The sequence below is a fragment of the Halomonas sp. KM-1 genome, from assembly GCF_000246875.1.
GTDB lineage: Bacteria > Pseudomonadota > Gammaproteobacteria > Pseudomonadales > Halomonadaceae > Halomonas > Halomonas aerodenitrificans.
On sequence record NZ_BAEU01000085.1, the window covers coordinates 1 to 57,671 of the forward strand.

Here is a 57,671-nt window from a genome sequence, read left to right on the forward strand (position 1 = left end):
CCCCCTGGCCGCGGCCTGGCTCGGCGCTCACTGGCAGTGGGCCTTCGCCCTGTGGGTGGCACCGGTGCCGCTGCTGATGCTGGTGCTGATCGTCGGCTGCCGGCAGCTTCCGGCCATGGCGAACGGCTCCCGCGCCGCGAGCCTGACCCTGCCCAACGTCCGTGACGGGCGCACGTGGCGCCTGGTGGCCCTGCTCGGCGCCGCGGCGGCGCTCTACTTCACCGGTAACGTCTTCCTACCGCCGCTGCTCGAGGCGAGTGCGCGGCTCGACCTGCTGGCGCCCAGCCTCACGGCGCTCAACGGCGCCCAGATGTTCTCCTCGGCGCTGCTGATCTTCTACGCCGACCGGCTGATGGGCCGGCCCCGGCCGTTGATCGGCATCACCGCCCTGGCGCTGCTGGCCCTGCCGCTGATGCTGTGGCTGCCGGGCAGTCACGTGGTATGGGCGGCGGGCGTGTTCGGCTTCTTCACCAGTGCGCTGTTCATCTTCGTGCTGGCGCTGCCGGCCTGGCTGGTGCGCCTCGAAGCGCTGCCGCGGCTGATGGCCGGCATGCTATTCTTCGGGTACCTTCTGGTATTCGGCATCACCGTGGTCGGCGGCTGGCTCAACGATCTCTCGGGAACCGTGGCGCTGGCCTTCCTGCCGACCCTGCTGATCAGCCTGGTCGCCATGGCCGTCACCCCGCGGCTGCTCGCCTCACGCCAGTAGGAAGACCCCATGCTCAATGCCCGTATCAAGCTGCGCCATCTGCAGGCCTTCCTCGAGGTGGCCCGCCAGCGCAGCTTCGCCCGGGCTGCCGAGCGGCTGGCGATCACCCAGCCGGGCATCTCCAAGACCATTCGCGAGCTGGAGGAGAGCCTCGGCGCGGCGCTGTTCGAACGTACACCCCAAGGCGTGGCGCTGACCCAGGCGGGCCTGACCCTGCTGCGCCATGCCGGGCCGGCCATGCGCGCGCTGGAAGAGGGCGTGGCCGCGGTCGGCAACGTGCACCTGGGCGCCCACGACCTGCGCGTGGGAGCGCTCTCCACGGTGGAGAGCCGGCTGCTGCCCGAGGCCATCCGCCGCTGGCACGTCGCGCCCGGCGGGCAGAACGCGGTGGGCGTCAACGTGGTGGTCGGCGCCAGCGCCTTCCTGCTCTCGCGCCTGCGCCGCGGCGAGCTCGATCTGGTAGTAGGGCGCATGACCGAGGCCCGCGAGATCCGCGACTTGGCCTTCGAGCACCTCTACTACGAGCCGCTGCTGCTGTGCGTGCGCCGCGGCCATCCGCTGGCCGGTATCGCACCGCTCGAAGCCGCCCGGCTGGGCGAATTCCCCTGGGTGCTGCCGCCCCTGCAGACCACCCTGCGCCAGCAGGTCGACAGCTTCTGCGTGCGCCACTCGCTGATACTACTGAGCCAGCGGCTGGAGACGCTCTCGCTGCCCATCAGCCGCCACTACACCATGGAGAGCGACGCCATCTGGGTCGTGCCCGAAGAGGCCGTGGCCGAAGACCTGGCGGTGGGGCGGCTGTGTCGCCTCGGTATCGAGCTGGAACCCCGCGGCGGCTCCGTCGGGCTGTGCTACAACGCCAGCATGCAGCCCTCGCTGGCGCTGGAAGCCTTCTGTGAAGTGCTGCGCGAAGTGAGCGCCGAACGTGTCTCTGGCAGCAGCTGAAAACAGCCGCCGCAACGGCGGTGCAGCATAACCCAGCGGTTATGAGGGGTGCCCGAGTCGTCAATTGGCGGGTCTTTGGCGAGAGGTCACACTGGGTGAGACAAGACCACTCTCCCCAAGAGACGACACGCCATGCAAGATCACAACAAGCGCTTCGTAGAGCGCGACCGTAACTGGCATCCCCCGGCCTACGCCCCCGGCTACAAGACCAGCGTGCCGCGCTCTCCGCAGCAGGCCCTGGCCAGCATGCAGCAAGCCACCGCTTCCGAGCTCACCGGTCCCGACTTCCGCCACCTGCGCATGGGCCCCCAAGACAACGACCTGCTGCTCAACTTCCGTGAAGACCCCTCGCTGGCAGGCGCGGCGGGCTTACCGGTCGGCGAGCGCATGATCATGTTCGGCCGCGTGATCGACCAGTTCGGCAAGCCGGTGCCGCACACCCTGGTCGAGATGTGGCAGGCCAACGCCGGTGGGCGCTACCGCCACAAGAACGACCGCTACCTCGCCCCGCTGGACCCCGGCTTCGGCGGCGTGGGCCGTACCCTCACCGACGAGCAGGGCTGGTACCGCTTCCGCACCATCAAGCCCGGCCCGTACCCCTGGCCCAACGACCCCAACAGCTGGCGCCCCTCGCACATTCACGTCTCGGTGATGGGCCCCTCGATCTCCACCCGCCTGATCACTCAGATGTACTTCGAGGGCGATCCGCTGATTCCGCTGTGCCCCATCGTCCACACCATCAAGGACCCGGCCGCGGTCGAGACCATGATCGGACGCCTCGACATGGCACACAGCCGGCCCATGGACTGCCTGGCCTACCGCTTCGACCTGGTGGTGCGCGGCGAGCTGCAGACTTTCTTCGAAAATCAGTAAGGAGGGAACAGAGATGAAACAGCCAAACAGCGTTCCCACCAGCGAACTGATGCTGCGCGAGACCGCCTCCCAGACCGCCGGGCCCTACGTGCACATCGGCCTGGCCCTGGCCGCCGCGGGCAACCCGACCCGCGACGAAGAGATCTGGAACGAGATGGCCAAGCCCGGCGCCGAAGGCGAGCTGATCGAAGTCGTCGGCACCGTGATCGACGGCAACGGCGACCTGGTGCGCGACGCTTTCCTCGAGGCCTGGCAGGCCGACGCCAACGGCGTCTACCAGCCCGAGTTCGACCTCAAGAAGCCGTTCAACAGCTTCGGGCGCACCGCCACCACCTTCGACCACGGCAGCGAATGGTCGCTGAAGACCGTCAAGCCCGGCCCGGTGGCTCACCCCAACGGCCAGCTCATGGCGCCGCACATCAACCTGGCGATCTTCGCCCGCGGCATCAACATCCAGCTGCAGACCCGTCTCTACTTCGAGGACGAAGCCGAGGCCAACGCCGCCTGCCCGGTGTTCTCCCGCATCGAATCGCCGACCCGCCGCCAGACCCTCATCGCCAAACGCGAAGAGGCCGATGGCAAGGTGCGCTACCGCCTCGACATCAGGCTGCAGGGTGAAGGTGAGACGGTGTTCTTCGATTTTTGATCCTCCGTCACCACAGCGAATTTGCCCTAAGGGGCCGCAAGACACCGAGAGCCGGCACACGTGCCGGCTCTCGTTTTTTTGGCTATTGGCATGACGCAGGTCATGCGACTAAAGGCGAATAAGTTAGACCAAAGTCTAAATTTCGGGTATTCTGTTAGCATCCTCATGAAGTTACCGAGATACCCAGCCATGACCACTCAGACGCTTTCCCACACCGCAGTCGCCACCCAAACCAGCGCTCCCCTGATCAAGCGCATCGGCTCTGCCGCGTACCGTCTGCTCGAGCGGATGAGCGAAGCTGCCTACCGCCAGCATGCGCCCCGTCTACGAAACAACTACTATCTCTAACGGCCGAGGCCGTGCCTGGCCCGGAGCGGCCGGCAGCAAAAGACACCAAGAAGAGCCAGCGCCCTGCGCTGGCTCTTCTCGTTAGGGGGTGTCGATAGCGGGCGCACCCGTCCGATGAGTTCCGGAGACATGCGAAACGGCAAATGCCTGCCAATCGATGGAGCCGGAAAATGATGAAACTCTACGGAACGCCGCCGACCCGCGTGCTGCGCGTCATCTGGTTGCTCAACGAGCTGGGCCTGGAGTATGAACAGGTTCCGGTGGATCTCATGCAAGGAGAGCACCTCCAGCCAGACTTTCTCGGGCTCAACCCTGCCGCCAAGGTTCCTGTCCTGGTCGACGGCAACCAGATAATCACCGAATCGGCCGCGATACAGCTCTATCTCGCCGAGAAATATCCACAGGCGGGTTTCATCCCCAGCGCTGTGGAAGAACGCGCCCAGATGTACCGCTGGATCTTCTTCCTGATGACCGAGATCGAGCCACCGCTGTGGCGCATCGCCCGCCACACCTTCCTCTACCCGGACGAGATGCGCATCCCCCAGGACGTCGACCTGGCCAGGCAGGAGTGCCTGGAAATGGTGGCGGTGCTCGAGCGACACATGAAAGAGCGCGAGTACCTCGTCGGCGACCGGCTCAGCGTCGCCGACTTCAACGCCGCCTTTACCCTGGACTGGGCAAACGAAGAGAACTTGCTCGACGACGCTCCGCGGCTAAGAGAGTACCTGGCAGCGATGTACGCACGCCCCACGGCACCGCCCACCATCGCCGTGGCGTTCGCGGCGATGGCGAGTTAGCCGCCCGGCGAGATCAGTGAGCGAGTCAGCACCGAGAGCCAGCCCTTGCGCTGGCTCTCGGCTTTTTGGCATTGCGTTGACATAGGTCGCTGGTATGGGGCTGGGCGAGCGTCTAGGCTGGTTGTATGGGTTCGTTTTCCTTTTCAGACTGCGACGAAGCCGCCGTCCACCAGCAATTCCTCACCACCGACGAAGCTGCTTTCGCTCGACCCCAGAAACAACACAGCCTTGGCAACTTCTTCGGTTTGGGCAAGCCTGCCGAACGGAATGGCCTGCTTCATCCACTCCTCCGCGCCGTCATTGGCTTGAAGATAAGTCTGCATGGCCGGGGTTAGGACCATGCCAGGTGAGACGACATTCACGCGTATCCCCCGACTTTTAAGGTCAACCGTCCATGTCCGGGCAAAGGAGCGGATCGCAGCCTTCGTTGCGCTATAAACCGAAAGGTTGGGAAAGCCCTTGCTCCCTGCGCCGGAGCCCGTTAGCACGATGGAGCCACCAGCAGACATTAGCGGCAAAGCCTTCTGGACCGTGTAGACCGTTCCCTTGACGTTGATGTCGAACAGACGGTCGAAGTGGTCGTCCTGAATGTCATCGATTGACGCGGATTCCGACACGCCAGCGTTGGCGTAGACCACATCTACGCGACCGTGTTCGCTTTTGATCTGGTCAAAGAGGCGGTCCATATCTGCAGGATTGCTGACATCCCCTTGAACCCCGATCGCACCATGGCCGATCTCGGCGAGCGCCTCTGCAAGACGGTCAGCGTTGCGCCCTGTGATGTAAACGAAGGCACCCTCGGCAGCAAAAGCCTTGGCCGTTGCGAGGCCAATACCATCCGTTCCGCCCGTGATCACCACGACTTTTTTGTCAAATCTCATTTTCATTCCTCTACCTAGCATAAGTGGAGAGTTGCTCCACTTAATATATGGAGGCATCGTCCACTTCGCAAGCCCCCGTGTTGAAGGAAACAGTCTTGACCGATGAAGCCCCCTAGTGGACTTCCCACCCGAAAACGGACACCCGGATAAGCACGGGGTGTATTGCTGGGACAATGCCGTGGCCGAGAGCTTCTTCGCCACGCTGGAGTGGGAGCTGATTCAGGAGAGCTACTGGCATACGCACGAGGAGACCCGCCGAGCGGTGTTCGACTACATTGAGGTGTGGTACAACCGTGAGCGTCTGCACTCCAGCCTCGGGTACTGCTCGCCGGCAGAGTACGAGGCTCAGCTCGCCCTCACCCCGAGGGTGGCTGCTTAACTCCGTGTCCGCTCACTGGGGGGAAGTGCATTGAGAGCCGATGCCAAGCGCAATCGGGAACGCATCCTCTCGGCCGCAGAGGAAGTGTTCGTGGAACAAGGTGCTAACGTAGCGTTGGAAGAGGTAGCGAAGCGTGCCGGAGTTGGAATTGCGACGCTCTATCGACGGTTCCCGACGCGCGAGGAGCTCCTGGCCGCTGCCTATAGCGCTCGGTTCGAGACGTTCGCGGAAACAAGTCTGTCGCGGGATGCCGAGCTTGATCCCCTTAGCGCAATACGTGCCTACCTGGAGGGGCTGGTCCAACACAGCAACGTCTATCGCGGACTTGCGGCATCGCTTGGAACAGTCCTGGCTGTTGGGACGCCCGGTTGTGTCGCTACCAGTAATGAAGGTGCCCGGCTTCTGGATCGTGCGCAAAAGGCGGGAGTGGTTCGGCCTGATATTAGCTTCGACGATCTCGTCTGCGTTGCGATGGCGATCTCTCTGGCGACCGAAAAACAGGAATCACCGAAAGCTCACATAGCTCATTTGGTGGGGGTATTTGTGGATGGAATCGGCATCCGCTGATTGCGGCTCCAGATGACCGCTTGTAGCCGGTTACTGACTTTCGTACAACTATGAAAAGCATGATCGGCGCCGGGCTAGGTGATGGCCCAATTTTGCTACGCTACCAGAACGACAGCGGGCGAGACGACTGATGGCCTTCCATAATCCCGACCCCAAAATGCGTGACATCGAGCGGCGTAATGCCCGGTTGCGTGCCGACTTCTTTGCCAAGCTGTTTGACAGTGCCTGGCGCAGGTTTCGCAAGGCCCTGTCGTGTCTTCGGCTCCGTCGTCGGCGGCGCCAACATCGAGGCTGAGAGAGTACCTCAAGGCGATGTACGCACGCCCCGCGGCGGCACCCACCATCGCCGGGGCGTTCGCGGCGATGGAGAGCTAGGCCATCCGGCGAGATCGTAGAGTGACCGTCAGTACCGAGAGCCAGCCATTGTGCTGGCTCTCGTCTTTTTGGCGCTGCGTTGACGTAGGTCGCTGGTATGGGGCTGGGCGAGCGTCTAGGCTGGTTGTATGTGTTCGTTTGTAAGCCGAAATGGTGGCGGTTGCTCTGGCCTGGATTCTTAGGTTCTCAGCCGAGTAGAAGGCTAATGGCAGCTAACGACCCAAAGCGGACATACCGGAAAATGCTGCGGCCATATTCCTGTTATGCTGAATGAATGAGGCAACATTTGGAGCTTTACACGGTTGACAGGGTGGGAACCCTTATTGAAGGGCATGTATGCTCCTTGGTGAAGTATGCGGATATAACTCCGCCTGTCCTTGCTGCCCACGTCGAGGAGTTGTTTCCTGATGGGGTTTCTACTCATGGGGAAAGATATTTTTTGCGAAACGAAGCTCAAGCCCTTATCGCTAGTCCAATGCTTGAGCTTCTTTATGAGCAAGTGCGACGGGCGGCATACGCTGAGCGTCCGTCGAGGCTTCAAAGCATATTCGCAGTAGAAACTCTTGCTGAAGCCTGTCGGTTTCAGTCCCAGTTCGGTGGCGTTGCAATTTACAAGGTGAGTGCCGATATCATTTTTCGCGGCGACATGAACCTCTTGCACGCAGGCAATTCGACTCTGGTCACGTCGTGGTTCGCACACCAGTACTGGAAAGGAGAAGCCGGACCGGAAGATCCCTTCTGGGAATGGCTCTTGAAGTGCCCGGTTAACGTGGCTGAGCGAGTTGCATAACGGAGTTATGGGGGAGTAGTCCCCTGTGAACAATGAGACTACAGCGACACTAGGGAGCATGCTTCTGGGGAAATGCTTGTTGAAGCATTTCGGCAGTTGACGACCCGGAATATTAATTCCCCAGATGCAGCCAACACGTTCATACGTGCAAGTCAAGACAAAAAGGATTGCTAAAGTGGATGAGAAGCAGCTCAGCAGCCCAATTTCTACTGGCAGTGGTGGTGCAAGGTTTGAAGCCAATATTCAGGCCACATTTGTAACCTTGATGCTGAGCGGTGGGTACGCACCATGTTTGCCTGCGTGGCCAATTGTAGAGATAAAATTGCAAGGCATGGTGGCCGGATACGCTACCGATGACTTGATTGTATTCATTGAAAACCCTTCAAATAAACAACGTCGGCGCATACTTGGGCAAGTAAAGCACTCTATTGCAATTACAGCAGCCACATCCAACAAGATTTTTAGGGAGGTTGTTCAAGCAGCATGGAGTGATTTTAATAACCCTAAGTCTTTTGCCAAGGGTAAAGATGTTATAGCCTTAATCACCGGCCCTATCAGTGCAACCGATACTGATGGAGTTAATGGGCTGCTAGATCAAGCACGCCATACCCGTGATGCTGACGAGTTTCTAACTCAAATAGGGCGAGCAAGATTTTGTTCTGACAATATTAGAAATAAACTCAATGCCTTTAAATCCCAACTTAAAGTCGCCAATAACGACGAAGAAGTAAAAGATGAGGATCTGCATGAATTCCTGAAGCACTTTCATCTCCTTGGTTATGACTTGGCAAGAAAAGGGAGCGTGGTTTCATCCCTTCTGCAGTCACATATTGCACAGTTTAACAAGGACATCCCAGATAAAATATGGTATCAGATACTTCATGAGGTACAGGAGTTCAATCAAAGTGCTGGAACCATCACCCTTGAAACTCTACCTGAAGATCTTGTTGATCATTTCAGTGAGCCCAAGATCACTCATATTCCCAAGGATCTTATCAAAGAAGAAGCAGACGTAGATGTTTCAGATCAACCAAATGCTACCAATTGGAATCAGCATGCGTCAGCCAAAAAACTGGCAATTGCCAATCTTATTGGCAGTTGGAATGAGAGCAAAGACGCAGACATGGAAGTTGTTATGCAAATGGTCGGCGAGGATTACAGCAGCTGGGTCGAAGATCTGCGGGAGGCTTTGCAGATTCATGATTGTCCGTTAATCTATAAAAATGGCCGATGGAATTTTAAAAATCGTAAACAATCTTGGGAGGAATTTGGAGGCAGGATCTTTGCTAACCACTTGGATACTTTCAAAGCAGTTGCACTTGAGGTTCTGCGATCTGACGACCCATCATTTGAACTACCAGGTGAAGAGCGTTATGCTGCTGCTATCCATGGCAAGGTGTTACCTCATTCTGGAAACTTACGCGAGGGGCTAGCAGAGACACTAGCACTTATAGGTAGTCGGGCTTCCTCGTTAACCAATTGTACCCAAGGAAAGGCAGAAGAAATTGCCTTGCTATCAGTGCGCGAGTTATTCGAGGGAAGTGACTGGATTCGTTGGGGGAGCCTGAACAGCTTACTCCCAACCATTTCAGAAGCGAGTCCAGATGAGTTTCTTTTTGCTGTAGAGAGTGCGATCGCTGCCAAACCCTCTCCCTTTGATACTTTGTTCGAACAAGAAGATACGGGGCTTTTTGGTAGAAACTATATAACTGGTCTTCTATGGGCGCTTGAAGGTATCGCGTGGGAGGAGGCTTATTTAAGCCGAACTGCAGTTGTCCTTGCGGAGATTGCCTCTCTTGACCCTGGTGGAAACTGGGTGAATAGGCCAATTAATTCGCTGGCGGACATTTTCCTTCCTTGGCTTCCACATACATTAGCCTCTATCAATAAAAGGCAAGCAGCACTTAAAATAATTTGTACAGAACAACCGGAGGTCGGCTGGAAGTTGCTTGAAAAGTTGCTGCCAAATCAGCGATCAACGACTTCTGGAACCCATAAGCCGAACTGGAGAGAAACGATTCCTGTCGACTGGAAAAAGGGTGTTACTCATGGAGAGTACTGGGAACAGTCACGTTTCTGTGCTGAATTGATTGTTGCTCATGCAGGCTTTGATATTGGAAAGCTTGCGTCTTTGGCTGGTAATTATGATCATCTTCCGCCGCCTGCTTCCGGGGCTTTAATGGATAAGCTGGCATCAGATTACTGTATAAATCTTCCAGAAGAAGAGAGAATGCCTATCTGGGATGCATTATGCAAATTTATTGCTCATCATAGACGTTTTCCTGAGGCTGAGTGGTCTTTAGATGACAAGCTCCTTGCTCCGCTGGAAAATATAGCTACTCAACTGGCACCCAAAAGCCCGACCCTACTGAATAAGCGATTGTTTTCAGAAGCTGACAGATATCTCTATGAAGGCGATGGAGACTGGAGGAAAGAGCAAGAAAATTTATTCGAGAGACGTAAAACCGCTATAGAGAATATTTTGAATGAAGGTGGACTTCACCAAGTTATAGAATTTGCTTCTACGGTTTCCAACTCGCATCTTGTTGGTGAGGTGCTAGCGGATATTGAGCAATACGACTTTGATGTAGAACTTCTGCCAAGCTTGCTAGATACTTCTGATCAGAAGCTCTGGCCGTTTGTTGCTGCTTATGCTTGGCGCCGGAGATATATAGGGGGCTGGCACTGGTTTGATGGTATTGACAAGACCGACTGGGATCCTCAACAGGTAGCATTGCTACTGTGCGCTTTGCCATTTGAGAAAAACTCCTGGGACAGGGCCGCTCAGTTACTTGGTAAGAATGAAGTCGAGTATTGGAAGAATACCAACGCTAATATATACCAGGCAGACGGGGATATTGAGTACGCCCTAGAAAAACTGATACGGTTTAACCGACCCAACGCCGCCATTGAGGGTCTTAGTCAATATTTATTTAATGGAAAGGAGATGAGTCCAGGTTTGGCGTGCGATGCTCTTTTGGCACTTGTCCAGTCAGAAGAGCTGCCTGAGCGAATTGATACCTACCACATCACCAGAATCATCAAGGCATTGCAGGAAAATCCAGCCACTGACCAAGATAGGTTGTTTCAGGTTGAATGGGCTTATGTGACTTTGCTTGATCGGCACAGTGATAGCTCTCCTACAACTTTGGAGAATAGGCTGGCAACAGACCCCATGTTTTTCTGCGAACTTATCCAGATGATATATCGCGCCGAGGGTTCTGAGCCAGAAGAAGAACCTTCCGAGCAACATCGAAACATTGCCACTAACGCGTATCGCCTGCTTTCTTCATGGAGTGTTGTCCCTGGTGTGCGGTCAGATGAAGTATTTAACCCTGATGAATTCACATCGTGGTTAAGTGATGTAGAAGAGGTCGTCAAAGCCTCGGGTCATTATGATGTTGCCATGATTCAACTGGGTGACGTACTTGTTAATGCCCCAGAAGATCCCGATGGATTATATATTCACCCTGTGATAGCTGAGGCCATGAATGATCGAGAGCGAGCTAGTTTACGTGATGGGTACAGGATAGGAATTCTTAACTCACGGGGCGTCCACACAGTTGACCCAGAAGCTAAACCAGAGCGGGCGCTGGCAGAAAAGTATCTACAGCGGGCAGAAGCGGTTGAGTATGCTGGGTATCAACGATTAGCTACAACCTTACGAGATGTGGCCGCTAGTTATGACCGGGAGGCTGAGAGAATTATTTCCAATGGTGGCATTCCTTATTAAGGAGCGCTCAGTGCTGTGGATAAACATTTAAAGTCATGACAGAGTCGTACAATACGCCGTTTCATATAGAGATCTCACCAGCTCCGCCCCTAAAGTTTCTAGTTAGCGGAGAGTTATAGGAGGAGGAAACAATCGATGCATTAACTCAAATAGTTGGTCTTTTTTCCCGCATTCCTAAAACTGGTGCCTGCTGGCGACACCATATATTAGAGATCTGCAATGTTTTCTTTTGGCCTATTGCTGACTTTCAGCCAACCATGAATATCATAATCGGCGCCATGCTGGGTTCTGGTGTCCCTTTTTTGCTACGCTTCCAGGACGACAGCGGGCGAGACGACTGATGGCCTTCCATAACCCCGATCCGAAGATGCGTGACATCGAGCGCCGCAATGCCCGGTTGCGCGCCGAATTCTTTGCCAAACTGTTTGGTAGTGCCAAGAGTGGATTACGCAAGGCTCTGTCGTGCCTTCGGCTCCGTCGTCGGCGCCAACATTGAGACTGAAGGGACAGACTCATGGATCGGACCCTCGCCGCTGGGATCAGGGCGTGCCTCTCGTCGACCTCGCCGGTATGTCAGTTCAGCTCCCAGGCGGGCCTGGGAGCCAGCTTTTGTAGTGAGTATGAGCAGCGTTCCTCTTCTAGCCCCCCGCACTGTCACGACTCTGGCCGCGACGATGGTAAAAAACGGGTAGGCAAGCCCGAGCGGTGCAATGAAGATGGCGAGCCATCGCCTAGTGGAACGAACGAGCGGGAAGTGCCCGCTCAACGCATAGTCCAGCGCTCCATTCTCTCCCTAGGGTGCTGAGCGGGACGCTCCGGTGGCTCCTCGCCGGGCATGTCTACACCGCGCCAGGCGAAGAAGCGGTAATGCCGGCTGCCCACGCTGGCATTCGCGCCCCCGGCCTGGAATTGCAGTTCCTGGTCGTCGGCATGGCGGTCATGAATGCCATAGCGGAACAGGTATGCGACATCACTATTTCGCGTGAAGGTCTCCTCGAGCTCGTTTCGCGCTGACTCGCTGCCGATCCGGGCCATCCACAGCTCGGCGAGATTGCCTTCCGTTGCCAAGTGTCGCCGAGCATAGCCGCCAATCTCATTGTTCCCTGTCCGATGCTGACTAGCGATGTTCCGAGCCTCTCGGTCGACCTCCTTCAACCAGCCCCACTGGACTTCCAACTCCGCCAGTGCCTGCTCGACCTCCTCGGCAGTGGCAACGATATCCTCCCACTCGGCCGGCCGGGTCAACGAGGCCGCAGGCACGCCCAGCACGCCGCTTGGTGTACGGCTCGGCAACGCGCCGAGACGGGCCTCCAGCGCAGCCCTGGTGTCGCGGTAGATCAGGTAGCGCTTGGCCAGCCAGGACAGGTACAGCTCGGCGTGAAAGAGGAAGCTCTCGGCGCTTGGCTCCCGGTACTTGCGGGTCGCTGCAGCGTAGGCCGCCGCCAGTGAAGGCAGCGTATGGCCATCGATCTCGTCATCGACCATGAAATAAGCTGCCACATCAGGATTGCGTTGGTAGAGCTGTTCCAGGCTGGGCACCGGAACACCGGCCCGGTGCGCCATACGGTACATTCGATGCAATGCATAGCGCGACAGCTCGGCGCTGACCTTCTGCTCGCCGGGCTTGAGGCCACCACCGACATCTTCACTGATGCCCGGCAGCAGCTCCTCGCGCCAGTTGGCCCGCTGCCCGCCAAGCGGGCGGCAGCGGCGGGTGATCCGCCGCTCCTGGGCGGCGATCAGGTGCACGGCACGTCGGCAGGCGGGATGTAGCGGGCCACCGTCGTCGATCTCCGTGACGGCCGGCGTCAGAGCTTCCAGCGGCCCCATATCCGGGTGGGTACGATGCACGCAGTCGAACAGTCCGGCAAAGGCGACTACTACTTCAGCGTCCTGGTAGCGGTAGGTGTCGCCCTGGCGTTCGCATTTCTTGTCGAGCAGCTCGCGGATAAAGGCCTTGGCCAGGGCCGCGCCGAAATCGAAGCCGAACACCGATACACGAATAGTACGTAGCGGCATTTCGGCTGAATTCGCTAGTGCAATTTCCTCCTCGAACTCGCTCATCGCCTTGGTTAGTCGCGAGGCCGCGCCGCTGGTTAGTAGGTGCGCCATCAAGGGGTTGTCACGCATCGGCGCCCAGGACTCGACACCGAGGCGTGCGAGAGTATCACGCGGTGCCATCACCCAGCCCTTGGGCGAGCTGAACTGCTGGGCCAGGGTACGCCGGGAGGTCTCCCACCAGGCACGCCCATTCTCTTCCAGCAGCCCACGCCCTACGGTCTGACGGGCGCTACCGCTCAGGTGCCCCTCTATGGTGCTACGTGCCTCACCGGGCGCCATTCGCCCCACCGCAGCCAGGCTCTCGGACGCTTCGGTTTCCAGCGGTGTACCCAGGCCAGGAAGGTACAGCTTACGGAAATACCGGCCGGGGCGATCATAAGCATCAGTAGGATATGCCCGATATAATCTTGCGACATTACTGGCTCTTCCCGAACTTTCGTCCTGTTCAACATGTCGCCCCATGCCATCGAAGAAAATGCCGATTTCCAGTCTACTGTGACAGGTCATGGCGTCCATGGAGGCTGAATCCTCGGCGACAGCGCTCAGCGCCTCGCAGTTGGCCAGGATTTCCTCTTCGGTCATGGGGCAGTTTCCTCTTCGACTTGGTCCAAACGCCTTGGCAAATGGCCATAGGGCGACACCAGATTAGAGCTCCAGCCCAGCTTGACCTCGTGATTGGGCAGAAAGTGCACGTGCAGGTAGCGGTCTTCCCGCGTGCGCTCCGGCATGGGAAGCGTCACATGGCGTCTTTCGGGCTCATCGCCACGTTCGAACTCCTCGACGGTCCGCCCATACACCCACACCATCTCAGCGGTATCGCCGCTGATAGACTGGCAGCATACCGTTCCCCCACCACCATAAGGATCTAGATTTCCCCCCCAGCGGCCATTAACCCAGAAGTTGTGAACAGGACGGTCAATATGGCTATGCCCACGTATCGAGGTGTCCGTGGGCATGGGGTGCAGGTCGGGCAGGAAGAACAGCCACACGAAATAACCGGCAAACAGTGCGCCCAGCCCCCAGCGTGCCCCCTTGGGCAGGCCGTACCAGATTTGGTTGAATAGCCAGTTCCAGATCCATCTCACCAGCATTTATCGCTCCTGATAGCGGGCCACGTCCGGGCGCTTCGGTAAATGGGCGTAAGGTGAAACCAAGTTCGAGCTCCAGCCCAGCTTGACCTCATGATCTGGCAGAAAGTGCACATGCAGGTAGCGGTCTTCCCGGGTGCGCTTTGGCATCGGCAGAATGACGCTATGTCGCTCGACTTCCATCCCTTGTCGCTCCTGCTCCCCTGTGATGCTAAGGATCCACTCCACCTCAGCGGTATCGCCGCTGATTCGCTGGCAGCAAACGACCCCACCTCCACCATAGGGACCAACATTCCCCCCCCAGCGACCATTGACCCAAAACCGATGGATAGGGCGGTCGATATGGCTGCGCCCTTCAATAGAGGTATCCGTGGGCATGGGGTGCAAATCGGGCAAGAAAAACAGCCACACGAAATAGCCGGCAAACAGCGCACTCAACCCCCAGCGCGCGCCTTTGGGCAGGCCGTACCAGATTTGATTGAACAGCCAGTTCCAGATCCATCTCACCAGCATTTATCGCTCCTGGTTTTCGGCCAGCAAGTGGCGGTAGGCGTAGGCCAGACGCTCGCCGTGTTGAACCAAGCCCGCCTCAGTCGCGGCCAAGAGTGCGGCTTCCACTCGCTGCGAGCGAGCACAGGCGCACACGCCGGCAAAGAGTTCCGGGTACTGCTGGGTGAGCACGCGGGTCGCGGTGCGTACCTCCGGATCGCCTTGCAGCGCCTGGTAAAGCGAGGCAGACAAGTTCAGCTGCCAAGGGGATTCCAGCGGCGCTTGCTCGGGCATGGCGCCTAGCGGCTGCCAGCTCGAATCCTGTGCTGGCCACCACCACTGCTCGATGCCACCGAAGAGCGAGCGGTGCCAATCGGCGTGGGGCTCGGCATGCAATTGCCGGATGACTTGGGGCAAATAGAATCTTAACAGTGCCGGTGGCTCGCCAGCCGGATAGGCCACCATGGCGGGTGCCAGTTGGCTGGCCAGGCGCTGAGTCGCCATGCGACTCTCGATCCAGGCATGCAGAGCGCAACCAAGCACCTGCTGAGCTGACAGCTCGGCCACCGACTCGAGCGTCGCCTCGAACAGGCATGGCCCTTCAGCGGCCAGATGCGGCTGCCGGTCATCCTGCAGCAAAGGCCAGGCCGTGATGCCTGGTGTCTCGAACAGCGCGGTGCGCGCAGCCGGATCGAGAAGCCCCAACTCGATCAGAGCGATGCGCTTGGGTGCCTCTTCCGTTGGCCAAGGGGTCCGTTGCCAGTCGACGGGTATCGTTGTGACCTCAGCCATACGCTATTTCCCCGCCTGAACCATTGTTTGCCCCGAGGCCAACGCTTCCCGCCAGCACTCTTCGCAGATCTCCGGCAACTTGAGGTGCGTCGTAAGCCGTGCCTCGTGCGTGAAGCCCTCAATACGCTGATGCGCTTCAGCCATTGCTCGCCCCGGCAGCAGTGGCGTCTCGACGGCCTGGCCGCTTCCCGAGCCGGGGCTGCCTCCGGCGTTGATCTTGACCTTGGGGCCGACCAGGGTGACGCCGCCGCCGTCGAGCTTGAGGAAGCTGCCGCCGGCGTTGAGCGTCATTTCGCTGCCGGCTTCGAGCACCACCTTGTGACCGGCCTTGACGTGCAGCTCGCGGCCGCATTCGCTGAGCCAGGCCTGGCCGGCCTTGAGGTGCAGGGTGCCCTGTACCGTGAGGTGCTGGTTGGCGACGGTTTGCTCATGGCGGTCGCCGCGCACGGTGTGGTGAGCGTCGGCATGGATCTCGCCGATGCGGTCATGGTGCACGGTGAGGAAGCTGTCGTTGCCGATCTCTTCGGTGCGGTCGTTGTTGGTCAGCAGCTCCAGGTCTTTCTGGGCGTGCAGCCAGATCTGCTCTTCGCCCGCTTCGTCCTCGAAGCGCAGCTCCTGGAAGCCCTCGCCCTTGTGGCTCTGGGTACGGATCACGGTGCGGGTCTTGTGGGCCGGGAGTTCGTAGGGCGGTGTGTTGACGGCGTTGTAGACCCGCCCGGTGATCAACGGCTGATCCGGGTCGCCCTCGAGGAACGAGACGACCGTCTCATGTCCAATCCGGGGAATCGCCATGCTACCGTAGCCGCCGCCGGCCCAGCCCTGGCTCACGCGTACCCAGGCGCTGGCGGTTTCATCAGGCTCGGCGTAGCGGTCCCAAGGGAACTGGACCTTGACCCGGCCGTGCTCGTCGCAGTAAATCTCTTCGCCCTCGGGACCGACCACCACGGCGATCTGCGGGCCGTCGACGCGGGGCTTGGGGTTGGGCTTGGGGCGCCAGGCCTGGTCGGCGGGCATCAGCACCAGTTCGTTATGGTACTTGGTCATGCCGCCTTGATCGGTTTGATCGCTTTCCTGAACGAAGCCATCCTCTTCCAGCGCCTGGGGCTGCTTGCCGTGGTGAACGACCTGGATGACCTGCCAATCGCGGTTGAGCTCATCGATGTCGTGGTCGGTGAGCGCAAAGCGCACGCCCGGGGCGAGTTCGGGCAGGTCGCTCTCGGCGTCGGCGGTGCTAGCCTTCTGGCGCAGCGCTTCGAGGCGAATACGGGTGAAGGCCTGGCCGGAGGCATCGGCCTTGTAGCGCCCGGGGTAGTCGTAGTGCTCGTAGTCATCCCTTTGAGCGTGCTCTTCCAGGTCACCCGCGGCGTGTTCGTGCAGCTGCGCATAGGCCGGGTTCTTGAACGAGTAGTCCTTGAGCGTGACCGAGGCCGGGGCGACCCGGGCATGCTGCTGGAGCTTACGCACATGACGCTTGGGCGGCGTGCCCCCCGCTCGGCCGTGGTAGGTGCGCTCGCCCAGGTGGGGTAGCACCTGGGGCGCGTCGGCGAAGATCAGGCGGTGGGCACCGTTCGGGGTGTCCTCGAACTCATGGAAGTAGAACAGGCCCTCTTCGGCGGCCAGACGCTCGACGAAGGCGAGATCGGTTTCCCGATACTGCACAAGGAACTCTCGAGCCTGCAGCTCGCGAGTAGCGGCGAAGGCCACATCCGTGAGGCCGCGCTCGTCGCACAGGGTGTTGAGCACGGTGAGCGGCGAAACCTCTTGGAAGATGCGCGAGTTGTGGCGCAGCCCGAGGCGCCACAGCGCGGGACGGATCTCGACCCGGTAGAGGGTGTGGCGATGGCCGCGGTCGCCGCGTGCGAACTCGCTGACCACGCCATGAACCCGGCGCAGCACCTCGCCGTCCTGCCAGATCGTCAGGCTGGCCTGGCGATCGAGGAGTTCGGTAGCGGAGAGGCTGCCGTTACGGCTGGCGAAGCGCACGCTCAGTTTGAAGGGCTGGGACAGCGCTTCGGTGTGAGTGAACTCGATCACCGCCAGCTCGGTCGGATCGGTCCCGGCAAGTGAGAGGGTGAATTGCCATCCATTTGCGTCGGCCAATGTGCCTCCCTGCGGCGAGATATCAGCGCCTGGTTCCTGGAAAGCGGGTTAGGGTAGCAGGCATTGGGTTTGCAGGCTGTAGGTCACCCTCTCTGCTTTTTGTAAGACATTGACGACAGAAATGTCACTGGCGCACCAAGGTTGCCATTGGGTTTCCAGGCTCAGTAATCGGCGCTCTTGGCGCTTCACGCGCAGTCTCGGCGGCCCGCATCTACTACGCAAGCCACGGTGGCGTTAACACGCTCGACCCCGAACTTCGGATCGATGTCCCGTCGGCCATCACTATATATATCCCGCGACATCGAGAAGTGTCCGCGCCCTTGGGCAGAGCAGCGGTACCGGCAGATCGTGAGATGGATGACGGCCGAAAAGGGAGGGCACTTTCCTTCGCTGGAGGTGCCTGCTTATTTCGTCAAAGACCTGCAGGAAGGCCTCGTGGCCGTTTTGGCTGCTAATCGGTAAGTGCAAATCGCCCCGATGATGCACTCACAGAACCAGCGCTGGGGGGAGCGGCTGGCCTGGTCCTGCCAGTGCAGAGCGACTTCGAACTCGGGCACGTGGAAGGACATCAGCACCCGTGGCAGCACTAGGGGATGTGAAGTTTCGAGGTTCACTTTGCATTGGCTAGCACTTTAGGTTCGCGTTGATCCACGCCCCTGGTAAAGGTTTACCCTGGCGTATAGGCTGAGGTATGTGTTCGGTTAGTCCATTGGCAGCTAATTGACAAGGCGACTAGGAGGTTTACAGCATTGAGATGTTCACTTTCGATGGAAATTCTTTCTTGGAGCCCGACTTCGCAAGGCTCATCCATTACGAATGGTACTGACTGGAAGCGACCATACAGCTACCTTCAGCATGCAGAACGACTTCTTTCTCATGACGTCGATGACCATTATCGAATTGATTGCATTATAAATCTCAATAGAGCGATCGATCATCGAGTGAAGCTCTTGGCGGCTCTATACCGTTTCAAGAAAATTCCAGTCCTTGGGAAACCGGAAAAATTATTGGATATGCTAGGGTATTTCGGTGTCGCAAGGCCAGCGATGCTGAGAGAGCTTTCCTCAGTTCGCAATTTATTGGAGCATCACTACAAGGCTCCGCCCCCACTACAGCGCTGCCAAGAGCTAGCCGAATTTACTTGGTATTTTCTCAAGTCGACAGACTATTTGAGTACTTCCGTGCTTGAGGATTTTGTGTTGTATCCTAGTGGCGTGAAGTTTTCGGAAAAATATTGGCTTGAGGTCACTTATGGGCCAAGTAGCGAATGGGTGTGCTCTATTAGAGGTAGGGTGCCGGCTGATTTTGTCGGAGATGAGTCTACCGACGGTTGGGCTATACTGGCTAGTCGGCTTGAAAGAGAAGAAAGACTGTCGAAAGACTGCGCATTGAACGATGTGCTAGAGAAAAGAGGTGGGCACGAGAACGATGTCTACATTGTTGCCGATGTCCTTGTGGATGAGCAGGCCTATAAGGATATCACGGACCTTTATTTCTCGGTATTATGAGAAGTTGCATTCTATTAAAAATAGCAATTATGCACTACCGTATAACCCTATTTCACCCCTCCCGCTCCCCAATCGCCTCAATAATGCTCTCGCAGAACCAGCGCTGAGAGGGGGAGCGGTTGGCCTGGGCCTGCCAGTGCAGCGCGACCTCGAACTCGGGTACGTGAAAGGGCAGTTCGTAGATGGTCAGCGGTGAGCCTTCGGTGAAGCTGGCGGCGACCTGCAGCGGCATGATCGTGATCAGGTCGCTGTCGTGCAGCACCTTCGGCAGTACCGAGAAGTGCGGTATCTCCAGGCTCACCTTGCGCTGGATGCCGTGCTGACGCATCACCTCCTCGGCAAGGCCGTGTCCGGAGGAAGAGGTGACAGCGACGTGACGGGCGGCCATGAAGCGCTCTTGCGTCAGGGGGCCTTCTCCGAAGCGTTCCTGGTTGAGCAGGCACACGTAGCGATCCCTCAAGAGTACATGGCGCGCAATCGCGGCACCGGTCAGCGGCCGGCTGCAAATCAGCGCGTTGACCCTGCCGGCGGCCAGCCACTCCTCGGCGTGCTCGATCTCCAGCGGCACCACTTCCAGCTCGGCCTGGGGCGCCTGCTCGTGCAGGCGACGCATCAGCTTCGGCAGCAGTGCCATTTCACCCAGGTCGGTCAGTGCCAGGCGGAAGCGGCGCGTACAGGTGGCGGGATCGAAGTCGCGGCTGCTTTCGATGGCGTCCTGGAGTTGCTGCAAGGCGTCGCGCAGGGAAGGGTAGAGCTGGCGAGCGGCAATGGTGGGCTCCATGCCCTGGCGGGTGCGCACGAACAGGCGGTCTTCGAACAGATCGCGCAGCCGGGCCAGTGCATAGCTGACCGAGGGTTGGGTGACGTAAAGGCGCTCGGCCGTCTGGGTGACGCTACCGGTCTCGTAGAGCAGCACGAAGGTGCGCACGAGATTGAGGTCGATATGGCTCATGTATAAATACGCTTTATTTTTGATAGCAAAAGTATCGATTTGCTTGATTGTAGCAGGCGCGACTAGCGTGAAGGCACGCGCTAAACAAGGACAAGGAATCCAGCATGCCGAGCGTTCACGCCGTCACCTATTCGCTCCTGCGTCATCAAGGAATCACCACCGTTTTCGGCAACCCCGGCTCCAATGAACTGCCATTCCTCAAGGGATTTCCCGAGGATTTTCGCTATGTGCTGGGGCTGCACGAAGGCGTGGTGGCGGGGATGGCCGACGGCTACGCGTTGGCCAGCGGTAAGCCGGCATTCATCAACCTGCACGCCGCGGCGGGCACTGGCAATGCCATGGGGGCGCTGACCAACGCCTGGTATTCGCACTCGCCCTTGGTGATCACCGCCGGGCAGCAGGCGCGCTCGATGATCGGCGTGGAGTCGATGCTGGCTAACGTGGATGCGCCGCAGCTGCCCAAGCCGCTGGTGAAGTGGAGCTACGAACCGGCCTGCCCGGAGGACGTTCCCCGGGCGCTGAGCCAAGCGATTCACAGCGCCTCGCTGCCGCCGCGGGGGCCGGTCTATGTCTCGATCCCTCACGACGACTGGGATCGCGAAGCGGGCGACGATGCCGCGCTGGTGGTGGAGCGCGAGATCGACCACGCCGGCGTGCTATCGGCTGCGCAGCTCGAGCGCCTCGCACTGAGGCTCAACGCCGCCGAGAACCCGGTACTGGTGCTGGGGCCCGAGGTCGACGCCCGCCAGGCCAACGGGCTGGCTGTGGAGCTGGCCGAACGCCTGCGCCTGCCGGTATGGGTGGCGCCTTCCGCCTCGCGCTGCCCGTTTCCCAATCGACACCCGTGCTTCCGCGGCGTGCTGCCGGCGGCCATTGCCGGCATTACCGCCCACCTGGAAGGGCACGATCTGATCGTGGTGGTCGGGGCGCCGGTGTTCCGCTATCACAAGTACGCACCCGGGCGTTATCTGCCCGAAGGGGCGGGCCTGGTGCATGTCACCGGCGATGCCAACGAGGCGGCTCGTGCTCCCATGGGCAATGCCCTGGTGGGCGACGTTCACGCCACACTTGAAGCGCTGCTGCCGCGCATCGAACAGAGCGCACGGGCCATGCCCGAAACGCTGCCCAGGCCGGCAGCAGTGGAAGACGGCGAGGGGCGCCTGGCCCCGGCCAACGTGTTCGACACCCTGGACGCGCTGGCGCCGGAAGACGCCATCTACGTCAAGGAGTCGACCTCGACGGTGGAGATCTTCTGGGAGCGCGTGGGCATGCGTGAGCCCGGCAGCTACTTCTTCCCCGCCGCGGGCGGGCTCGGTTTCGGCTTGCCGGCGGCGCTCGGCGTACAGCTCGCCCAACCCCGGCGACAAGTGATCGGCGTGATAGGCGACGGCTCCGCCAGCTACGCCATCACCGCGCTGTGGAGCGCCGCTCAGTATCGCATTCCGGCGGTGCTGATCATCCTCAAGAACGGCACCTACGGCGCCCTGCGCGGCTTTGCTCGGCACATGAAGGTCGACGATGCGCCGGGTCTCGACGTGCCGGACATCGACTTCTGCGCCCTGGCTCGTGGCTACGGAGTCGAGGCGCGTCTGGCCGATTCCCGGCAGGGCCTGGAGGCTGCGTTGCAGGAAGGTTTTGCGATGGACCGCCCGCTACTGATCGAGGTGCCGACCCTGCCCACCTGAGCCCGCATCACACCGCCACTACAACGATAAGGTCACTACAACGATAAGAGAGGACACACCATGAATCACGCCATCTCCCGCAGCCTCCTCGCCGCCTGTGCGGCGGGCATCGTCGTCAGCGCGCAGGCCGACACCCTGCGCATGTCCCATTTCTGGCCGGCCAACTCCGACGTCAACAAGGAGATCTTCGAGGCCTGGGCCAAGCACGTCGAAGAAGCCACCGGCGGCGAGCTGACCGTCGAGAACTACCCCTCCCAGACTCTGAGCCGCTCCGAGCAGGCCTACCAGGGCACGGTGAACGGTATCTCCGACATCGCCATCACCATGCAGGGCTACACCGCCGGCCGCTTCCCGCTGTCGGAGATCGTCCAACTGCCGGGCGTTTCCGGCAGCGCTCCCCAGGGTGGCTGCATTCTGCAGACGCTGTACGACGAGGGTCACATCGCCGACGAGTACGACGACGTGAAGGTGCTCTACCTGTTCACCACCGGCCCCGCCTATCTGCACACCCGGGGCCATGCCATCGAGACGCCCGACGACCTGCGCGGCCTGCGCATCCGTCGTCCCAGCGACGTGGCCGGGGAGATCCTCGAGCGTCTGGGGGCCAACCCCGTGGGCATGCCGGCGCCGGACATCTACACCTCGCTACAGCGCGGCGTGATGGATGGCCTGAGCTTCCCCTGGCAGGCGATGAAGACCTTCGGCATCAACGAGCTGGCCGATCATCATCTCGAGGTGCCTTACTACACCGGCGTGGCGGTGGCAGTCATGAATCATGCGAGCTACGAGCGTCTTTCGCCGGAGCAGCAGGCTGCCATCGACGAGGTCAGCGGCATGGCCTGGACCCGTCGGGCCGGCGAGGTGTATGCGCGGCTGGATCGAGAGGGGCGCGAGGAGGCCGAGGCTCAGGGCGGCACCATCAACACGGTGGAAGACCCATTGAACGATCCTGAGTGGTCGGGTCCGCTCAACGAGGGAACGGAGGCCTACCTGGTTCGCCTCGAGCAGCGCGGTATCGACAATGCGCGCGAGGTCTACCAGCGGGCGCTCGAACTGCGTGACGAGTGCCCCGTGGAACCAGATTGAGTGCGCGACTAAAGTCCAAACCCGATACGGGAAAAGTCCAAGTAATCCCGCTGATATTGCCTTATGCAGCCGTTAGCTTCGGGGAGAATGAGAAGCGGGCAATGCTGAAAACAACGCAACGGAGTGACCCATGACGACCCTCGGATTGCTGATCGGCGGCCAGACCAAGGCTGCCTCTGGAGAAGGAACGTTCGAACGCCGCAACCCGTTCACGGGTGAGGTGGCGACCACGGCGGCAGCGGCTTCGGTGGCGGATGCCAAGGCGGCGGCGGATGCCGCGGGCCGCGCCTTCGCGACCTGGTCGCAAACGGGCCCCGGCGAGCGGCGCGGCAAGCTGCTCAAGGCGGCTGAGCTGATGGAGGCGCGCCAGGCCGAGTTCATCGAGCGCATGGTGGACGAGACCGGCGCCACGCCGGGCTGGGCCGGCTTCAACGTGATGGTGGCCGCCGGCATGCTGCGAGAGGCGGCGGCGCTGACCACCCAGATTCAGGGCGACGTGATCCCTTCCAACGTGCCCGACAACCTGGCCATGGGCATTCGCGTGCCCTGCGGCGTGGTGGTGGGTATCGCGCCGTGGAACGCACCGATCATTCTCGGCACCCGGGCCGTGGCCACACCGCTGGCGTGCGGCAACACGGTGATTCTCAAGGCCTCGGAGCAGTGCCCGGCGACCCATCACTTGATCGGTGAGGTGCTGGTGGAGGCCGGCCTCGGTGACGGCGTGGTCAACGTGGTCACCAATGCGCCCCACGAGGCCCCGCAGATCGTCGAGACGCTGATCGCCCATCCCGAGGTGACGCGCATCAACTTCACCGGCTCTACCGGGGTGGGGCGGATCATCGCCGAGAAGGCTGCACGCTATCTCAAGCCGGTGCTGCTGGAACTGGGCGGCAAGGCGCCGTTCCTGGTGCTGAAAGACGCCGATCTGGATGCCGCGGTGGATGCGGCGATCTTCGGTGCCTTCTTCAACCAGGGGCAGATCTGCATGTCCACCGAGCGGCTGATCGTCGATGCCTCGGTGGCCGATGCCTTCGTCGACAAGCTGGCCACCCGCGCCGCGGCGCTCAATGTCGGCGATCCGCGCGGCGAGGGCAACGCTCTGGGCACCCTGATCAACGCCGAGTCGGGGCAGAAGCTCAATGCGCTGCTCGACGATGCCGAGAGCCACGGTGCGCGCTTGGCCGCCGGCGGTCGGGCCGATGGGGTGATCATGCCGGCCACGGTGGTGGATGGCGTGACGCCGGCAATGCGTCTCTACAGCGAGGAGTCCTTCGGGCCGGTGGTGGCGGTGATCCGCGTCGATGGCGAGGAGGAAGCGATTCGCATCGCCAACGACAGCGAGTACGGCCTCTCGGCGGCGGTGTTCAGCCGCGATACGGCGCGGGCGATGAAGGTGGCCGGGAAGATCCGCTCGGGCATCTGCCATATCAATGCGCCGACGGTACACGACGAGCCGCAGATGCCTTTCGGCGGCACCAAGGCCAGCGGTTACGGGCGCTTCGGCGGCAAGGCGGGCATCGAGGAGTTCACCGAGCTGCGCTGGGTGACGGTGCAATTGGGGCCGCGGCACTATCCCATTTGAGCAGAGTTAGCCCCAGTCTCGACGTGGTGGGATAGGCGCCGGCTAGCAAGCTGGCGCCTATCTCTTGGTAGCAGCCGCAGCCTGTACGCCTTTATCGAGCTATTTCCAGTCTTCGTGGCTTGCTCGCTTTTCGCAAATGACGAAAGCTGCTGTCTTGATAAGGCTATTTTTCCAAAAGACTCCCTTGTCTAGTCTCCAGGGAAATGACAACGGGAGATAGCTTACATGGCGGGTTCACCGAGCACCGAGACGCGCATCGTGCGTCGTGACAATGCGCGTGCTACGCGACATCTCAAGGCCGATATCTGTGTTGTGGGCGCCGGTATCGCTGGCATGTCGGCTGCCCTGCAGGCGGCCAAGCTGGGACGCAGTGTGGTTCTGGTCGACAGCCAGCCGGCACTGGGCGGCCAGGCGGTCAATTCGATCATTGCCACCTTCTGTGGGCTTTTCTCGAACGGCACCCATGGCTACCAGTTCACGCACGGCATCGCCGATGACATTCTGAGTTACCTCGAGGGGCAGGAAGGGGCGATCTACTATCGCAATGGTCCCAATACCACGGTGGTGTATTACGACGAGGTGGCGCTGGGACGCTGGAGCGAGAACAGCGTCCTCGAGGCCGGCATCACGCCGCTGCTGGGGGCCATGCTGCTCGATGTCCATGTCGAGGATGGCCGGATCGTGCGTACCGACTTCATGACCCGCTACGGGGCGGTGAGCATCGAGGCGCAAGGCTTCGTCGATGCCAGCGGCGATGCGGCACTGACTTACCAGGCGGGTTTCGCCTGCCGTGAGCCGGCCAGACAGGGCGTTTTCGGTACCCAGATGGTGGTGCTCGAGCATATCGATGAGCGCCATCAGCCGACGAAGCAGGAGATCAGCCAGCGCATGAAGGAGAGGGGCGATGCCTATGGGCTGCTGCGTCGCGAGGGGCTTGGTTTCAACATACCCGGCAGCGGGATCGCGGCGATGAACATGACCCATGTCGAAACCCCGCTGGACCCGCTCGAGGCATCGGCCAAGGCCCTGGAGGGCAAGGAGCAGGCCGCCAGGGGGGTGGAGTTCCTGCGCCAGGAGTTTCCCGAGTGCTTCGGCAAGGCGCGCATCAGATCCTTCGGCCTGCCGGGTATCCGCCAGACCCGCTGGATCGTGGGGCGCCATCATCTCACCGTCGAAGAGCTGAAGAGCGGTTATCGGTTCGATGACGCTATCGGCCGCACCGCCTGGCCCATCGAGCTGCATGATCACAGCGATGGCCATCATTGGATCACCTTCGATGAGGAACATGTCCACTACATCCCCCTCGGCAGCCTGGTGCCGAAGGAGTGCCATAACCTGGTGGCCGCAGGACGCTGCATCGATGCCGACGCGGCCGCCCTGTCGAGTGTCAGGGTTATGGGGCCCTGCATTGCCATGGGCATGGCGGCGGCGCACGCCCTGGATCTGGCAGGGAGTGGCAGCGTCCACGCCATCGAGGCCAAGGCGATGCGCGAGCGGGTCAAGGAGAACGTCGAAAAACGACACTATCGATGGAGCGAGGCGGACCTGGCCAACAAGGTCGCGGCCTCCTGAAAAATGGCTCGCCATGTGGCGGGCCGGGCGCGAGGCGCCGACACAATAATAATTCACCGTTTCTTTCTATGGAGCGCACAGCAATGCAAAACAAACAGCTCAATGGGCTCAGGTGGGTAGCCGGCACCGTGCTCGGTGTCAGCCTCGCGGTTGCCACCATCGGTCAGCAGTCAATAGCCGATGAGGCCTATGAATGGCCTCGCTACTTCAATGTGATCACACCGGCGGTGGGTACGGGCAATCACTCCCTGGCAGTGGCCTGGACGACGGAACTCTCATCGCAGAAGCCCACGCGGGTGAGGGTGCTGCCGGCGCCCAACGGTTTTTCACGGGCCTCCTGGTTGAATACCGATGAAGGGCGCATCGTTCTGATGCAGGCTTCCGAGTATTACGACCAGATGGAAGCAGTGGATGGATTCGCGTCGCGCGATGGCGGGCCGGCCGACACACGCGCCATCGCCTTGGCCATGGTCACGCCATGGGGGTACATGGTACGCGGCGACTCGGACATCGAGAGCATCCACGACATAGGCCCCGGCACTCGAATTGCCTATGCCGGAAGTTCTGCCTTTCTGTTGGTGGGTATCGATGCGTTATTGGCTTATCTCGACCTCGACCATGATGAGGTGGAGCTGGTCGAGGTGGGCAGCTTCGGTGCCAACACCGCGGTGGTCACCGAGGGGCGTGCCGATGTGGCCATCACCGGGCCCATTGCCGGCCCTAGCTATGAGGCGGAGGCCAGCCCCCATGGGATCCGCTGGTTGGAGCTGCCTGAACCGACCGAGGATCCAGAGGCGTACGAGCGCTATCGCAACAAGCACCTGGGCTATGTTGCCATGCCGGTCACCTCGGGTGTCAGCAGCGCACATGGTTTGAACATGGATCATGCCTTCCAGATGTATCACGTGCGCGGCGACGAGGATCCGGACTTCGTCTATCACCTGGTCAAGTGGATGGATGAAGCCTACGACAGCTTCAAGGGGGACTTCACGCACGCCCACATGATGAAGCTGGATAACCTGGAGCTGTTCCTCGAGCACGGAGCCATGCAGCCTCTACATGAAGGTGCGATCCGTTATCTGGAGGAAAAGGGGCTTTGGAGCGAGGCCTTCCAGGAGCGTCAGGATGCCCTGGTAGAGCTTGCCCAGTCGAGAGTGGCCAGTTATCAGGAAGCCATGGCCCTGGCCGCCGACCAGGGAATCAACGTCAGTCCCGGTAATGAGCGCTGGGTGAATTTCTGGCAGCAGTATCGCGAAGAGAATGGCATCGCGCAGCCCTACGGCGAGTTGGTTCGCGCCCTGGACTGAGGAAACGAGCTGGCTGAGATTCAAGACCACCATTACCACAGGGCGGACTCATGAAACGTAAACTGCGCAGCAATTTCCCCCGCGGCTCTTATCTTTGGGCGGTGCGTAACGCTCACTGGCATGCCCTGGGCATTGCCGAGGAAGACTGCGAGAAACCCAAGATTGCCATCATCAACACCTCATCCGAACTGGCCGCCTGTTTCTCCCATCTCGACGGTGTTGCGGCCGAGCTCAAGCAGGCCATTCGGGAGGCCGGGGGCGTGCCCTTCGAGGTGCGCACCACGGCACCCAGCGACTTCATCACCGGAGCCGGCGCTCGCGGTGCCTATATCCTTGCGGCGCGGGATCTCGTCACCAATGACATCGAGGCCAGTGTCGAGGGCGCCATGCTCGATGGCATGATTTGTCTGACATCCTGCGACAAGACCGTGCCGGGCCAGCTGATGGCTGCCGCGCGTCTCAACATTCCCAGCCTGATGGTGGCCTGTGGTTATCAGCCCAGCGGCGAGTATCGGGGCCGGCATGTCGATATCGAGGATGTCTTCGTCGGCGCCATGCATGCGGTGACCGGAAACCTGGACCGAGAGGAGCTCATCGGCATGAGCCGCGAGGCGGTCAAGGGGCCGGGGGTCTGTTCCGGTATGGGAACGGCGAACTCGATGCATATCGTTTGCGAGGCGCTGGGTATGGCGCTGCCGGGCAGCACGCCGGTGGCGGCCAACAGTGCCCGCATGCGCGATACGGTGCGCCAGGCGGGCCGGCGCATCGTCGACATGATCTGGGAGGACCTCAAGCCCCGCGACATTCTCACGTCTGGCAGTTTTGCCAACGCTGCACGAGCGGTATTGGCGGTGGGCGGCTCGATCAATTCGGTCAAGCATCTTCAGGCAGTGGCCGTGGAAGCGCATTGCGACGTCGACGTGTATGCGCTCTTCGAGCGACTGGCCGACCAGGTGCCGGTGCTCAGTGCGGTGCGTCCGGTGGGGGCGCATACCATCGAGGCCTTCGAGGCGGCCGGCGGTTGCCAGGCGGTGCTCAAGCAGTTGGAACCGCTGTTGGATGCCGATGTGATTACGGTGACGGGGCGTTCTCTCGAGGCCGAGCTGGATGGCGTCACGGTGGCGGATGAGAGCGTGATCCGCCCGATGGCAAGCCCCGTTGCCTCGCGTCCGGCAATCGTCATGCTGCGCGGCAGCCTGGCCCTGGAGTCGGGGATCGTCAAAACCGGCATCGTGGAGCGCAAGGTACGCCGCTTCTGCGGTCCTGCGCGCTGCTTCTCCAGCTCGGACGATGCCTTGGAGGCCTTGAAGCTGGGCGAGATCCGCCCCGGTGATGTGCTGGTCATGCGCGGGGCTGGGGTGTGCGGTGGGCCCGGTATGGGGGGCGGTGCATCGCGGGTGGTCTTTGCCATCGACGGTGCCGGTCTGGGCGAGGAGGTGGCGATGCTCACCGATGGCCACCTTTCGGGGCTGGTCTGCAAGGGGTTGGTGGTGGCCGAGGTTTCTCCCGAGGGATCCGTGGCCGGCCCGCTGGCGCTGGTGGAGGATGGCGACCGTATCGTCATCGACCTCGATACGCGGCGCTGCGACCTGGAGGTGGATGCCGACGAGCTGGAGCGGCGCCTGCAGCGGTGGCGTCCTCGCCAACCGCAGTTCGATAGCGGCTGGTTGCAGCAGTACCGGCGTACTGTGCAACCGCTGACGATGGGGGCGGTGCTGGTGCGCAGCGGCGAAGACGCCGTGGACTGAAGCGTCCGTAGCGTCGGCGGCCGTATGCGTACCTTGGTGTCGCGTGCCGAGACCAGCGCAGGGCGTCAGGGCGGTGGCTGGCGAGTGATCTTGCTGAGCGGGATCTGCTCCCAGGGGGGGCTTGGTTGACTGGCACTCTTGAGCCAACTGATTACCGCCTCCACTGCCGCGTTGCCACGCCGATTGCGCGGCACCAGTGCCTTCACCCACAGATCGGGCACGGGATAACGGGAGAGTATTTCCGTCGCCAGGCCCTGCTGCAGGCTGGGCTCCGCAATGTGCCTGGCGACGATGGCGATGCCCAGGTGGTTTTCCACGGCATGCATGAGAACGTGGCTGTCGTTGACGCTGACCCGGGCCGTGACATCCACGCTCACCGGCCCCTTGTCGCCCTGGAACTGCCAGCGGTTGCCAGCGGCAAGAAAGGTCAGGCAGTCGTGGTGAATCAGGTCACTCGGATGCTTCGGCATACCCTTCTCCTGAAGATAGGTGGGCGATGCCACGATGATCCGCGGCAGCGGGCACAGCGGGATGTCCTCGACGTTGGCATAAGAGGTGGGCAGGGCGCCGATGGCGATATCGAAGCCCTCCTCTACCGGGTTCACCGAGCGATCGATCAGCAGCAGTTCGAGCCGGATCCCCGGATAGCTGCGCTGGAAGTCGGTGAGGATATGCCCGTAGTACTGAATGGCCATGGTCGTGGGGCACTTGATGCGCAGCTTCTCTTCGATGCGATGCCGTGAGCTGGTCACGTCCTGAAAGGCATCGTCGATCTCCCGAACGATGGTCATGAAACGCGGATAGTAGCGTTCGCCGACCTCGGTCAGATCGAGCTTGCGGGTGGTGCGCGTGAAGAGGCTGACCTTGAGCTGGTGCTCCAACTGGTCGATTCGCTTGGTGATCACCGAGGGCACAGTGTCCAGGGTACGAGCGGCGGCTGAAAAGCTGCCGGCACGCACTACCGTCAGAAAGGTGCGGATGTTGGTCAGGGTATCCAAGACGACCTCCAGGTAGGGCGGTACGGGTAGTTGTTTTTTCGCGTTTTGCGAAAGCTCTTATCTTAAAACGACTATTTCTCCAAAAGATAGGCTTGGCTAGTCTGCCTAAAACAATGAAAGCCAGGCGTCGCGATACGCCGGCATGAGGAGGCACGCACCATGCAGTTGACGGATTATGAGAAAGCCATGCTGGACGGCGCCAACGGTCCCGCCAAGGCGCGGGCCATGGACCTGCTGCTGCGCTATGGTCAGGCCGTGGGCGCGGAGCGTCTGGTCGAGACGCGCAATGTGGCGGGGGCCTTCAATGCTTCGACCCCTTCGATACAGGCCATCGTCGACAAGGGCTTCGACGCCGTCTATTCCGAACTCAATCTCGACAGTGACGAGGTCGTCGAGATACCGCGCGTCGCCGTGCCGACGACTCAGCTGATCACCGGTATCGACAACGACAATTGGCGCTTGCAGGGCGTCGATGAGTCACTGGTGAAGATGCAGCGGGCTTCGGAGAAATTCCTGGGCGAGCGGGGCATCAACATGTGCGCCACCTGTACGCCCTATCAGGTGGGCAACGTACCGCTGATGGGTGAACACTGCGCCTGGATGGAGTCGTCCGCCGTCATTTACTGCAATTCCGTGCTCGGCGCGCGGACCAATGTCGAGGGCAAGGAGAGCACCGGGGCTGCGGCCCTTACCGGGCGCATTCCCTACTGGGGCTATCACTTGCCGCAGAACCGCTTCGGTACCCATCGCGTGAACGTGTCAATCGATGTCGACGACATGATGGACTGGGGGCTGCTGGGCTACTACGTCGGTGAAGTCGTCCAGGAGCACAAGCCGGTATTGAGCGGTCGTCTGCACCATCCCAGCCTGATCAAGCTAAAGCACTTCGGCGCTGCGGCTGCCTCGTCGGGCGGTGTCGAGATGTATCACATCCCCGGTGTCACGCCGGAAGCGCGTACCTTGGAAGAAGCCTTCGGTCCCCATCGACCGCAGCATGAACTGCACTTCGGCGAGGCCGAGCGGCGCGAGGCTTGGGAGAAGCTGCAGAGCGCCACCGACCGCCGGGTGGACTTCATCATGCTTGGTTGCCCTCACAATGCCATTGAGCAGGTTGAGCTGGTGGCGCATCTGTTGCGCGGTCGCAAGATCCATCCCGATGTGGCGCTGTGGGTCCATACGCCCCGTGCCATCAAGGAGATCGCCCGGCGTGCCGGGTACCTGGAGACCATCGAGGCGGCGGGCGGCGTCATCATGAGCGATACCTGCCCGGCGATCTCTCGCCGTCTTCCCGAAGGGGTCAGGGTGATTGCCACGGACTCGGCTAAGCAGGCCCATTATCTGCCGGCCATCGCCAAGCTGCAGGGATGGTTCGGATCGGTGCGCCAGTGCGTCGATGCGGCACTGACCGGTGAGTGGCAGGGAGGGCTCTGAGATGACCGCGATAGAGATGCAGCAATTGGTTATACACGGGCGCCGGGTCGTCGGTGGCAAGGCGGAGGGCGAGGCCCTGGTGACCCGCGAGACCATCTCAGGCTGGGGCGGCATCAATGAGCGTGACGGCACCATCATCGAGCGACGTCATGAGCTCGTCGGCCAGTCGTTCGCCGGCAAGATCCTGGTCTTCCCCGGGGCGAAAGGCTCCTCTGGCTGGTCCGCTTTTTTCCATATGGCGCGGCTGAATGGCGTCTGTCCCAAGGCGATGATCTTCACGCGCATGACCACCAAGATGGCATTGGGTGCAGTGGTGACGCGTGTGCCGGCGATGACCGACTGCGACCTGGATCCTCTCGAGGTCATCGAGACGGGAGATTGGGTCAGCATCGATGCCGATGCCGGCACCATCACGGTTCGCAAAGGCGGTCAGCGGACCCGCCAGGCATAGCCGCGTATGGCGCAGGGCCAATTCAATAATAAAGAAAAAAGCCTCTCACACGGAGTCACAGACAATGACACAAGCAGCACGCCAGCCAGACCCCGCGGACATACCCGATGAGTTCGTCGACCGTACGTACCAGCGCTATCAGAGCATGCCGCTGCCGGTGCGCATCACCATGCTGGCGATGTCCTTGACGGGGGTCATGCTGGCCGTCGTCTATGTGTTTGGCGTCGTTCCCCTGCTCGACATCACCTACTACTTCCTATTGATGGCGATGTATCTGCCACTGGCTTATCTGTTACTCCCCGCGCACAAGCGCGAACGCCAGGTATCCTGGCTCAGCTATTTGCCTGCCCTGGCGGTATTCGGGCTGGCGCTGTTCCTGGCCAGCCAGGGGCGCGCGATCGTCTACCAGACCTGGGTGCCGGTCAGCGAGCCTTGGCAGCTATGGGTGGCGGCAGCACTGTTCGTGCTAATTCTTGAGGCTGCCCGGCGCTCGGGGGGCTTGATCTTCCTGACGATCGTGTTGGTACTGGGGCTCTACCCGATATTCGCAGACCTCATGCCCGGCATGCTGTGGGGGCCACCCTCGAGCCTGGCGCGGACCATCGCCTTCAACGTCTACTCGGGCGATGCCATGCTCGGCATCGTGACGCGGGTGGTGGCCGAGACCATCATCGGCTTTCTGATCCTGGCCGCCTTGCTGGTCTCCACCGGTGCGGCCGACTTCTTCCTCAAGCTGGCGATGGCTCTGATGGGGCGTGCCCGGGGTGGGCCGGCCAAGGTCAGCGTGCTGGCCAGCGGCTTTTTCGGCAGCCTGAGCGGCTCGATCTTCGGCAACGTGGTGAGTACCGGCTCGGTGACGATTCCCAGCATGAAACGTGCCGGCTTTCCCGGCTACTATGCCGGTGCCCTGGAGTCCTGCGCTTCCACCGGCGGGATGCTGATGCCGCCGGTCATGGGGGCATTGGCCTTCATCATGGCCGACTTCACCAACACCGAGTATGGCGTGATCGTCATCGCCGCCATCATTCCCAGCCTGCTCTATTTCTTCGGTCTCTATTGCCATGTGGACGGCTACGCGGCCAAGGCCGACCTCAAGGGGCTGCCTGAGGTAGAGCTGCCGAGCGTTCGCAAGACCCTGCTGGAGGGTTGGCCCTTCCTGGTGGTGCTGGTCTTCCTGGTATGGGGCCTGGTAGTGATGCGCTGGGAGCGGCTGACGCCTTTCTATGCCTCGGGACTGCTGATCCTGCTGACCTGCTTCAAGAAAGAGCTGATGATTCGCCCCAGCAAGATCCCCGAGATCCTGTTCCAGATCGGCAAGCTGCTGAGCCAGACCATGGGGCTGCTGCTTCCCACGAGTTTCATCCTGGGCGGGCTGATGGCCACTGGCGTGGCGCCGGCGATTGCCTCGGAGCTGGTGCGCATGGGCGGTGGCAGTATCGTACTGGTGCTGGCGATCGGTATCGGCGTGTGCCTGATCTTCGGCATGTTGGGGATGATCGTGGCCGCCTATCTGATGCTGGCGCTGACCCTGGCCCCGGCACTGGAACAGATGGCAGGGCTGAATATCCTGGCCATTCATCTGTTCATCGCCTACTACGCGACCCTGGCGGCGATTACGCCACCGGTGGCCTTGGCGGCGTTCCTGGCATCGCGAATCAGCGACTCGGATCCGCTGCAGACGAGCCTGCATGCAGCCCGGCTGGGCATCGTGCTCTATTTCATTCCCATCTTCTTCCTGTTCGAGCCAGCGCTGATCTTCCAGGGCCCGCTTTATCTCACGGCCATCTGGTTCGCGCTGAACGTGCTGGCCATCGTCCTGATCGCGGGAGGTTCGGAGGGGCGTCTGATGGGATTCGGTCAGGTGCGCAACTGGGCCAGGCCGGTTCTGTTCATCGGCGGGCTGTTGATCGGCTTTCCCGAGCTCGTCTCGACGCTGATCGGCATGACAGCGGTCACGCTGGTACTCGCCATGCGGCAGTTCTCACAGGTTCGTGGAGCGTCGTTGCCTTATACCGCCGGTAACGGGGCATCCAAATGAGCGTGTCGTGCTGTGCGCTAACCCTGGAGGCGGGAAAACCAAGGGCCTGGAGGTCATTACCATGAGACTCGACGTAACGCCGCTGCATCCTCACTTCGTGGGCGAAGTCACCGGGCTGGATCTTCGCCAGCCCCTCGACGAGACACAGGTCGCCGCCATCGAAGCGGCCATCGACCGGTATGCGGTGCTGATATTCCGGGATCAGCCGCTGACGCAAACCCAGCAACTGGCCTTGGCCAGGTCCTTCGGGCCTCTGGATATGGGGTTGAAGAAACTCAAGCAGAGTCAGGAGCGCCTCGAACACGCAGAGCTAGCCGATATCTCCAATGTGGCCGACAGCAGCGGGCGTCTGGCGCAGCGTACGGATCGCAAGATCGTCAGCAATATCGCCAACCAGCTGTGGCATAGCGACTCCTCCTTCCAGAAGCCGTCGGCACGCTACTCGTTGCTATCGGCCGTACGGGTGCCCGAACAGGGTGGAGAAACCGAGTTTGCCGACCTGCGAGCCGCTTACGATGCCTTGCCGGAAGCCGTCAGGCAGGAGATCGAAGGGCTCCAGGCGCAGCATTACGCCTTGCATTCACGCTTCATGCTTGGCGACACCGACTATACCGAGGCCCAGAAGCAAGCCATTCCCCCGGCGTACTGGCCGTTAGTGAGAACCCACCCGGGCTCCGGCCGCCAGGTGCTCTTCATCTCCGTTCATGCTTGCGCCATCGACGGCTGGACGTTACCGGAAGGGCGCATGCTGCTGATCGACCTGCTCGAGCATGCCACTCAGCCGGCGTTCGTCTATCGCCATTGCTGGCGCCCCGGCGACCTGGTGATCTGGGATAACCGCTGTACGTTGCACCGCGGACGGCGCTTCGACTTCAGCCAACCCAGAGAGTTACGCCGGGCCACGACCCTGGATGCATGAGCGTCAGGGGCACTGGTATGGCGACAGCGCCGCTTACTGGGGAGCAGCGGCCTCAGTTGCCCTTGCGGTGATCGATGATGCGGTCGAGAAGGTCGAGCAGCCATTCGCGCTCGCCCTCTTTCATGAACTTGTCGAAGCGGTCTTCGCCTGCAGAGACCTTGCGGTTGAGCCGCTCGGTGAACTCCTTGCCCTTCTCGGTCAGGTAGAGCGCGTAGGAGCGGCGGTCGTTCTTCGACTTGCGCCGCTCTACCACCTCCATGCTCTCCAGCTTGTCGATGGCCGCCACCATGGCGGAGCGGTCCACGTTCAGGGCCGTGGAAACCGCCGACTGGGTCAAGCCAGGGTTGTGGTAGATGATGGCGAGGATGCTGAACAGCCCCGGCGTGATGCCTTCCTGGGCGCAGGCTTCGAAGAAGACGTCGAAGTAGACGAGCTGCGCCCGGCGTAGCTTGTAGCCGAGGCGGGATTGCAGCATGGAGTAGTCGATTCCGTTCTGGTCGTCGTTGCTCATGGATATGTGGGTCCTGACCTAGGGTGAGCCACGCGGGCGGATCAGTGAATAGCCTATCGGATAGCGGCTGGCGGGGCCTGCTTGGGGTCAACTTTAGTCGTATCCAAGCCTGGCGGATGTCTCCCGGCGATCCGCATATCTTTTTGATATTCCTTGTCTTTTGCCGCCTTTTGTTGGCATTCCCAAATATAATGTTATGGTGGTTAAATGTTTGACTATCCAACAATTTAAAAAAATACTGGACCCATGTTACCAAGGCTCCCAGGCCGAGGGTAGCGAATGCCCCTTTCGACCCTGACAACGATCACAACAGCAGGAGCGCTCATGCTTCACCCCTTTCGCGATGTTCACCTGGGCACCGCCACGGCCCGACTGGTCTCGCGCGATGACGGCACCCAACTGCTCAGCATCGAGGAGCCTCTTGGCGACTATCCCGCTACGCTGCTCGAGTGTCTGGAGCGCTGGGCCAGCGAGGCGCCGGAGAGAACCTTCGTGGCGCGGCGCGATGCCAGCGGCGAATGGCAGCGCCTGAGCTATGCCGACACCCTGAGCCGCGTACGCTGCCTGGCTCAGGCGCTGCTGAATCACCAACTGAGCGTCGAGCGGCCGCTGGTCATTCTCAGCGGCAACTCCATCGAGCACATGCTGCTGGCCCTGGCGGCCATGTACGTGGGCGTGCCGTTTGCCCCCATCTCGCCGGCCTATTCGCTGGTCAGCCGCGACTACGCCAAGCTGCGCCATATCGTCGAACTGCTGACCCCCGGCCTGCTGCTGGTCGACAAGGCCAAGGATTTTGCGCCGGCACTGGCGGCGGTGCAGCCGGCCGACTGCGGCTGTGTGGCGGTGGACGCCACCGGCTTTCCCAATCTGGACGCTTTCGAGGCGCTGCTGGATACGCCGCCCACCGAGGCGGTGGATGCGGCCCGCGCGGCCGTTGCCCCCGATACCATCGTCAAGTTCCTGTTCACCTCGGGCTCCACCGGCATGCCCAAGGGCGTGATCAACACGCACCGCATGCTCTGCTCCAATCAGGAGATGCTGGCCTCGCTGATGCCGTTCCTGCGCGACCAGCCGCCGGTGCTGGTGGACTGGCTGCCGTGGAACCACACCTTCGGCGGCAACCACAACATCGGCATTGCGCTGTACAACGGCGGCAGCCTCTACATCGACGACGGCCGTCCGGTGCCGGGGGAGTTTGAGAAGACCATCGCCAACCTACGCGAGCTCGCCCCCACGGTGTACTTCAACGTGCCCAAGGGCTTCGAGATCCTGGTGGATTACCTGAAGCGCGAGGATGCCCTGCGCGAGACCTTCTTCTCGCGGCTCAATCTGATGTTCTTCGCCGCCGCGGGGCTCTCCCAGCACATCTGGGACGAGCTCGACCGGCTGGCCGTCCAGACCTTGGGCTGCAAGGTGGGCATGCTCACGGGGTTGGGCGCCACCGAGACCGCGCCCTCGGCCATGTTCGCTTCGCTGGAGGAGTCCAAGTCGGGCGTGGTGGGCCTGCCGGCCCGCGGCGTGACGATCAAGCTTGTGCCCAACAGCGGCAAGCTGGAGTGCCGGGTGAAGGGCCCCAGCGTGATGCCGGGCTACTGGCGTCAGTCGGAGCTCACTGCCAAGAGCTTCGACGAGGAGGGCTTCTACTGCCTGGGCGATGCGGTCAAGTTCATCGATCCGGACGACCCCCAGCGCGGTATGCGCTTCGACGGTCGCATCTCCGAGGACTTCAAGCTCGATACCGGCACCTGGGTCAGCGTCGGGCCGCTGCGGGCGCGCATCATCGAGGCCGGCGCCCCCCACGTGAAGGATGTGGTGATCGCCGGCATCGACAAGCCCTATATCTCAGTCATGGTGTTCCCGGATCTGGAGAAGTGTCGCGAGCTGGTGGGGCTGGGCCGCGAGGCCGATTCCGCCACGGTGCTGGCAAGCGAGCCGGTGCGCGAGCGCTTCCGGCAGATGCTGCGCGACCTGGATGCCCACAGCACCGGCAGCTCCACCCGGGTGCGGCGCCTGGTACTGCTCGACGAGCCGCCGCGGTTGGATGCCCACGAGGTCACCGACAAGGGCTCGATCAACCAGCGTGCGGTGCTCGATAACCGGGCCGCCATCGTCGAGGAGCTGTATCGCGAGCCACCGCCGCCGAGCGTCTTGCATCTCGGCTGAGCGTGATCGGGTTAGGTCGAGGTGCTCTGAGGCCGAAAGGCAGGTGACGATATGAATGACAACAATGACAAGACATCTGTTTCCGCGGTCGATACGCAGGTGCTGCAGCGCTTCAGCCGCGAGGTGCTGGGGCTGGCCGAGATACCCCGCTGCCCCTCATCCGGAAGCTGGCTGCACCAGGCCATTCGAGGCTTCGCCAACGTGGTGAGCTTCGATACGGCATGGTGGGGCCAGGTTTACGTGCCCTCGGGTGAGTCACCGGCGAAGAATCTGATGCACGGCAGCCTTGGCTTGTGCCCATCCTTCGCGGCGGAATGGAACCACATCTCCGCGCTAGACCGCTTCGCCAACGGCTCGATCTCCCAACTGGGCAAGGCCGTTAGAGAGTGTTACGGCGACAGGCCGGAGGATGCGAAAACGGCGGTGGGAGCGTTCTGCGAACGGCATGACATCTACCACAGCATGGCCGTGACGCTGGATTTCCCATCCAGCGGCATGCTGTTCTTCGTATCGATCAATCGCGGCAGGTCCCGCTTCGGCTTCGATGAGGTCGACGCGCTGCTGATGGAGGAGTTCGTTCGGCACCTGGCCCGCTGCTGGAAAGCGCATCTGGAGGCGGTGCGCTCCGATGGCCTGTCGAACGCCTGGGATGGCTACGCGCTCTCGAGCCGGCAGGGGGAGCTGCTCTATATCGGCAGGGAAGTGGGGGCGGCACTCAACGAGGGGTATGCCGATTGGCATGGCTCCCGCCTGCCTGGCTACCTCTCCGACATGCTCGCGCGGGCACCCTGCACCTTCTACCCGGGACGCAGCAGGGAGATCGTCGTGCAGCCCTGCGGCGAGCTGATCTCGCTGACGATGTGTTCCCGCCGCCACACCTCGGCGCTCGCCCCCCGGGAGCTCAGCGCCGCGCGGCTCTATTCCCAGGGCAGCTCCTACAAGGAGGTGGCCCGTGCCTTGGGCGTTACCCCCGCCACGGCCAGAACCTATCTGCGCAATGCCTACCTGCGGCTGGGCGTCAGCAATAAGGTGGAGCTGATCTCGGCGCTGCGTCACCCCGGCGATGAGTGAACGAGGGCGGCCACCCGGTTGGGTGGCCGTGCTGCGTTCGGGTTCGGGTTCAAGGCCAAGCTCAAGGCGTCAGCTGTGAAACCTTCTCTAAGAAAGCCAGGGTATCCTCTTCCCAGCCCTGGGCGTTTGGCGTGTGGCTCAGTTTGACGATCACCGTCTGGCTTTGCGGATCGATGTAGACGAACTGGTTGTTGATGCCGATGGCGGAGTAGGCTTCCCGGTCGGGGAAGGTCCACCACTGATACTGATAGCCGATGGTGGCCTCGTCGGCGATGCGCTCGTAGCCGGGATCGGACACGGTGGAGGCTGCCACCCAGTCGGCGGAGACCACCTGAGTGCCGTTGGCTTCGCCCTGCTCGAGCATCATGAGGCCGAAGCGGCCGAGGTCGCGCAGCGTGGCATTGAAGCCGGCACCGTAGAACTCATCCCCAACGGGCTCCGGCCCATCCATGATCCAGTAGGCGTCGAACTCCATGCCGGCGGGCTGCCACAGCTTCTCGGTCATGTACTCTGCCACCGTGGTGCCCACGGCGCTCGCCAGCACGCAGCCGAGCACGCTGGTATCCAGGGTCGAGTAGTTGAATTTCTCGCCGGGCTCGTACTTGCCCTCGGCGGATGAGGCGGCGTAGTCGCACCAGCGGTAGCGATAGCCGACCAGAGCGTTGTCGTGCACCTCGGTGAGCTGGGTGGTGCCACCGAACTCGTACACTTCTTCCCAGTCCACGCCGGAACGCATCCTCAGCACATCGAGAACGCTGACATCCTCGTAGCCGGTGCCTGCCAGGGCCGGCAGATAGTCCACCACCTTGTCGTCGAGGCTGGCGATGCTGCCATCCTCGACGGCCAGGCCGACCAGGGTGGCGAGGATCGATTTCGAGACCGAGAACACGGCGTGCGGGGTCGTTTCGTCGAGGCCGTTGCGGTAGCGCTCGTAGGCGATCTTGCCATCCTTGATGACCAGCAGGCCGTTGGTTCTCGTCCCTTCCAGAAACTCCTCGAGGGAGACGTCCTCGCCTTCCAGGGTGAAGGTCCCGTCGAGCTCCAGTGGTGCTTCTTCCAGTTGCCATGATGCGGATGGTGCCATCACGGCCCGGGTGGAGAACATCTTGTCGAGGGACTGGAAGGTCAGGTGGTTGAGCGCGGGGTGAAACATGTTGGCCCGGGATTCGATCAGCGTTGCCGTCGTCCAGGCGCTCTCGGGGGCTTCCGGCGCAGCCGCCAGAGCCGCAGTGGAAGATAGGGAGGCCAGTGCAGCGAGGGCGATGGCGTTGTTCTTGTAGGGGCTACGCATGGGGTCGTCCTTTCTTGGGGGAGAGGTGCGAGAGCCATGCTAGGAAAGGGGGGAGCAGAAAGGACCTCTGCAGATGCAGGGGGCTGTGGCATTCGACTTTAGCAAGGGAAGCTGTGTGAGAGGTTGGCGATACACGCCCTCGAAAGCTCTGCAACACTTTGTATCGATTGTGTTTTTATAGCCTCCCAAATTGTTCGTTATGCGGACGATATGTTGATATAAACATTGTGTTTGACAACAATTTGTTTGTTGGAAAGTATTGTTGTGCAGCGTTTGAGCGCGCTGCTCGCCAACAAGACACACAATGGGAACACACAATGACAACGCTCCAACGACTGACCTTGACGCCTCTCGCTTTCGCCCTGGCCACTGCGGTATCCGGCCAGGCCCTGGCCGACACCCAACACAGCGGCCCCACCTTCTCCGGTAACGTGACCGGCGGCGTACTCGACGTAAGCGATCGCGACCTCGACCTCTGGGCCTTCCGGGCCGAAGCCGGTGTGGGTGGGGTTTACACCGTCAATCCCAGCCTGCGTATCCGCTACGACCTGGTGGCCGACTTCGCCAATGCCATCAACTCCGTAGACGAGCAGACCTGGACGCCGGGCGCTTACCGCCAAGACGACGGCGAGATCTACCTCCGCACCGCTCGCGTGCTGTTGATGACCGACTACGGCACGATCGGCCTGCAGCCGCGGGTGCCTTCCGGCTCCTGGGGGCAGATCTACAACAACATCGATGTCTTCGAGTACAACCGCTTCCATGCCCAGACCGGGCAGAACGCCATCTTCGGCCAGGGTGAACAGGGCTTCAACGTGCTCTCCTACGGCTCGCCGCGCTTCGGCGGCTTCCAGGTCATCGGTGCCGTGCTCACCACCAATGCTCAGAACGATCAGGATTTCGACGTTGTGTCGGGGCGCCTGGTCTACAACGAAGGGCCGCTCAACTTCGGCATCGGTCATACCGAGGTGCGCCGCCCGGGCATCGACAACCTGCACCGTACCGCCTTCGGCATCGGCTACGACTTCGGCATGGTGCAGTTGGGCGGGGTCTACGAGCGCAACGACGACCGCGAGAACAGCAACAGTGCCTCCGACTTCGACGCCTGGGGCGTGAACGTCTCAGCCAATCTGAGCGATGCCTGGTCGGTCTCCCTCGGCTACGCCGAGAACAACCGCAACTTCGATCTCGACAACGATGCCTGGGTGGGTATCGTGCGCCACCACTTCAACGACAAGGTGTACGGCTTCCTTGAGGCCGCTCGTTACGACCGCACCGACAACAACGTGGCGGCGGGTCTCAGCGTCAGCTTCTGATGCCAAGGTGCTCTGTGTCCGACTAGCTTGCTTTCGGCCCGCGAGAACGCGACTCGCCGGGCCTTTTATCGATTCCCGTCTAGAGAGGTCGTGGGTCAAGCGAACTTAGACCAAAGTCGGGTATCGAGAGGGGTTGATGAGTGGACTATAATCAGCTCAAAGATAGATGATAAGAACCATTGTTTAACATACAAACAAATATAACCTGTCTGGAGACACCCATGACGAATCACACGCTGCTCAAGACCGTTGCCATTGCCGTCACCGTCGGGAGTCTGGCGCTCGCCAGCCATGCCCAGGCCCGTGAGCTGCGCATGGCGCCGGGGGTGCCGCCCGCCCATCCCGCCTACAACCCGATGTTCACCCAGTTTGCCGAGCGCCTGGAGGAGAAGACCAACGGCGAGTTGAGGGGCAACCTGCTGGGCACCGAGGTGGCCAACATCGGCAACATGCGCAATGCCATCCGCAGCGGCCTGGTGGAGGCGGGGCTGTTCCTGCCGGCCTATTTCCCGGCCGACCTCCCCGAGATCAACCTGGTCGGCGACATGGCCTTCCTCGGCACCACGCCCCATGCCATGGCGGCGGCGGTGATGGAATATATCGTTACCTGTGCGGAATGTCAGGAAGAGCTCAAGGCGCTGGGCATCGTCTACACCAGCTCGCATGCCTCTGACCTCTATCGCATCCTGAGCACCAAGCCGGTGCGCTCCCTCTCCGACCTGCGCGGCCTGCGCATGCGCGTCGGCGGCCCGCAGTACTCCCGCTGGGCCGAGTCGGTCGGCCTGACACCGGCCACCATGTCGGTGGGTGAAACCTATGAGTCGCTCTCCCAGGGCGTGATCGAAGGCACCATTGCCTCCATCGCCGACATCATTTCCTTCCGCCTCGACGACGTGCTCAATTACGTGACCGACGTCGAGCTGGGCACCTTCCACAGCACCATCTCCCACGCCATCGGCCAGCAGGCCTGGGACAGCCTGACGGAGGAACAGCGGGAGGCGATGATTCACGCTTCCGTCGAGGCGAGCGCCGCCATCACCCAGCGCTGGGGTTACGAGATGGCCGAAGAGGCGCGCGACATTGCCAAGGAGAGCGGCATCGAGATTCTCGAGCCCGAACAGGATCTTCTCGATGCCATTCCGGCCTTCATCGAAGAGGATCTGGTCTACGCCGCGGAGCAGGCCGAGCGTCGCTATGGCGTTGAGGATGCCGAGGGCAAGATCGAGCGCTTCCAGGCGCTGGTCGACAAGTGGACCGAGATCGTCGAGGAGATCGGCGACGACCACGAGGCCATCGCCGAGGCGATGAAGCGTGAAATCTGGAGTGACGTCGACTTCGCCACCTACGGCAGCTGAGTAGGTTGTGTACCTCACGAATGGCCGGCCTTCGGGCCGGCATTCGTGCAGTGTTTTCCTTGATGTAGGAGACGCCCCATGGCTCTGATTTATCGCCTGACCAACCTCGCCGCTGTCGGCTTGGCGCTGCTTGGCACTTTGGGGATTCTGCTGATGGTGGTGCACATCACGCTCGATGTGGTGCTGCGCTCGACGCTGTCGATCTCCATTCCCGCCACGCTGGAACTGGTGACCCGCTACTACCTGATCACCCTGGCATTGCTGCCGCTGGGCTGGGTCGAGTGGCGCCGCAACATGATCAGCGTCGAAGCGCTGGAAGGCCTGATGGGCCCCAGGCTGATCCGCATTTCCGACGTTCTGGTATCGCTGCTCTCGGCGGCCATCTACGCCACGCTGGCCGTGGCTACCTGGGGCAAGGCCATGGAGCAGTACCAGATCGGCGCCTACGTCATGTCCCTCAACGTGCCGATGCCCGTTTGGCCGACCTATTTCGTACTGCCCGTGGCCTTTGCACTGGCTGCCCTGGTCTGTGTGGTCAGGCTGCCGCTGCTGGCGACGGGAACGACGTACGATTCTCCCGCGCAAGAGGAAAGGTAATTCATGTCCGTTGCGACCGGTTTCTATGGCTTGATCATTCTCCTTGTCCTGCTGGCACTTCGCGTACCGGTTGCGCTTGCTCTGGTGTCGGTCTCATTGGGCGGCATGACGATGATGTTCGGCTGGAACACCGCCATCGGCATGCTCTCGTCGACGCCCTATGAGTTCATCGCCAAGTGGACGCTCAGTGCGGTACCCATGTTCCTGCTGATGGGCTTCGTCTGCTACCACGCCGGTCTGACCAACGGCCTGTTCAATGCCGCCAAGGTGGTGTTCCGCTGGCTGCCGGGCGGCGTGGCCATTTCGAGCATCTTTGCCAGCTCCGGCTTTGCGGCGGTGAGCGGCTCCAGCGTCGCCTGCTCGGCGGCCATGGGGCGCATCGCGATACCCGAGATGGTGAAGGGCGGCTACAAGCCCAGCTTCGCCTGCGGCACCATTGCGGCGGGCGGCACCATCGGGGCGCTGATTCCTCCCAGCATCCTGATGATCGTCTACGGGGTGTTCGCCCAGGTCTCGATCACTCAGGTGTTCCTGGGCGGCATCACCATCGGCCTGCTGACCGCGGTGAGTTACTGCATCGTGATCCTGGTGGTGAGCTGGCTACGCCCCGATATCGTGCCCCGGGAGGCGGTTGGCGCCCGCGAGGTGTCTCCGCGTCAGGCACTGCTCGATATCTGGCCGGTACTGGCGCTGGGCATACTGGTGTTCGGCGGGCTCTTCTCCGGCTTCTTCACCGCCACCGAGGCCGGCGCCGTCGGTGCCGCCGGGGCGATATTGATCGGTCTGCTGCTGCGTCGGCTGGATGGCAGGGCCATGAAGGCGGCGTTGCTCGAGACGCTCTCCACCACCTCGGCGCTGCTGATCATCGGCGTCGGTGCCAGCATGTTCACCATGTTCCTGAGCCTGAGCGGCGTGGCCGGCTACATCACCGGCGCCGTCAGCGGCTGGGATCCGTCCTATCTCGAACTGATGCTGGTGGTGGTGCTGATCTACCTGTTCCTCGGGCTGTTCATGGAGCCCTTCGGCGCCATGCTGGTGACCCTGCCCGTGCTACTGCCGATCTTCGAGTTGTACGACGTCAGCCTGATCTGGTTCGGCGTGCTGCTGGTCAAGCTGCTGGAGATCGGCATGATCACGCCGCCGGTGGGCATGAACATCTTCGTCATCAAGGGAGTGGCCGGGCAGTACGCCTCGCTGATGGACATCTTCCGCGGCGTGTCGACCTTCCTGGTGGCCGACATCCTGGTGGTGGCCCTGGTGATCTTCTATCCCCAGATCGTGCTGGTACTGACCGGCTGAGCGAGCATCCCGGTCGCCGAGGCCGGGGCGCTCAAGTCACCGTCATACGTTTTCAGATTATATGTTTGCTTAATAAACAATATATTAACCAATTATATAGATGGCTTCGCAAGAGGGCGTAAGAGTGGACAAGATCATCGACAGCGCTGCCGCGGCGAACCTGATCCAGGACGGCGATACGGTCATCTGGACCACCGCCGGCCTGTGCGGTTTCGCCGAGGCCGTGGCCACGGCCCTGGAGCAGCGCTTCCTGGAGACCGGGGCGCCCCGCGATCTTACCGTGGCGCACAGCTGCGGCTGCGGCGACGGCAAGAGCCGCGGCATGAACCACCTCGGCCACGCCGGCCTGGTCAAGCGCTTGATCAGCGGCCATACCGGTCAGGCTCCGCGCATGGGCGAGCTGATTCGCGAGAACCGCGTCGAGGGCTACCTGCTGCCCCAGGGCGTGCTGGCGCACCTGTGGCGGCATATCGCCGGTAAGAAGCCCGGCGTGCTCAGCAAGGTGGGGCTCGGGACCTTCGTCGACCCGCGCCTGGAGGGCGGCAAGGCCAATAGCGCCGCCGAGGAAGACCTGGTCAAGCTGGTCGAGCTGGAAGGCGAGGAGTGGCTGCTGTATCGCACCTTCCCGGTGGACGTGGCGGTAATCCGTGCCACCACCGCCGACGAGCGCGGCAACCTGAGCATGGAGCGCGAGGCGCTGTTCCTCGAGCAGCTCTCGATGGCCCAGGCGGCCAGGAACAGCGGCGGCATCGTCATCGCCCAGGTGGAGTACCTGGCCACCCAGGGCAGCCTGCATCCCAAGCAGGTCAAGGTGCCTGGCGACCTGGTCGACTACGTGGTGGTGGCCGAGCCCGAGCACCACATGCAGACCATCACCACCACCTACAACCCGGCCCTGGCCGGCGATCTCAGGGTGCCGCTGGGCGGCATCAAGCCGCTGCCGCTGGACCCGCGCAAGGTGATCGCCCGCCGCGCCGCCATGGAGCTGGTGCCGGGCGGGGTGGTCAACCTCGGCATCGGCATGCCGGAAGGGGTCTCCAGCGTGGCGGCCGAAGAGGGCGTCAGCGATCTGATGACGCTGACCACCGAACTCGGCACCTACGGCGGCGTGCCGGCCAGCGGCGGCGATTTCGCCACCGCCTACAACGCCGAGGCGATCATCGACCACGGCTACCAGTTCGACTTCTACGATGGCGGCGGCCTGGCCGTGTGCTTCCTGGGGCTGGCCCAGACCGACCACGAGGGCAACCTCAACGTCAGTAAGTTCGGCGACAAGGTGGTGGGGCCGGGCGGCTTCATCAACATCAGCCAGAACGCCCGCAAGGTGGTGTTCTGCGGCACCTTCACCAACGGCGGTAAGGTGGCGGTCGAGGGCGGCAGCCTGCGGATTCTCGAGGAGGGGCCGCGGCGCAAGTTCGTCCAGCGGGTCGACCAGATCACCTTCAGCGGTCGCTACGCCCACGAGACCGGCAAGCCGGTGTTGTTCGTCACCGAGCGCTGCGTGTTCGAGCTGCTCGACGGCGAGATCACCCTGACCGAAATCGCCCCCGGGCTGGACGTCGAGCGCGACATCCTGGCGGCCATGGACTTCGTACCGCGCATTGCCAGCGAGCTACGCGAGATGCCGGCGGAACTCTTCCAGCCCCAGTGGGGCGGCCTGCGTGCGCACCTGACCCGCGACTGAACGGTATTTGGAGACCTGACATGTTCAAGAACGCCTACATCCCCTACGGCGGCTACTACACCACCCCCTTCTGCAAGTGGATGGGCAGCCTGGCCAACGTCAACTCCATCGAGCTGGGCGCGGCCACCAGCAAGCGCTGGTTCGCCGCCCGCGACATCGATCCCACGCTCATCGACTACCTCTATCTGGGGGTGTCGGTGGGGCAGAAGTCGATCTTCTACGGCGCCCCCTGGGCCGCGGCCATGATGGGCGCCGGCCAGGCCCCGGGGCAGAACATCACCCAGGCCTGTGCGACCGCAACTACTGCGGTATTCAATGCCGCCCTGGCGGTGGACTCCGGTAGCTTCGACACCACCTACTGCCTGCTGGCCGACCGGCCCTCCAACGGCCCGCACACCATCTGGCCCAACCCCAACGGGCCGGGCGGCGAGGTGATCGCCGAGAACTGGAACATGGACAACATCGCCGCCGATCCAGCCACCGGCAAGGACATGCTGACCACCGCCGAGAACGTGGCGCGGGAGCACGGCTTCAGCCGTGAGCAGGCCGATGAGCTGACCCTGCGGCGCTACGAGCAGTACGCCGAGGCCCTGGCCAACGAGCGCGCCTTCCAGAAGCGTTACATGTTCCCGGTGGAGGTGGCGGTCTCACGCAAGGAGACCAAGCTCGTCGAGGCCGACGAAGGGGTCACCGCGACCTCCGCCGAGGGACTCGCCAAGCTGCGCTGCGTGCAGCCGGACGGTATCCATACCTACGGGGCCCAGACCCACCCGGCCGATGCCAATGCCGGTATTCTCGTCACCACCCGCGAGCGGGCCGTCGAGCTCAGCCGTGACCCGCAGATGGCGGTGCAGGTGGTGGCCTACGGCCATGCCCGCACCAAGCCGGCGCACATGCCGATGGCGCCGGCCGAGTCGGTCAAGCGCGCGCTCGCCCGGGCCGATCTCCGGCTGGATCAGATCAAGACGATCAAGAACCACACGCCCTTCATCGCCAACGACCTGCACCTTTCGAAGGCGCTGGGGCTCGACGCCCACAGCTTCAACAATTACGGCACCTCGCTGGTCTACGGCCACCCCCAGGCGCCGACCTTGGCGCGGCTGCTGATCGAAGCCATCGAGGAGACCGCACTCAAGGGCGGCGGCTACGCCCTGGTGACCGGCTGCGCCGCCGGCGACTCCGCCGCGGCGCTGATCGTCAAGGTGGGGTGACGGCCGACACCAGTGTGTCGATACCGCCGTAGAGGGCGCTCGAGTCCACCACGCGAGCGCCCTTTTTTCGTTGCTGAAGTTCCGGTGGGGCTACGCGGCGCAGGCATTCAGCGGCGGACGGCGTGACGCCCACGGCTGCAGCGCCTCCAACTGATGGGCCAATGCCAGCAGGGTCGTTTCGTCGCCGAAGCGGCCGGCGAAGTGAGCGCCGATCGGCAGACCGGCGCTCGTCCAGTACAGCGGCACCGACATGGCGGGTTGGCCGCTGGCGTTGAACAGAGCGGTAAACGGCGAATAGCTGTGGAAGCACTCGATCAGCGTTGTCAGATCGGCGTTGGGGTCGGTGACGTCCAGAGCGCCGATCCGTGGTGGCTCGCGGGTCAGCGTCGGGGTCAGAATCAGGTCGTAGTCGCGCATGAAATTGGCCAGCGTGCGGCCAAGGGCATGCATGCCCTCGATGGCCCGAATGTACTGAATGGCACCGATGTTGCCTTTCTCCCTGAGATAGATACGGGTTCTCGGCTCCAGCTCGGCATCGCTCACCGGTGCGCCGCGCAGCTGTCCTAGCAGCTCGAGGTATTTGCGGGTGTTGGGTCCGATGATGTCGAAGGCCTGATCGAGGAAGCGGGGCAGGTCGACCGGCAGGGTGGCAGGGATCACCTCATGGCCCAACTGCTCGCACAGGGCGGCGGAGTGGCGCACGGCGGCCAGCGCCTCGGCAGAGGATGGCCAGGGATCGAGATGCTCGATCAGCGCGATTCTGAGCGGCTGCAGCGGACGCTGCATCGCCTCGACATAGCTCTGCGGTCGGGCAGGGGCTGCGTAGGGAGCCCCCAGGTCGGCGCCGGCGGTTGCATCCAGCAGCGCCGCGCTGTCGCGAACCGAGAGCGTGATGGCATGGGCCGTGCCCATGCCGCCCCAGCCCTCGCCGGCCAGCGGCCCGCTGGGCATCAAGCCGCGGCTGGGTTTGAGGCCGAATACGCCGCAGCAGGAGGCGGGTACGCGTAGAGAGCCACCGCCGTCGTTACCGTGGGCAAAGGGTACGACCCGAGCGGCCACCAGCGCCGCGGCGCCGCCGCTGGAACCGCCGGCGCTACGTTCGAGGTTCCAAGGGTTACAGGTGGCGCCGAAGCGAGTCGATTCGGTGCTGTAGGAGGTGCCGAACTCGGGTGAGGTGCTGGTGCCGACGAAGACACAGCCGGCCCGACGCAGGCGGCTGACCATCTCGTCGTCCATGCCCGGGCGCGCTTCGCCCAGGGCCAAGGAACCATTGGACATGCGCGCCTCGGTGAGAGGCGAGAACAGATCCTTCACCAGCGTGGGAACGCCATGAAAGGGCCCCGCTGCCGGCTGCTGCTGTCGGGCCGTGTCGTAGAGCTTTTCTGCCACCGCATTGAGCTGCGGCTCGACTTTCTCCAGGCGCTGGATCGTTGCCTCCAGCAGTTCGCTGGGCTGGAGATCGCCGCCTTTGATGAGCGCCGCCAGGGCCGTGGCGTCCGATTGATCGATCAACGTTTGGATATCGCGCATGGTGTTACCTGTTCAGTGGGAAAGAACAACGCCATCCTTGGCTGAGGCAGTGTCCGGTGGGGGAAGCTGGCGCGTCAGGGCGCAGGCTTCAAGAGACCGAGGTCGGAGACGATGGGGCCGAGCGACTGGCATGCAGTTGAGCCAGCAGCCAGAGGCAGGCGCCGGCCAGGCTGGCCAGGGCGAGTGCCGAGATCGCGCCGCGCAGGTCGGTATCCAGGGTGGCGATCATTGCGGCGACCGCCAGCGGACTGACGAATTGGCCCAGGTAGAGGCAGGAGGTAAAGCCGCCCATGCCGCGGCCCAGGGTGCGGGGAGTGAGAGCGTTCATCACGGGGGCCATGGCGTTGGGAACCAGCAGGCCGGCGCCGATGCCGTGAATGAAGACACCTAGCAGCACCGCGTTGTAACTCTGCGCGTTGGACAACAGCCAAAGTCCCAGGGCAATCAATGACAGCAGCAGGACGTTGCAGCCGCGAATGCCGAGCAGGCGGCGCATCACCGGCCACAGCAGCGATCCGACCAGCGTGGAGAGCAGGCCGAACCCGGCTGCCATGCCGATCAGGGTGCTCGAGGTGATGCCGATGCTGACCAGCAGGGCCGGTGTCTGTACTGCGATGATCAAGACCAGCACCATGCCGCAGAATATCAGCAGGTAACCGACCAGCAGGGCGAGCTTGTTGACCTGGCCCTGCGGAAGTTCCTCCGCCACTTGCGGGGTGTGCCGGACCGGCTCCCACAGTATCTTCAGCATGGCGGGAATCAGCAGTAGCGGCAGCAGATAGAGGTAGAAGGGGGTGCGCCAGGAGTGTTCGCCCAGGACACCGCCGATGACGAAGAAGAGGGCTCCCATCACGCCGATGGTGACCACCTGGTAGTTGACGTATTTAAACCGCTCCTCGCCTCTCCAGTAGTCGGCTATCAGCGTGGCGCAGCAGGTCATGATTGCGGCTTCGGCACAGCCGAACAGCAAGCGCATGCCAACGATGGCATTGAGGTCGTTCAGCAGCGCCGGGACGGCGCCCAGCAGGGCATAGAGCAGGGTTGCCAGTACCAGCAGATTCTTGCGGCCGAAGCGGTCCGCCAGCCAGCCGGCGAGTGGGGCGCAGAGCGCAATCGCCAGAGCGGGGCCGGTGACGACCAACGGGATCAACAGACCCGCATTCGGTTCCACCGGGCCGAATTCGGCCCCGAGCTTGGGCAGGATGGGCGCGACCATGACCGAGCCGACGATGGTCAGACTGCTGCCCAGCAAGATCACCGCCCCTTCCCGCCGCCCCGTCGCCTGACGGGGCATTGTATTTTGATCCACCATGATGAAAGTCCTCGTCAGAATGCCTTGGCGATGCGCAGCGCCACGGTGTAGCCCTCGGTACGGTTGCGGGCTTCGAACTCCTTGTAGGCGTGCAACCACACGGCCGGCAGACCTGGCTGGAAGAAGCTGACTGCCGGTCCCAGCGCCATCACCTGGGCGCGATTGCCGTCGGTCAGGCCAGGGGCGTCGTCATCGGTGATCTGGCGGTAGTAGTAGCCGCCTAGGCCTGCCGTCCAACTGCCGATGTGCTGGCCCAGGGCGAAGTCATGGCGATACTCCACGCCGCTGCGATAGTCGGTGTCGGGATTGCGGGTATTGAAATCGAGCTGAAAGCTGGAGGAGACCTCGAAGCCGCTCTCGGTGATGTAGGTGGCATTGAGAATGGGCGAGAAGGCCCAGCGATTCAGGCCGGGCGAGACCAGGCGGTCCGGATCGTAATCTCCGGTGGGGGCCTGGATCTGGAATTGCGTGTTGATGCCCAGGTTGGGAGCGGGATTCCATTGCAGGATCAAGGGAAGCACCTGCAGGTCGGCCTGGCGGAACACTTCGGCACTGTCGGAGAAGGTGCCGAAGGGCGTGGGTACATCGAGTGAGGCGTCCATATGGAAGAACGGCAGCACCGCTCCCCAGCCGTATCTGGCGCCGAGAATCTGCTGGTCGGTCATGCGCAGATAGGCTAGCCCGATGGACAGTACATCCAGCGAGAAGTCCACCGGCTGATCGTTGCCGTTGCCGTCCTTGAGCTTGTTGGCTGAGTAAAAGGCGGTACGCAGGCCGAAGGTGCCGACAGGGGTGGGCGGGGGCGTGAAGCCGGCGCCGAAGTCGTACAGTCCCGCCGGTGTGGTGGGAGCGCCGTTCTCGGTGGCGTGACCGCTGGCAGACAGGAAGATCAGGGCCGTGCCGCAAAGAGCGGATGTCAGGTTGGGATAACGCATGGGGCAGCTCTCTTGGTGTGTTTGTTGTGGTTGTCAACAAACACATTACTGAGAGCCCCGGAAGCGGGGTTATCCGGATTCGGCAAAATCGCGCTTGGCGCGCTGCAGGGTAGCGGAAGGACACTCCCCGAAAAGCTGGCGATAGTCGGCGGCGAAACGGCTCAGATGCCAGAAGCCCCAGTGCGCGGCGATATCCTGCACGTTCCGGGTCCCACCGGCCTGCAACAGGTCGCGGTGGACGGCGTTAAGGCGCAGGGTGCGCAGGTAGGCGACCGGATTGATGCCCAGGGTTTCCTGGAAGCAGTACTGCAATTTACGACGGCTGGCACCGACCCGGTTGCATAGATCGACGATGGAGGGAGGGGCGTCGCGATGCGCCAGCGCATAGTCACAGGCGCGGTCGACGATGCGCTTGCGTGCATGGGGCGTCAGGGGGGTGACCTCTTCGCTGTCGATCCGGTCCAGCAGATGCATCAGCACGGTGTCACGGATGCCGGTGCGGATGGCAGCATGGGCCAGCAACGCTTGGTTCTGCTGCGAGTGCTCGTCCATGAGACTACGCACGAGCGGGATCAGATCGTCCGGATCGTCGGCATCGGCTAGCCGGTAGTACGCCGTCGACGGCAGGCTCAGGCTCCGCTGTTGGCGTTCCAGCACCTCCTCGAGCAGCGACTGCTCGACGGCGACGCATAGCACCTCCAGGTCTGCGGGAGTACGGACCTCGGGGATGTGGTCGCCATGGGCCGTGAGCAGGCATCGGCCGTTGATGACGTGTCCATGACAGTGAACCCGGTACTCTCTGGCCTGCAACGGCAGGCTGAAAGTGACCGCATCCGCCCAGGCGGCGCCATTCTTGACCATCGCCTGGTTGGCTCGGTCGCGTACCAGTTGCATGCCGTTCAGATGCAGCTGTGTCACGCTGCCTTCGAAGCGACCGGGCGTGACCTGATCGTAATGCCACTGCCAGCCGCTGAACAGGTGAGCGTGCTCCTCGATATCGCTGCTGCGTCGATGGATCAAGCCTGCGAACGGAGAGTTGGGCTGGGGGACGACCGTATGCATGATGGCATGCCTCAGTTGCCGAATTGTTATGGTAAGTCATGCAGGGCTTTTCACCGACACAGCTCCCCCGACCTTGATTAAACGGAGATTGCTGCGTGCCGGAGCGGGTGCCGTTGTCCCGATGCTGCAAGCCCATCCTGGGGGTGGTGAAGGCCGGTGCTTGTGATGCGACGAGCCGGGATGTCGTTATCAGCGGTTCCTTGCCGCTGCCGTCAGCTTGCGCATTATGTTATTAGAAACCACTATTGTTGTATAAAGCAACATAAGGGCGGCGGCAGCTCTGCGAACAGGACATGCCCGGAGTCTTGAACGCCCGATGGCAGTAAAGGGAAGAATGACGTAAAAATATTTTCACTAACAACAAATATTCCCCTGGAGCTACCATGGCTGATAAACGTCACGCCTTCTCCACCTGGCATGCCGCCCTGCGCCGTATCTGCGGTGACTTCGAGGCCTTTCCACCGCTGATGAACGCCTTCGAGGGTAACGTGGCGCGCGAGGCCAGTGCCGGCCTGGAGCTGGCGCGAATCCAGACCAATGCCCGATGCATCTCCCGGCGTCGGGTGCTGTCCGACCGCGCGGAGGATCGCTTCTGTTTCCTGATCGTGCAGCGCCGCGGGCGTGCGCGGATCAGCCAGCAGGGCCAAAGCCTGATGCTCGGCGTGGGAGAGATGCTGCTGATGGATTCGGCCCGACCCTGCGAGATTTTTCCGGAAGGGTCGATCGAACATGCCTCCTTGCATCTCGATCGGGCCAGTCTGGCTCCACGACTGCCTCGAGGTGTGATCCCCTTCGGCAAGCTGGGCGGTGAGACTGCCAGTGGTCGGCTGTTGCAATTGACGGTCAATCGCCTGCTGGCCCACGAACTGGGTGAGGGGGCGGGGGCGACCGATGCGGCCGCCATGGGCGATGCGCTCATCGCCTTGTTGCCGCCGATTCTGGGTGAAGGCAGGGCTTGTTCCGCCGTGGTGGACGATAACGACATGCTCTATCGAGGGGCCTGTCAGTTGATCGACCAGGCACTACAGGAGCCCGAGCTGGGCCCAGCCTGGCTGGCTGAGCGCCTGGAGGTGTCGCTGAGACAGCTCTATCGCCTCTTCGAGGCCAGAGGCGAAACCGTTTGTCGGGTCATCCAGGGCCGCCGTCTGTCGCGCTGTGCCGAGGCGCTGGCCAATCCGGGCTTGGCACAACGGCCCATTACGCAGATTGCCTTCCAGTGGGGCTTCACCGACTCGGCCCATTTCAGCCGAGCCTTCAAGAAGGCCTATGGCGAGTCGCCGCGTGCCTACCGGCAGCGGCACTGCTTGCACTGAGGCTGTGACATGCACGAACTCGGCGACTTTCAGCGCGAGAGCCTGAAGCTGATCAATTCCCTGATCGGGCTCACCGCATCCACCTTCTATCTGGTCGGCCCGCAGCGCAGCCCTGCGGCCATCGTCCAGGAGGGGATCGCGCCCGCTACCGGGCGCGATTACCACACGACCTTTCGTCGCCTGGATCCGCTCAACCCCGACCGGTTTGTCGACAGCACTGCCACGGTGATCTCCCTCGATTCCCTGCTGTCGCCACGCATGTTGCAGCACTCCGTCTATTATCAGGACTTCATGCGGCCCAACGGCCAGCGGCATGTGGCCGACATGTTCCTGCGTCACCATGGCGAGATCGTCGCCGTGATCAGTCTGCTGAGGGGAGAGTCGTTGGCCAGTTTCCAGGACGAGGAACTCCGCCTGCTGCGCAAGCTCCACCCCTATCTGGAGTACAACCTGACCTCCCGTTACCTGTCTGAGCGCCTGCAGCGCAAGAACACCTTCGCCGCACGCTACGGGCTGACCGACCGAGAGTTCGATGTGCTGGAGCTGCTGCGTGCCGGTTATACCAACCAGCACATTGCCGATGAGCTGGTGCTGGGGTTGGCCACGGTCAAGACCCATGTCCGGCACATCCTCCACAAGACCGGTACCGCCTCGCGCAGCCAACTGCTCGCCCGTCTCCTGTCCGCATGAGCTATCACCTGAGCCGACTCCTTCTACGCCGGCGGTGAATTTTCCGCTGCTGATCTGCGCGTCTCCACCCCAGGGTGGATGGTGAACCCTGGCCCGCGCTTCCTATGCTCGTGATATTCGAACGACTCGGGAGGATACAGAGAAATGAGTGCGACCGGCACCAACTCCGAACTGTTACAACGCCGCCGGAACATACTAGGCCGGCATGCCCCGCTGTTCTACGACGAGCCACTTCACCTGGTCCGCGGGGAGGGCGTCTGGCTCCATGACCGGGACGGCAAGCGCTATCTCGATGTGTATAACAACGTGCCCCATGTGGGGCACTGTCACCCTCGGGTGGTCGAAGCCCTGACCCGGCAGGCCGCCACCCTGAATACCCACACCCGCTACCTGCACGAGCTGGTCGTCGACTACGGCGAGCGCCTCACCGCGACCTTCGATGACACACTATCGCGAGTGATGTTCACCTGTACCGGCAGCGAGGCCAACGAGCTGGCCCTGCGCATGGCCCGTCACTGCACCGGTGGCAGTGGCATCATCGTCACCGACTTCGCCTATCACGGAAACACAGAGGCTGTCGCCGAGCTGGGTACGGGGTTCATGCCCGAGGCCAGGACGACGCGCCGGGTGCGGGCCTTCCCCATCCCTGACACCTACCGTGGCCTGCCCGGCGTGGCGACGGAAGATCTTGCAGAAGCCTATGTCCAGGCGGTCGCCGACGCCATTGCTGCCTTCGAGGCCGACGGTATCAAGCTGGCGGGGATGCTGGTCTGCCCCGATTTCGCCAACGAAGGACTGCTTCGGGTGCCCCATGGCTTCCTCGAGCGGGCCGTGGCTATGGTGCGCCGGGCCGGTGGCCTGTTCATCACCGACGAGGTCCAGGCCGGCTTCGGGCGCAGCGGCCGACACATGTGGGCCCACCAAGGCTACGACGTGGTGCCGGATATCGTCACCTTGGGCAAGCCCATGGGCAACGGCCATCCCCTGGCCGGCGTGGTGGCTCGCGCCGAACTTGCCGATGACTTCGCTGCCACTGCCCTCTACTTCAATACCTTCGGCGGCAACCCCGTCTCCTGCGCGGTGGGCATGGCGGTCCTCGATGTCCTGGAGGAGGAGAGGCTGATGCAAAATGCCGCGGAGACCGGTGCCTATGTGGTGGCCGGGCTCGAAGCGCTGGGGCGGCAGTACCCACTGATCGGCGAGGTGCGCCATCTGGGAATGTTCTTTGCCGTCGAACTGGTGCTGGACCCGGTCAGCCGCGCTCCCGCCCCCCAGGCCGCGCACAAGATCATCAACCGCATGCGCGAGCGGGGCGTGCTGATCAGCCGGATCGGCCGCCATGACAATATCCTCAAGTTGCGGCCGCCCATGCCCTTTGCGCCCCCGCACGCCGACCTGCTGCTCTCGACCCTGGATGAGGTGCTGGCCGAGGTCAGCCGGGGGGTGGGCAATGAGTAACGACGATCGTCGGTTGCCCCAGTGGCAAACGAGCCAGCTACGTGGGTTGGCCGCCGAGGCACTGAGCTACTGGGCGTTCCCCTATCGTGAGCTGAGCCTGATCAAGTATCGGGAAAACGCCGTCTTCAAGGTGGTGGCGGAGGATGGACAGTCCTTTGCGTTACGCCTACACCGTCCCGGCTATCACGACGATGCCGCTCTGAACTCCGAGCTTCAGTGGCTCGAGGCGCTGGCGCGTGCCGGCGTGAAGGTCCCCCAGGTGATTGCCACGCCGGATGGACGACGGCTGGTCCTGGTGGGCGAGGGAAAGGCAGCGTGCCGAGCGGACCTGATCGCTTGGGTGGACGGTATACCCATGGAGGAGCTCGATAGCGCAGAGGAGGTCGATCTGACACGGCTCCTGGCGGTCTATCGGCGTGTCGGCCGGGCAGCGGCGCAGCTGCATAACCATGCCACGAGCTGGCCCCTGCCTGAGGACTTTCGTCGCCATGCCTGGGACCTCGATGGCTTGGTGGGCGAGTCTCCCTTCTGGGGACGGTTCTGGGAGCTGCCGAGCCTGACCGGCGAGCAGCGCGCATTGTTGCACGAGACACGGGCCTGGCTGCAGCGAGAACTTGCTGCCTATGGACAATCCCACGAGCGCTACGGTCTGATTCATGCCGACCTGGTGGTGGAGAACGTGCTGGTCGACGACGAGCGGGTACACTTGATCGACTTCGACGATGCGGGCTTCGGCTGGTATCTCTTCGAACTCGCCACCGTGCTGTATCACATTCAGGACAGGCCCTATTTCGAGGCTGCCCGGGAAGCGCTGATTGACGGCTACCGCGAACTGAGGGGGCTTCCCGATGACGAACTGGCGCGCCTGCCGCTCTTCCTGGTCGCCCGGGGCGTGACATATCTGGGGTGGGTGCAGGAGCGTCAGGAGACCGCCACAGCACAGGAGCTGACCCCGTACCTGATACAGCAGGCATGTCAGACGATACGGTGTTACTTGGCTAACCGGGAATAGTAAGGCCAGCTAGATGAGAGGCCGGGGCTGCCCTGGCCTCTCTGGAGTCTCATGGATAACTGAATTGCCGATTTGTGCTAACGCCTGGATGTGACGGTGCGCAAACATGAGTACCGATAACTCCTCTGGCGGCCCGGTACTCAATAACAAATCGGAATTCAGACATGAACCACGACACCCGAATCGACTTCATCTATCTTTCCGAGCAGGACATGATCCGTGCCGGGGTTACCGACATGGCGGCCTGTGTGGATACCATGGAGGAGATGTTCGCGCTTCTCTATCAGGGCGACTACCGCATGGCGGGCCCCAATAATGACTCCCACGGGGCCATGATCATGTTTCCCAAGGACTCCCCCTTTCCCAACATGCCCAAGCCCACCGCCGACCGCCGCATGATGGCCATGCCGGCCTACCTCGGCGGCCGTTTCTGCACGTCGGGGGTCAAATGGTACGGCTCCAACATCGCGAACAAGGAAAAGGGGCTGCCGCGTTCCATCCTGACGTTCACGCTCAGCGATGCCGATACCGGCGCGCCGCTTGCCTTCATGTCGGCCAATCTGCTCTCGGCCTATCGTACCGGCGCGGTGCCGGGCGTCGGCGCACGCCATCTGGCGCGCAAGGATTCGAAGGTGGTGGGCATCTACGGCCCCGGCGTCATGGCGCACACCTCGTTGGCCGCTTTCATTGCCGCCTGCCCGCAGATCGATACCGTCAAGGTCAAAGGGCGCGGCAAGAAGAGCCTCGAAACCTTCATCGCCTGGGTGCGCGAAAACTACCCGCAGATCGCCATCGAGGTCGTTGACGACATCGCGTCGGTGGTGCGCGACGCCGACATCGTGACCTACTGCGCCTCGGGGGAAGTGGGCAATCCCGACGACTATCCGCTGGTCAAGCGCGAGTGGGTCAGCCCGGGCACCTTTTTGGCCATGCCGGCGCCATGCAACTTCGACGCCGGCATGGAAGCACCGGACGTGCGCAAGGTGCTCGATAACACCGGCTTGTATAAAG

At 62.0% G+C, this 57,671-nt stretch carries 46 protein-coding genes and 1 pseudogene (1 of these 47 running past the window's edge); 33 read left to right on the plus strand and 14 right to left on the minus strand.

What is annotated here, in order from left to right:
* The 6 genes from B8115_RS23600 to B8115_RS09265 form a co-directional block, all read left to right on the plus strand.
* Positions 1-709, plus strand: a 709-nt coding sequence (locus B8115_RS23600) for a hypothetical protein (RefSeq protein ID WP_010627504.1), incomplete at its 5' end; no start/stop codon positions are given.
* Positions 710-718: 9 nt separating this feature from the next.
* A complete protein-coding gene (pcaQ, locus tag B8115_RS09250) occupies positions 719-1,654 on the plus strand; it encodes a pca operon transcription factor PcaQ (protein ID WP_010627505.1) in 936 nt (311 codons plus the stop codon).
* Positions 1,655-1,786: 132 nt separating this feature from the next.
* Positions 1,787-2,527: a protocatechuate 3,4-dioxygenase subunit beta gene (pcaH, locus tag B8115_RS09255; protein WP_010627506.1), complete on the plus strand. Its 741-nt coding sequence runs from the start codon at positions 1,787-1,789 to the stop codon at positions 2,525-2,527.
* A gap of 13 nt (positions 2,528-2,540) precedes the next feature.
* Positions 2,541-3,173, plus strand: coding sequence for a protocatechuate 3,4-dioxygenase subunit alpha (gene pcaG, locus B8115_RS09260; RefSeq protein ID WP_010627507.1), 633 nt, complete (start codon positions 2,541-2,543; stop codon positions 3,171-3,173).
* A 189-nt stretch (positions 3,174-3,362) separates the two neighbouring features.
* Positions 3,363-3,521, plus strand: coding sequence for a hypothetical protein (locus B8115_RS23605; protein WP_158409647.1), 159 nt, complete (start codon positions 3,363-3,365; stop codon positions 3,519-3,521).
* Between the two features lie 170 nt (positions 3,522-3,691).
* Positions 3,692-4,318: a glutathione S-transferase family protein gene (locus B8115_RS09265; RefSeq protein ID WP_010627509.1), complete on the plus strand. Its 627-nt coding sequence runs from the start codon at positions 3,692-3,694 to the stop codon at positions 4,316-4,318.
* A gap of 143 nt (positions 4,319-4,461) precedes the next feature.
* Here the strand turns inward: B8115_RS09265 and B8115_RS09270 are convergent, their stop codons facing one another.
* Positions 4,462-5,199, minus strand: coding sequence for an SDR family NAD(P)-dependent oxidoreductase (locus B8115_RS09270; protein WP_010627510.1), 738 nt, complete (start codon positions 5,197-5,199; stop codon positions 4,462-4,464).
* 163 nt (positions 5,200-5,362) lie between these two features.
* Here B8115_RS09270 and B8115_RS09275 point away from each other — a divergent pair.
* The 3 genes and pseudogenes from B8115_RS09275 to B8115_RS09290 form a co-directional block, all read left to right on the plus strand.
* Positions 5,363-5,578, plus strand: a pseudogene (locus B8115_RS09275) (IS3 family transposase); the annotation flags it as partial.
* 30 nt (positions 5,579-5,608) lie between these two features.
* Positions 5,609-6,145: a TetR/AcrR family transcriptional regulator gene (locus B8115_RS09280; protein ID WP_010627512.1), complete on the plus strand. Its 537-nt coding sequence runs from the start codon at positions 5,609-5,611 to the stop codon at positions 6,143-6,145.
* 1,310 nt (positions 6,146-7,455) lie between these two features.
* Entirely contained in the window at positions 7,456-11,043 is a 3,588-nt protein-coding gene (locus B8115_RS09290) for a hypothetical protein (protein WP_202949072.1), read from the plus strand.
* A 762-nt stretch (positions 11,044-11,805) separates the two neighbouring features.
* On the opposite strand, the gene B8115_RS09295 is transcribed toward B8115_RS09290, so the two are convergent.
* From B8115_RS09295 to B8115_RS09315, 5 genes are read right to left on the minus strand one after another with little or no spacing between them, the layout of a single operon-like run.
* Positions 11,806-13,686, minus strand: a complete 1,881-nt coding sequence (locus B8115_RS09295; protein ID WP_010627514.1) for a phospholipase effector Tle1 domain-containing protein — start codon at positions 13,684-13,686, stop codon at positions 11,806-11,808.
* Positions 13,683-14,195 (minus strand): DUF3304 domain-containing protein, encoded by a 513-nt coding sequence (locus B8115_RS09300; protein WP_010627515.1) that lies wholly within the window; start codon positions 14,193-14,195, stop codon positions 13,683-13,685. The genes B8115_RS09295 and B8115_RS09300 overlap by 4 nt, the downstream gene beginning before the upstream one ends.
* Positions 14,196-14,705, minus strand: a complete 510-nt coding sequence (locus B8115_RS09305; RefSeq protein ID WP_010627516.1) for a DUF3304 domain-containing protein — start codon at positions 14,703-14,705, stop codon at positions 14,196-14,198.
* Positions 14,706-15,473, minus strand: a complete 768-nt coding sequence (locus B8115_RS09310) for a DUF4123 domain-containing protein (RefSeq protein ID WP_010627517.1) — start codon at positions 15,471-15,473, stop codon at positions 14,706-14,708. It abuts the gene before it with no gap.
* Between the two features lie 3 nt (positions 15,474-15,476).
* Complete coding sequence (locus tag B8115_RS09315; protein ID WP_010627518.1) at positions 15,477-17,573, minus strand: type VI secretion system Vgr family protein; 2,097 nt, start codon at positions 17,571-17,573, stop codon at positions 15,477-15,479.
* A 767-nt stretch (positions 17,574-18,340) separates the two neighbouring features.
* On the opposite strand from B8115_RS09315, the gene B8115_RS23280 reads away from it, so the two are divergent.
* Positions 18,341-19,081, plus strand: a complete 741-nt coding sequence (locus tag B8115_RS23280; protein WP_141638554.1) for a hypothetical protein — start codon at positions 18,341-18,343, stop codon at positions 19,079-19,081.
* Between the two features lie 52 nt (positions 19,082-19,133).
* Here the strand turns inward: B8115_RS23280 and B8115_RS09325 are convergent, their stop codons facing one another.
* The gene (locus tag B8115_RS09325) at positions 19,134-20,033 is read right to left on the minus strand and encodes a LysR family transcriptional regulator (protein ID WP_010627519.1); all 900 of its coding nucleotides are present in this window, start codon (positions 20,031-20,033) and stop codon (positions 19,134-19,136) included.
* 104 nt (positions 20,034-20,137) lie between these two features.
* On the opposite strand from B8115_RS09325, the gene mdlC reads away from it, so the two are divergent.
* The 6 genes from mdlC (at position 20,138) to B8115_RS09355 (ending at position 29,013) form a co-directional block, all read left to right on the plus strand.
* Positions 20,138-21,718, plus strand: a complete 1,581-nt coding sequence (mdlC, locus tag B8115_RS09330) for a benzoylformate decarboxylase (protein WP_010627520.1) — start codon at positions 20,138-20,140, stop codon at positions 21,716-21,718.
* A gap of 60 nt (positions 21,719-21,778) precedes the next feature.
* Positions 21,779-22,804 carry a TRAP transporter substrate-binding protein gene (locus B8115_RS09335; RefSeq protein ID WP_010627521.1) on the plus strand — a complete coding sequence of 342 codons (1,026 nt, stop codon included), beginning with the start codon at positions 21,779-21,781 and terminating at the stop codon, positions 22,802-22,804.
* A 130-nt stretch (positions 22,805-22,934) separates the two neighbouring features.
* Positions 22,935-24,386 (plus strand): aldehyde dehydrogenase, encoded by a 1,452-nt coding sequence (locus B8115_RS09340; RefSeq protein ID WP_010627522.1) that lies wholly within the window; start codon positions 22,935-22,937, stop codon positions 24,384-24,386.
* Between the two features lie 225 nt (positions 24,387-24,611).
* Positions 24,612-25,958 carry an FAD-dependent oxidoreductase gene (locus tag B8115_RS09345; protein WP_010627523.1) on the plus strand — a complete coding sequence of 449 codons (1,347 nt, stop codon included), beginning with the start codon at positions 24,612-24,614 and terminating at the stop codon, positions 25,956-25,958.
* An 83-nt stretch (positions 25,959-26,041) separates the two neighbouring features.
* Complete coding sequence (locus tag B8115_RS09350; RefSeq protein WP_010627524.1) at positions 26,042-27,265, plus strand: TAXI family TRAP transporter solute-binding subunit; 1,224 nt, start codon at positions 26,042-26,044, stop codon at positions 27,263-27,265.
* Between the two features lie 50 nt (positions 27,266-27,315).
* Positions 27,316-29,013: a dihydroxy-acid dehydratase gene (locus B8115_RS09355; protein WP_010627525.1), complete on the plus strand. Its 1,698-nt coding sequence runs from the start codon at positions 27,316-27,318 to the stop codon at positions 29,011-29,013.
* 65 nt (positions 29,014-29,078) lie between these two features.
* On the opposite strand, the gene B8115_RS09360 is transcribed toward B8115_RS09355, so the two are convergent.
* Positions 29,079-30,011, minus strand: coding sequence for a LysR family transcriptional regulator (locus tag B8115_RS09360; RefSeq protein WP_010627526.1), 933 nt, complete (start codon positions 30,009-30,011; stop codon positions 29,079-29,081).
* 159 nt (positions 30,012-30,170) lie between these two features.
* Between B8115_RS09360 and B8115_RS09365 the strand changes: the two genes are divergently transcribed.
* The 4 genes from B8115_RS09365 to B8115_RS09380 all read left to right on the plus strand — a co-directional run bounded on the left by B8115_RS09365 (position 30,171) and on the right by B8115_RS09380 (position 34,850).
* Positions 30,171-31,442, plus strand: a complete 1,272-nt coding sequence (locus tag B8115_RS09365; protein WP_010627527.1) for an aconitase X catalytic domain-containing protein — start codon at positions 30,171-30,173, stop codon at positions 31,440-31,442.
* A 1-nt stretch (position 31,443) separates the two neighbouring features.
* Positions 31,444-31,893, plus strand: a complete 450-nt coding sequence (locus tag B8115_RS09370) for an aconitase X swivel domain-containing protein (protein WP_010627528.1) — start codon at positions 31,444-31,446, stop codon at positions 31,891-31,893.
* Positions 31,894-31,957: 64 nt separating this feature from the next.
* The gene (locus tag B8115_RS09375; protein WP_010627529.1) at positions 31,958-33,931 is read left to right on the plus strand and encodes a TRAP transporter fused permease subunit; all 1,974 of its coding nucleotides are present in this window, start codon (positions 31,958-31,960) and stop codon (positions 33,929-33,931) included.
* 61 nt (positions 33,932-33,992) lie between these two features.
* Positions 33,993-34,850, plus strand: coding sequence for a TauD/TfdA family dioxygenase (locus B8115_RS09380; protein ID WP_010627530.1), 858 nt, complete (start codon positions 33,993-33,995; stop codon positions 34,848-34,850).
* Positions 34,851-34,902: 52 nt separating this feature from the next.
* Here B8115_RS09380 and B8115_RS09385 read toward each other — a convergent pair whose 3' ends face one another.
* Entirely contained in the window at positions 34,903-35,361 is a 459-nt protein-coding gene (locus B8115_RS09385) for a MarR family winged helix-turn-helix transcriptional regulator (protein WP_010627531.1), read from the minus strand.
* 279 nt (positions 35,362-35,640) lie between these two features.
* Between B8115_RS09385 and B8115_RS09390 the strand changes: the two genes are divergently transcribed.
* Positions 35,641-37,524 (plus strand): feruloyl-CoA synthase, encoded by a 1,884-nt coding sequence (locus B8115_RS09390; RefSeq protein ID WP_274517416.1) that lies wholly within the window; start codon positions 35,641-35,643, stop codon positions 37,522-37,524.
* Positions 37,525-37,575: 51 nt separating this feature from the next.
* The gene (locus B8115_RS09395; RefSeq protein ID WP_010627533.1) at positions 37,576-38,595 is read left to right on the plus strand and encodes a helix-turn-helix transcriptional regulator; all 1,020 of its coding nucleotides are present in this window, start codon (positions 37,576-37,578) and stop codon (positions 38,593-38,595) included.
* Between the two features lie 61 nt (positions 38,596-38,656).
* Here B8115_RS09395 and B8115_RS09400 read toward each other — a convergent pair whose 3' ends face one another.
* Positions 38,657-39,886: a serine hydrolase gene (locus B8115_RS09400; protein WP_010627534.1), complete on the minus strand. Its 1,230-nt coding sequence runs from the start codon at positions 39,884-39,886 to the stop codon at positions 38,657-38,659.
* 317 nt (positions 39,887-40,203) lie between these two features.
* Here B8115_RS09400 and B8115_RS09405 point away from each other — a divergent pair, with 317 nt between their 5' ends.
* The 6 genes from B8115_RS09405 (at position 40,204) to B8115_RS09430 (ending at position 47,348) form a co-directional block, all read left to right on the plus strand.
* Complete coding sequence (locus B8115_RS09405; protein ID WP_010627535.1) at positions 40,204-41,202, plus strand: porin; 999 nt, start codon at positions 40,204-40,206, stop codon at positions 41,200-41,202.
* Between the two features lie 221 nt (positions 41,203-41,423).
* Positions 41,424-42,557 (plus strand): TRAP transporter substrate-binding protein DctP, encoded by a 1,134-nt coding sequence (dctP, locus tag B8115_RS09410; RefSeq protein ID WP_010627536.1) that lies wholly within the window; start codon positions 41,424-41,426, stop codon positions 42,555-42,557.
* A gap of 78 nt (positions 42,558-42,635) precedes the next feature.
* Positions 42,636-43,154, plus strand: a complete 519-nt coding sequence (locus B8115_RS09415) for a TRAP transporter small permease (protein ID WP_010627537.1) — start codon at positions 42,636-42,638, stop codon at positions 43,152-43,154.
* Between the two features lie 3 nt (positions 43,155-43,157).
* Positions 43,158-44,453 carry a TRAP transporter large permease gene (locus B8115_RS09420; protein WP_010627538.1) on the plus strand — a complete coding sequence of 432 codons (1,296 nt, stop codon included), beginning with the start codon at positions 43,158-43,160 and terminating at the stop codon, positions 44,451-44,453.
* Between the two features lie 124 nt (positions 44,454-44,577).
* Positions 44,578-46,137 (plus strand): acyl CoA:acetate/3-ketoacid CoA transferase, encoded by a 1,560-nt coding sequence (locus B8115_RS09425; protein ID WP_010627539.1) that lies wholly within the window; start codon positions 44,578-44,580, stop codon positions 46,135-46,137.
* Positions 46,138-46,157: 20 nt separating this feature from the next.
* On the plus strand, positions 46,158-47,348 hold the full coding sequence (locus tag B8115_RS09430) for a thiolase family protein (protein WP_010627540.1): 1,191 nt from the start codon (positions 46,158-46,160) through the stop codon (positions 47,346-47,348).
* Positions 47,349-47,438: 90 nt separating this feature from the next.
* Here the strand turns inward: B8115_RS09430 and B8115_RS09435 are convergent, their stop codons facing one another.
* From B8115_RS09435 to B8115_RS09450, 4 genes are all read right to left on the minus strand, one after another.
* Positions 47,439-48,878 (minus strand): amidase, encoded by a 1,440-nt coding sequence (locus B8115_RS09435; protein WP_010627541.1) that lies wholly within the window; start codon positions 48,876-48,878, stop codon positions 47,439-47,441.
* An 88-nt stretch (positions 48,879-48,966) separates the two neighbouring features.
* Entirely contained in the window at positions 48,967-50,190 is a 1,224-nt protein-coding gene (locus B8115_RS09440; RefSeq protein ID WP_026038010.1) for an MFS transporter, read from the minus strand.
* Positions 50,191-50,204: 14 nt separating this feature from the next.
* The gene (locus tag B8115_RS09445) at positions 50,205-51,125 is read right to left on the minus strand and encodes a transporter (protein WP_010627543.1); all 921 of its coding nucleotides are present in this window, start codon (positions 51,123-51,125) and stop codon (positions 50,205-50,207) included.
* A 69-nt stretch (positions 51,126-51,194) separates the two neighbouring features.
* Positions 51,195-52,187, minus strand: a complete 993-nt coding sequence (locus tag B8115_RS09450) for a helix-turn-helix domain-containing protein (RefSeq protein WP_010627544.1) — start codon at positions 52,185-52,187, stop codon at positions 51,195-51,197.
* Between the two features lie 383 nt (positions 52,188-52,570).
* Here B8115_RS09450 and feaR point away from each other — a divergent pair, with 383 nt between their 5' ends.
* The 5 genes from feaR to B8115_RS09475 form a co-directional block, all read left to right on the plus strand.
* A complete protein-coding gene (gene feaR / locus B8115_RS09455) occupies positions 52,571-53,500 on the plus strand; it encodes a transcriptional regulator FeaR (RefSeq protein WP_010627545.1) in 930 nt (309 codons plus the stop codon).
* Between the two features lie 9 nt (positions 53,501-53,509).
* Entirely contained in the window at positions 53,510-54,190 is a 681-nt protein-coding gene (locus tag B8115_RS09460; protein ID WP_010627546.1) for a helix-turn-helix transcriptional regulator, read from the plus strand.
* Between the two features lie 144 nt (positions 54,191-54,334).
* Positions 54,335-55,648: an aspartate aminotransferase family protein gene (locus B8115_RS09465; protein ID WP_010627547.1), complete on the plus strand. Its 1,314-nt coding sequence runs from the start codon at positions 54,335-54,337 to the stop codon at positions 55,646-55,648.
* Positions 55,641-56,660 (plus strand): phosphotransferase enzyme family protein, encoded by a 1,020-nt coding sequence (locus B8115_RS09470; RefSeq protein WP_026038012.1) that lies wholly within the window; start codon positions 55,641-55,643, stop codon positions 56,658-56,660. The genes B8115_RS09465 and B8115_RS09470 overlap by 8 nt, the downstream gene beginning before the upstream one ends.
* 164 nt (positions 56,661-56,824) lie before the next feature.
* Positions 56,825-57,671, plus strand: part of the annotated coding region (locus B8115_RS09475; RefSeq protein WP_010627549.1) for a tyramine oxidase subunit B (this coding region is incomplete at its 3' end). The annotated region continues 113 nt past the right edge of the window; 847 of its 960 annotated nt are in view.

What these genes read in the sequence shown, in the direction of transcription:
- pcaQ (WP_010627505.1), top strand. Translation starts at nt 719, where the DNA reads ATGCTCAATGCCCGTATCAAGCTGCGCCATCTGCAGGCCTTCCTCGAG.
- pcaH (WP_010627506.1), top strand. Translation starts at nt 1,787, where the DNA reads ATGCAAGATCACAACAAGCGCTTCGTAGAGCGCGACCGTAACTGGCAT.
- pcaG (WP_010627507.1), top strand. Translation starts at nt 2,541, where the DNA reads ATGAAACAGCCAAACAGCGTTCCCACCAGCGAACTGATGCTGCGCGAG.
- B8115_RS23605 (WP_158409647.1), top strand. Translation starts at nt 3,363, where the DNA reads ATGACCACTCAGACGCTTTCCCACACCGCAGTCGCCACCCAAACCAGC.
- B8115_RS09265 (WP_010627509.1), top strand. Translation starts at nt 3,692, where the DNA reads ATGATGAAACTCTACGGAACGCCGCCGACCCGCGTGCTGCGCGTCATC.
- B8115_RS09270 (WP_010627510.1), bottom strand. Translation starts at nt 5,199, where the DNA reads ATGAGATTTGACAAAAAAGTCGTGGTGATCACGGGCGGAACGGATGGT.
- B8115_RS09295 (WP_010627514.1), bottom strand. Translation starts at nt 13,686, where the DNA reads ATGACCGAAGAGGAAATCCTGGCCAACTGCGAGGCGCTGAGCGCTGTC.
- B8115_RS09300 (WP_010627515.1), bottom strand. Translation starts at nt 14,195, where the DNA reads ATGCTGGTGAGATGGATCTGGAACTGGCTATTCAACCAAATCTGGTAC.
- B8115_RS09305 (WP_010627516.1), bottom strand. Translation starts at nt 14,705, where the DNA reads ATGCTGGTGAGATGGATCTGGAACTGGCTGTTCAATCAAATCTGGTAC.
- B8115_RS09310 (WP_010627517.1), bottom strand. Translation starts at nt 15,473, where the DNA reads ATGGCTGAGGTCACAACGATACCCGTCGACTGGCAACGGACCCCTTGG.
- B8115_RS23280 (WP_141638554.1), top strand. Translation starts at nt 18,341, where the DNA reads ATGGAAATTCTTTCTTGGAGCCCGACTTCGCAAGGCTCATCCATTACG.
- B8115_RS09325 (WP_010627519.1), bottom strand. Translation starts at nt 20,033, where the DNA reads ATGAGCCATATCGACCTCAATCTCGTGCGCACCTTCGTGCTGCTCTAC.
- mdlC (WP_010627520.1), top strand. Translation starts at nt 20,138, where the DNA reads ATGCCGAGCGTTCACGCCGTCACCTATTCGCTCCTGCGTCATCAAGGA.
- B8115_RS09335 (WP_010627521.1), top strand. Translation starts at nt 21,779, where the DNA reads ATGAATCACGCCATCTCCCGCAGCCTCCTCGCCGCCTGTGCGGCGGGC.
- B8115_RS09340 (WP_010627522.1), top strand. Translation starts at nt 22,935, where the DNA reads ATGACGACCCTCGGATTGCTGATCGGCGGCCAGACCAAGGCTGCCTCT.
- B8115_RS09345 (WP_010627523.1), top strand. Translation starts at nt 24,612, where the DNA reads ATGGCGGGTTCACCGAGCACCGAGACGCGCATCGTGCGTCGTGACAAT.
- B8115_RS09350 (WP_010627524.1), top strand. Translation starts at nt 26,042, where the DNA reads ATGCAAAACAAACAGCTCAATGGGCTCAGGTGGGTAGCCGGCACCGTG.
- B8115_RS09355 (WP_010627525.1), top strand. Translation starts at nt 27,316, where the DNA reads ATGAAACGTAAACTGCGCAGCAATTTCCCCCGCGGCTCTTATCTTTGG.
- B8115_RS09365 (WP_010627527.1), top strand. Translation starts at nt 30,171, where the DNA reads ATGCAGTTGACGGATTATGAGAAAGCCATGCTGGACGGCGCCAACGGT.
- B8115_RS09370 (WP_010627528.1), top strand. Translation starts at nt 31,444, where the DNA reads ATGACCGCGATAGAGATGCAGCAATTGGTTATACACGGGCGCCGGGTC.
- B8115_RS09375 (WP_010627529.1), top strand. Translation starts at nt 31,958, where the DNA reads ATGACACAAGCAGCACGCCAGCCAGACCCCGCGGACATACCCGATGAG.
- B8115_RS09380 (WP_010627530.1), top strand. Translation starts at nt 33,993, where the DNA reads ATGAGACTCGACGTAACGCCGCTGCATCCTCACTTCGTGGGCGAAGTC.
- B8115_RS09385 (WP_010627531.1), bottom strand. Translation starts at nt 35,361, where the DNA reads ATGAGCAACGACGACCAGAACGGAATCGACTACTCCATGCTGCAATCC.
- B8115_RS09390 (WP_274517416.1), top strand. Translation starts at nt 35,641, where the DNA reads ATGCCCCTTTCGACCCTGACAACGATCACAACAGCAGGAGCGCTCATG.
- B8115_RS09395 (WP_010627533.1), top strand. Translation starts at nt 37,576, where the DNA reads ATGAATGACAACAATGACAAGACATCTGTTTCCGCGGTCGATACGCAG.
- B8115_RS09400 (WP_010627534.1), bottom strand. Translation starts at nt 39,886, where the DNA reads ATGCGTAGCCCCTACAAGAACAACGCCATCGCCCTCGCTGCACTGGCC.
- B8115_RS09405 (WP_010627535.1), top strand. Translation starts at nt 40,204, where the DNA reads ATGACAACGCTCCAACGACTGACCTTGACGCCTCTCGCTTTCGCCCTG.
- dctP (WP_010627536.1), top strand. Translation starts at nt 41,424, where the DNA reads ATGACGAATCACACGCTGCTCAAGACCGTTGCCATTGCCGTCACCGTC.
- B8115_RS09415 (WP_010627537.1), top strand. Translation starts at nt 42,636, where the DNA reads ATGGCTCTGATTTATCGCCTGACCAACCTCGCCGCTGTCGGCTTGGCG.
- B8115_RS09420 (WP_010627538.1), top strand. Translation starts at nt 43,158, where the DNA reads ATGTCCGTTGCGACCGGTTTCTATGGCTTGATCATTCTCCTTGTCCTG.
- B8115_RS09430 (WP_010627540.1), top strand. Translation starts at nt 46,158, where the DNA reads ATGTTCAAGAACGCCTACATCCCCTACGGCGGCTACTACACCACCCCC.
- B8115_RS09435 (WP_010627541.1), bottom strand. Translation starts at nt 48,878, where the DNA reads ATGCGCGATATCCAAACGTTGATCGATCAATCGGACGCCACGGCCCTG.
- B8115_RS09440 (WP_026038010.1), bottom strand. Translation starts at nt 50,190, where the DNA reads ATGGTGGATCAAAATACAATGCCCCGTCAGGCGACGGGGCGGCGGGAA.
- B8115_RS09445 (WP_010627543.1), bottom strand. Translation starts at nt 51,125, where the DNA reads ATGCGTTATCCCAACCTGACATCCGCTCTTTGCGGCACGGCCCTGATC.
- B8115_RS09450 (WP_010627544.1), bottom strand. Translation starts at nt 52,187, where the DNA reads ATGCATACGGTCGTCCCCCAGCCCAACTCTCCGTTCGCAGGCTTGATC.
- feaR (WP_010627545.1), top strand. Translation starts at nt 52,571, where the DNA reads ATGGCTGATAAACGTCACGCCTTCTCCACCTGGCATGCCGCCCTGCGC.
- B8115_RS09460 (WP_010627546.1), top strand. Translation starts at nt 53,510, where the DNA reads ATGCACGAACTCGGCGACTTTCAGCGCGAGAGCCTGAAGCTGATCAAT.
- B8115_RS09465 (WP_010627547.1), top strand. Translation starts at nt 54,335, where the DNA reads ATGAGTGCGACCGGCACCAACTCCGAACTGTTACAACGCCGCCGGAAC.
- B8115_RS09470 (WP_026038012.1), top strand. Translation starts at nt 55,641, where the DNA reads ATGAGTAACGACGATCGTCGGTTGCCCCAGTGGCAAACGAGCCAGCTA.